The sequence below is a fragment of the Sphingopyxis sp. MC1 genome (assembly GCF_000371385.1).
Classification (GTDB): Bacteria; Pseudomonadota; Alphaproteobacteria; order Sphingomonadales; family Sphingomonadaceae; genus Sphingopyxis; species Sphingopyxis terrae.
In genome coordinates, this window is the sequence record NZ_AOUN01000002.1 from 506590 (window position 1) to 563716 (window position 57127).

Sequence of the window (57127 nt, forward strand, 5' to 3'; positions counted from 1 at the left end):
GAGATGATGCAGGAAATCATTACCGCGCTCGACGAATGCGATGCCGACGACGGCGTCCGCGCGGTGATCTTCACCGGTCATGGCGAAAAGGCCTATTGCGCGGGCGCCGATCTGGGCGCGGGCGCCGCGACCTTCGATTATGACAAGCGCGCCGACAAGCAGGCGCTGCTGCCCGACGGTACCCCGGCCAGCCCGATCGGCGAAGACGGCACGATCAACTGGTCGCACCCGCTGATCCGCGACGGCGGTGGCCGCGTGTCGATGCGCATATTCGAGGCGAAAAAGCCTGTCCTCGGTGCCATCAATGGCGCCGCGGTCGGCATCGGCGCGACAATGACGCTTTCGATGGATGCCCGGCTGGCGAGCGACAATGCCCGCTACGGCTTCGTCTTCGCGCGCCGCGGCATCGTCCCCGAAGCGGCCTCGAGCTGGTTCCTGCCGCGCCTCGTCGGCATCCAGACCGCGCTCGATTGGTGCTATTCGGGCCGGCTGATCCCTGCCGCCGAAGCGCATGAAAAGGGGCTGGTCCAGTCGGTCCATACACAGGGCGAGCTGGTCGACGCTGCGATCGCCAAGGCGCGCGAGCTGACCGGCGACAGCGCTCCGGTATCGGTCGCGCTGACGCGGCACATGATGTGGCGGATGCTCGGCGCCCCGCACCCGATGAGCGCCCACCGCTGGGACAGCCGCGTGATCTTCGCTCGCGGCCGCAGCCCCGACGCGGCCGAAGGCGTAACCAGCTTCCTCGAAAAGCGCGCGCCCAACTTCACCGCCAGCGTCGCCAACGACTATCCGGCGTTCGGGGAGTTCGAGGACGCTCCGCCCTATAGCTGAGCCCATAAGCGATGCTGCGGGTCAGGGCCGTCCGGGCTCTGACCCCGGCGTTCCGGCGCTAGCCCCAGCACGCGTACCATCGCGATTTGATGCCGCCGACCGGCTGCAGAATGTCGGTGAGATTCATGCAAATTCTCCCACCGCGGCGCGGGATCGAACTCAGCCGATGGGGGTTGGTATAGCAGCGCGGGCACCGAGGGGGAGCGGTTCATTCTCCTGTCATCCACCCGCCGCATAAATGAGTCTGGCGCGCTTCGTCCGAAGCGCCGGACCAAAGTGGGAGCATGAACATGAGCATTTTCAGCAAGATAAAAGACGCGATCTTCGGCAAGAAGGCGGAAGCCGCCACTCCCGCTCCAGCGGCACCAGCTGCTCCTCCCGAGGTCCCCGCTGGTCCGGCCGCGGTCGCAGTGCCCACTGCCGCAATCAGCGAAGTCGATGTCGAGGCTATCCTCGCCGCAGAAGCCGCCAAGGTGACGCAGCCGCTCAACTGGCGCACCTCGATCGTCGATCTGATGAAGCTGCTCGACATCGATTCGAGCCTTGCCAATCGCAAGGAGCTGGCGCAGGAACTGGGCTATACCGGCGAACTCAACGGCAGCGCCGAAATGAATATCTGGCTGCATAAAGCGGTGATGCGCGAGCTTGCGGCGAACGGCGGCAAGGTTCCCGCCGACCTGACCGACTGACAAAGCGCCGATAATTTTCGACCGGGGCCGGGCGCACGGGGTGCGTTTCCGGCCCCTTTCGATTGACCCGGGGCAGCAGCGGCTCCAAATGATTTCTTCAGAAACGAGAATATCCAGGGGAGCCGCCGAATGCCCGAAGCCTTTGCCACGCCCGTCAGCCGCCGTCAGACGATCGCCACCCTCGGTGCCGGAGTCGCGGGGCTGGCCTTGACCGCCCCGGCCCGCGCCTTCGCGCCCGCGACCAGCGGTGAGGGCGCGGCGGGCGCCGACGCGCTGTTGACCTCGATCGCCGACAATCTCCTCGCCCATTCGCCCGAGGGAGCGACCTCGCTCGGCATCGATACCGGCGCGCGCGCGGCGATGCGGGCGCAGCTCGGCGATCGGTCGGCGGCGGGGCAGCAGGCACTGGCCGCGACGCTGAAGGCTGATCTGGCGCGCGTCCGCGCCTTCGACACGGCGGGGCTCGACCATGCGACGCGAACCAGCCTTGCGGTCGTCGACAGCGCCTATGACGTCGCGCTCGCCGGCTTTGCGCAGCCCTATGGCGATGTCGCGGTGGGCGGCTGGCGCAACACGCCCTATGTCGTCATCCAGAATGTCGGCGCCTATCTCGACGTGCCGAAATTTCTCGACAGCGATCATCCGGTCAAGACGAGCGCCGACGCCGAGGCCTATCTTGCGCGCCTCGCCGCCTATCCCGCCGCACTCGACGGCGAAACCGAACGGCTCAAGGCTGCCGCCGCCCAAGGCCTCATCGCCCCGGCCTTCCTGATCGACAAGGCGGTCAAGCAGATGGATGCGAGCCTTGCCGACGCCCGCGACGGCGGCGGACTGGTCGAGAGCCTCGCCTCCCGGACGCGCGAACAGAATATTGCGGGGAACTGGGGTCCGCGCGCCGAAACGATCACGCGCGAGACGGTGGTACCGGCGCTCGAACGCCAGCTTGCCGAACTCAAGGCGCAACGGCCAAAGGCGACAATGGACGCGGGCATGTGGGCACGCCCGCACGGCGACGAATTCTATGCCTGGGCGCTGCGCGCATCGACCACGACGCGGATGACCCCCGATGAGGTTCACAAAATGGGTCTGGAGCAGCTTGAAGAGTTGCACGGCCGGATGGACCCGATCCTTCAGAAGCTCGGCTATACGCAAGGGTCCGTCGGCGACCGGATGAACGCGCTGGCGAAAGACCCGCGCTTCAAATTCCCCGACAATGATCAGGGCCGGGCCGAGATCGTCGCCTATATCCAGAGCTGGCTGAACAAGATTCGCGCCCAGTTGCCGCGCGCCTTCCGTACGATGATGAAAGGCAATGTCGAGGTGAAGCGCCTGCCGCTCGCCGAAGAACCCGGCGCGCCTGCGGCCTATGGCGGCGCCGGATCGATCGACGGATCGATCCCCGGCCGCTTCTGGATCAACCTGCGCACGACCGATCTGCACAGCAAATATTCGCTCCCCGACTTGGCGATGCACGAAGCGATCCCGGGCCATGCCTGGCAGGGCGAATATGCGAACAAGATGCCGCTGATCCGCTCGATGCTCGCCTTCAACGCCTATTCCGAGGGCTGGGCGCTTTATGCCGAGCAGCTTGCCGACGAGCTGGGGCTTTACGACGATTTCGAGGTCGGACGGCTCGGCTATCTTCAGTCGATCGCCTTTCGCGCCTGCCGCCTCGTCGTCGATACGGGGATCCACGCGAAGCGCTGGACGCGCGAGGAGGGCGTGCGCTTCTTCGTCGAACGCAATGGATCGAACCCGCTGGAGGTCGCGAGCGAAGTCGATCGCTATTGCAGCTGGGTCGGGCAGGCCTGCGGCTACAAGGTCGGCCACAGCGAAATCGTCCGCCAGCGCGGCCGCGCCCAGACCGCGCTGGGTGCAAAATATGACCTGCGCGATTTCGACGACACGGTCGTGCTCGGCGGCAATGTGCCGCTCGACGTTCTCGCGAAGAATGTCGACGAATATATCGCGGAAACGAAGGGATAGTGCCCGGAAAAAGGCAAGGCGATCCTTCGTTGACGCTATCGCCGACGGTAGGCGGACCTGACGGGTTCGCCTATTTCTTCCCGAACAGCGAGCCCGCTATGCCGCCCAGGTCATTGAGCGGGTTGCCATCGCCATCGCGGTCGAGCGCACCGAGAATGCCCGCGCCGCCGTCCTGCTGGACCATCTGCGCAAAGCGGCCGAGCGAGCCTTCGCCGCCGATCTGGCCGATGATCTCCTGCAACTTGTCGAGCGGCAGACCGGTGGTCGCGGCAGCGCCTTCGGCGGTGTCACCCTGCATCGGGTGATGCTTGGCGAGCGCGGCAATCGCCGATTCGACATGCTCGGGCGACAGGCCGACCTTGGCGGCAAGGTTAGCCACCGTGTCGTTTCCGGAAATCTGTCCGAGAATATTGTCCAAGATGCTCATGGCTGCGCTCCTTCGCTTCGAGTCGGAACCGACGCTATCACGGCGCAGGCAGCGGCGCGAGGTCCGGCGGGACGAACCCGCGCCGCGCCGGCACCGAAAAGAGCAGATCGCGGCTGTAGAAGCGCAGCGGCCAGTCGCGCGCGCCCACGGGCGATCGCAGCAACGCATTGACGCGGCTGGTCAGGCCCGTCTCCGCCGTTTCAGCGAGGAACAACCGCACCCCCGCGACATAGGCGCGGGTGATGCTGTCGTGATAGCCCTGCGTGTCGTCGTTCACGCCGCCCACGCTTTCGTTGAAGCGGCGGATGATCGGCGCAATTTCGGCATCGACGTCGATGTCGGGGCGCTCGCTCAGCAGCCAGAGGCACGCCGCCAGATGCGCCTCGTGCGTCCACGCCTCGCGCGGCAGGGTGCAGCCGAGCAAGCCTGCACCGATCGCGCGAATATCGGCATCGCGCTCGAACAGGCGCGGGGTAAAGTCGGTGGTCATGGGTCCGGTCCTTCCGGGTGAATGAGCACCCGGAAGTTTCCGGGTTGGGGTTCTAACCCGCCCAATACACCGCTGAGGTTTGAAGCGATTTCGTTCAGTGCAAGGAGAAGAGACGCCCGGATATAGATATATCCCAAGGCTCTTCGACGCGGCAATGGACGAAATCGGTCAAATCCCGAAGGGACGCCCAAATGGCTTCGCCATTTGGGCGCCTCAGCGGCGTATTGGGCGGGTTCTAACCCTTAGGCCGCGACGGCGGCCTGCGGTGCGGCGTTGCGGACGCCTTCGTCGACATGGTCCGCAAATTGCGCGAAATTGTCGATGAATTGCTGCACCAGCGTTTGCGCCGTGCGGTCATAGGCCGCCTTGTCGGCCCAGGCTTCGCGCGGATCGAGCAGGCCCGAATCGACGCCGGGCACCGCAACGGGAACCATGAAGCCGAAATTCGGATCCTTGCGGAATTCCGCATTGTTCAGGCTGCCGTCGAGCGCCGCGTTGAGCAGTGCGCGGGTCGCCTTGATCGGCATGCGGCTGATCCCCTCCATCGTCGCCATGCCGCCGGTCCAGCCGGTGTTGACGAGCCAGCATTCGACGCCGCCCTTGGCGATGCGCTCCTTGAGGAGGTTGCCGTAAACCGACGGATGGCGCGGCATGAACGGCGCGCCGAAGCAGGTCGAGAAGGTCGCCTCGGGCTCGGTCACGCCGATTTCGGTGCCCGCAACGCGCGCAGTATAGCCCGACAGGAAGTGATACATCGCCTGATCGGGGGTCAGCTTCGCGATCGGCGGCAGCACGCCATAGGCATCCGCGGTGAGCATAATGATATTCTTGGGCACCGGGCCCATATTCTTTTCCGACGCATTCGGGATGAAGTCGATCGGATAGGACCCGCGGCTGTTTTCGGCGAGGCTGTTGTCGTCGAGGTCGAGTTCGCGCGTCGCGGGGTCGATCACCACATTTTCGAGCACCGTGCCAAAACGCTTTGTCGTCGCATAGATTTCGGGTTCGGCCTCCGCCGACAGGCGGATCATCTTGGCGTAGCAGCCGCCTTCGAAGTTGAAGACCGCGGTGTCCGACCAGCCATGTTCATCGTCGCCGATCAGCGTGCGCGAGGCGTCGGCCGACAGCGTCGTCTTGCCGGTGCCCGACAGGCCGAAGAAAACCGCCGTATCGCCGTCGGCGCCGATGTTCGCCGAGCAATGCATCGGCATCACGCCCTGCACCGGAAGGAGATAGTTGAGGATGCCGAACACCGACTTCTTCATCTCGCCGGCATATTGCGTGCCGCCGATCAGGATCAGCTTTTCGGAGAAGTTCACCGCGATCACCGTTTCGGTGCGCGAACCATGTTTCGCCGGGTCGGCGCGGAAGCTCGGCAGGTCGATGATCGTATATTCGGTCGCGAAGGACGCCAGTTCCTCGGCCGTCGGACGGCAGAGCAGCGTGCGAATGAACTGGCTGTGCCAGGCGAATTCGGTGATGACCTGCACCCCGACGCGATATTCGGGCTGCGAACCGCCGAACAGCTGCTGGCGATAGACGCGGTCGCGCGATGCGAGATGGGCAAAGAAATCGGCCTTGAGCGCTGCGAAATGATCGGGGGTCATCGGCACATTGGTCTTGCCCCACCAGATCGTATCTGCCGTTTCGGCATCCTGGACGATGAACTTGTCCTTGGCGCTGCGCCCGGTGTGCTTGCCGGTGGCGACGACGAGCGGGCCGTCCTTCGCGAGCAGGCCTTCGCCATTGCGCACGGCATCCTCGACGAGCTGCGCGGTGCCCCAGTTTTCGGCCACATCCGCTTTGGTTTCGACGGTGTCGGTGCCGATCACAACCTTGGTCATTTGCTTCGCCTTTCCTCTGCGCCGCGCGCACCTTTGCATAGGTATGCAGGACATGCCATGCGAAAGCGATGGGCCCGCATGAACATGGGGTGCCGACGTCACGCCGATTCCGAAATCCCGGCCGCGTTAGCGATAGCCGAGGCCGAGGTCAAAAGATTAAAAGGTGAATCGCGGGCGGGACGTGCGCAGTTGTCGCTGGGCGGCAGATCGGCTAGTCCGGCGCCGGGTCCGCCCAATGGAAAGAGCATGACGGCAACCATCGCGCTGGTCGACGACGACCGCAACATCCTGCAATCCCTGTCGATCGCGCTTCAGGCCGAAGGCTTTGTCACGCGCGTCTATTCGGACGGCGAAGCCGCGCTGAAGCCGCTCATCGACAATCCGCCCGATCTGGCCGTCTTCGACGTCAAGATGCCGCGCATGGACGGGCTCGAGCTGCTGCGCCGCCTGCGCGAGAAAAGCCAGCTTCCGGTGATCTTCCTCACCAGCAAGGACGACGAGATCGACGAGGCGCTGGGACTCGCGATGGGTGCCGACGACTATATCTCCAAACCCTTTTCGCAGCGGCTGCTGATCGCCCGCATCCGCGCGATCCTGCGCCGCGTCGACCTCAACCGCAATGCCGCGGCCGCCGACGACGAGCCTGCGGCCGAACCGATCGTGCGGGGCCGGCTCGCGATGGACCCGGCGCGGCACAAGGTGAGCTGGGGCGGCAGGGATGTGACGCTGACCGTCACCGAATTCCTGATTCTGGAGACGCTTGCCAGCCGCCCGGGCATCGTGCGCAGCCGCAACCAGCTTCTCGACGCGGCCTATCAGGACGATGTCTATATCGACGATCGCACCATCGACAGCCACATCAAGCGCCTGCGCCGCAAGTTCCGCGAGGTCGATTCGGACTTCGACGCGATCGAGACGCTCTATGGTGCGGGGTATCGTTTCTCCGATGATGGCTGACGCGTCGATTGCCGAACAGGAAGAGGCGCCGCTCGTCTGGTCGGCGCGCTGGTCGCTGACGACGCGCATCCTGGCCGTCAACATCCTGGCGATCGCGCTGCTGGCGGGCGGATTCTTCTATCTCGATACCTATCGCACCCGCCTCGTCGATACGCGCATTTCCGAAATGCAGGACCAGCTCGGCCTGCTCGACAGCGCGCTCGAGGCGGCGCGCCCCGACCAGCGTGCGCGGCTGATCGGCGAATTCACGCGCGCGACCGAATCGCGGCTGCGCTTCTATGCTGCCGATGGCCGCAAGCTGTCCGACAGTTTCGATCATGGGCCGCCGACCTATACGCTTCGCGATCCCGATTTGCAGGCGTGGCAGCGCGATGCGGCGCGCGCGATGGACCGCGGCATCGACTGGATCGTCGGCGCGCCGAGCTACCCCGAATTTACCGAACCGGCCCGGGACACGCTCGCCGCCTGGCCCGAGGCCGAAGCGACATTGCGCAGCGGCGAAGCGCAGGCGCGATTCCGCTATGCCCCCGAACGCACCCCGCTGCTCAGCGCCACCCGCGTCGTCGATCTGGAGACACCCGAGGTGATGCTGATGACGCTCAACGCGCGCGACATCACGCGCACGGTGCGCGCCGAGCGCTTCCGCCTCGCGATCGTCATCGCGATGGTCGTGATCGCATCGGTCCTGCTGTCGCTGTTTCTGGCGCGCACGATCGTTCGCCCGCTGCGCCGACTGGCACGCGCCGCCGTTCGCGTCCGGCTGGGCCGCGCGCGCGAGGTGGTCGTCCCCCGCCTGCCGAGCCGCCGCGACGAGATCGGCACGCTGGCACGCGCGCTGAGCGACATGACGCAGGCGCTGCGCGAGCGCATCGACGCGGGCGAACATTTCGCCGCCGATGTGACCCACGAGCTTAAAAATCCCATCGCATCGGTGCGATCGGCGATCGAAGGGCTGGGGCGCGTCACGTCCGACGTGCAGCGCACCCAGTTGCTCGCTATCGCCGACGAGGATGTCCGCCGGCTCGACCGCCTCGTCACCGACATCAGCGACGCAAGCCGGATCGACGCGCAATTGTCGCGCGCGTCTTTTGAACCCGTCGATGTCGGGCTGATGATCGAATCAATGCTCGCCGCGCGCTGCGCCCGCAACAGCCAGAACGAAGATCGACCGCGCATCGCCTTTGCGCGGCCGCGCAAGGGGACGACTGCGGTGATGGGCGACGGCCATCGGATCGAGCGGGCGATCGACAATGTCATCGACAATGCGATCAGCTTCTCGCCCGCAGGCGGCCTCGTCTGCATCGCCGCCACGCGGCTGGGCGACGAGGTTCACGTGCGGGTCGACGACGACGGGCCGGGGATCGAACCGTCGCAGCGCGAAGCAATTTTTCGCCGTTTCCACAGCGAACGGCCGTCGGGGGAAGCGTTCGGCAAGCATAGCGGGCTGGGCCTCGCCATCGCGCGAACGATCATCGAGGGGCATGGCGGCACCATCTCGGCGCGCGACCGCGACGACGGCCGGCCCGGCGCCAGCCTGCTGATCACCCTGCCCGCGCGCGAAGGCTCCGATCCTACAGGCTGAATTTGCCGCGGGCGCCTATCGCCTTGCAGCCCCGCTTCGTCGCCGGTAAGCCTGCACCCATGTTCCCGAGCAGGACCAGGGCCGAGATCCACAATATCCATGCGAGCTGCGTGGCAGCGGGCAATGGCGGCGTCCTGATTCTCGGCAATTCGGGTCAAGGCAAGTCGGATCTTGCGCTCCGCCTGCTCGACCGGGGCGCGCGGCTCGTCGCCGACGACCGCTGCGACATATGGTACGAGCGCGGACGCCTGTGGTGCCGCCCGCCCGAAAATCTGGCCGGAAAGCTGGAAGTGCGCGGCATCGGCATCATCGAGCGACCGTGGACCGCTCCGGTGCCGCTGGCGCTCGCGGTCCGGCTTACCGACCATTATGATCGCATGCCCGCGGTGAATCAGGTCGAAATGGTCGTCGGTCATCCGCTGCCCGCGCTGCTGCTTTCGGCCTTCGAAGTATCGGCCCCGATCAAGATATTGCTCGCGCTCGAACGGCTGGCGCCGGCCGCATGAGCGATCCCGCCGCACCGCGTCTCCTGCTCGTCACCGGCCTTTCGGGCGCCGGCAAGTCGACCGTACTCAAGGTGCTGGAGGATCTGGGGTGGGAGGTTGTCGACAATCTGCCGCTCGCGCTGCTCGACGCGCTGATCGACGCACCGGTGCAGCGCAGCGCGGCGAACCGGCCGATCGCGGTGGGCATCGACAGTCGCAGCCGCGGTTTCAAGCCGGCGCTGCTCGTCAAACGCATGAAGGAACTGCGCGAAGCGGGCGGGCGCGACATGCAGACGCTGTTCCTCGATTGCGCGGGCGCTGAACTCGAACGGCGCTTTTCGGAGACGCGCCGCCGCCACCCGATGGCGGAGGACCGCCCCGCCGCCGACGGCATCGCGCGCGAACGCGAGATGATGGAGCCGCTCCGCCGCTGGGCGGAGCATGTCATCGACACGACCAACTATACGAGCAACGATCTGCAGCAAGAGGTGCGCCAGCGCTTCGGCGGCGGCGGCGACGATGCGCCGGTGCTCAACATATTGAGCTTCGGCTTCGCGCGCGGGTTGCCGCGCCACGCCGATCTGGTGTTCGACATGCGCTATCTGCGCAATCCGCACTGGGACGCGGCGCTGCGCCCGCACACCGGGCTCGACCCCGACGTCGCCGCCTATATCCGCACCGATCCCGCTTATGAAGCGACGGTGGCGCAGATCGAAACCCTGCTCCTCACCCTGCTGCCGCGTTACCGCGCCGAAGGGAAAAGCTATGTCACCATCGCCTTCGGCTGCACCGGCGGGCGCCACCGTTCGGTCCATGTCGCCGATCGTGTTGCCCGAACGCTACGCGCCGCGGGCCACGAACCCACGGTGACCCACCGCAACCTTGACTCGGCCCCGCAAGATGGGCTTGAGGGCAAGCCCCCGCCCGCATCTCCCGCACCCGGCGGACAAACATAAGGGTCTCGCTTTTCATGCCCACCGATAAAGCCCTGCCGCTGCTCGGAATGGTTCTCGTCACGCACGGCCGCCTCGCCGAGGAAATGGTGACGGCGATGGAACATGTGGTGGGACCGCAGCGCGCGGTGGCGACGGTGTGCATCGGCCCCAATGACAATATGGAAGTGCGCCGCGGCGAAATTGCCGAAGCGATCCAGCGCGTCGACGAAGGGCGCGGGGTCGTCATACTGACCGACCTGTTCGGCGGCACCCCGTCGAACCTTGCCATCAGCCTGCTGGAAAGCGGGCGAACCGAAGTCATTGCCGGCGTCAACCTGCCGATGCTCATCCGGCTGGAAAGCGCGCGCAAGACGATGGACCTGCGTGCCGCGGTGATCGCGGCCAAGGAAGCAGGCCAGAAATATATTTCCGTCGCATCGGAAATGTTGGGGGTGGGGCCATGAACCAGATCAGCGAAACGGTAGAAATCACCAACCAGCGCGGTCTGCACGCCCGCGCCAGCGCCAAGTTCGTTACCTTCGTCAGCCGCCTGCCCGAAACCGTGTCGGTCGAGGTCGAAAAGGGTGGGTCGCGCGTATCGGGATCGTCGATCATGGGATTGATGATGCTGGGCGCGGCGAAGGGCGACAGCATCACCATCCACACCAGCGGCGACGGCGCCGAAGCCGCGATGCTCAAGCTCGTCGGGCTGGTCAAGGACAGCTTCGGCGAGGACTAGATACGCTCCTCCCTTCTGCCGCATCCCCGAGCGAAGACGAGGGGGCATGGCGAGCGAAGTCGAGGCAAGGACTTTGCGGGTTCTCGCTTCGCTCGAAGGGGCCCCTCGTCTTCGCTCAGGGAGACGGAATCCCAAGGAACACCAGAGTTGACCCATCGCCGTTCCCGAATCGAAAGCCTGTCGAACCCGCTCGTCAAGCGGATGCGGCTGCTGCGCGAAAAGCGGCATCGCCGCGCCGAGGGGCTGTTCCTGGCCGAAGGGCTGCGCATTGCGACTGAAGCGCGCGAGGCGGGCATATTGCCGCGCTGGCTGTTTCTGGCCGAAGAGGGCGCCGCGCACCCGCTCGCGCGGGCGCTGATCGACGCGACGCTGGCGAGCGGCGGCGAGGTGATCGACACGACGCCGGCGATCCTCTCCAAATTGTCGGGCAAGGACAATCCGCAGACCGTCGTCGGCATCTATGCCGAGCCGCGGACCGCGCTATCCGACCTCGATCGCGACGCGGCGCCGATCTGGCTGGTTGCCGAACGGCTGCGCGATCCCGGCAATCTGGGCACCATGCTGCGTACCGGCGACGCGGTCGGCGCCGGCGGGTTGATCCTGCTCGGCGAATCGACCGATCCCTATGGCGTCGAGGCGGTGCGCGCGAGCATGGGGGCGATCTTCACCCAGCGGCTGGTGCAGGCCGAATGGGACGAGTTTCTGCCCTGGCTGCGCAGCGGGCGCGGCGAACTGGTCGCAACCTGGCTCGGCGACGACACCAAGGATTATCAGGCGGTGCGTTATGCCGCCCCCACCTTCATCCTGATCGGCAATGAATCGCAGGGCCTGCCGCAAGCCTATGCCGAAGCCGCCGACGTGCGCGTAAAAATGCCGATGATGGGCAAGGCCGACAGCCTGAACGCGGCCGTTGCGGCCGCAGTCATGGCCTATGAAGTGCTGAACCAGCAGCGAAGCTGAACGCTGGCCATGCAACCTGTTCAGCGGCCGGCCATTGGACCCGATGTACCCGCCGCTGCGAAAGGATCTGTCATGAAAATGCTGCTTGTCCCCGCCCTAACCGCCGCAGCGACGCTTGCCGGCTGCGCTGCCACCGGCACCGGACCCGCGACGCCTACTCCGCCCGCCGATACCTATATGGCGCTGGGTACCGAGCCGGGCTGGACGCTGGAAATCACGCCCGCGCGCCTCGCCTATAATGGCGATTATGGCGCGACGCGGATCGCGGTCGCCAACCCCGGCGCGCGGCCGAGTTTCAACGGCGAGCGCTATGTGACCGACCGGCTGACCGTCGATGTGACGCACAGCGCGTGCAGCGACGGGATGAGCGACCGCCGCTATCGCGACACGGTGACCGTCACCGCCGACGGCAAGACGGTTAAGGGCTGCGGCGGTGCGATCTTGCCGGCCGCCGACCTTACCGGCACCCGCTGGACCTTCGTGTCGATTGGCGGCACGCCGGTCGCCGCCGATCGCCCCACCGACCTCGCCTTCGAGGGAGAACGGATGAGCGGCAGCGCGGGCTGCAACCGCTTCGGAGGCAGCTATGCCGTCGAGGACGGCGTGCTGACCGCAGGACAGCTTGCGGCGACGCTGATGGCCTGCCCCGGCGCCGGCATGGCGCAGGAACGCGCCTTCTTCGACCTGATGAAGACGCCGGTGCGGCTGAGCTTCCCGTCCGACGGCACGATGGTGCTGATCGGTGAAAGCGGCCAGACGGCGGTGCTGAAGCGCGTGATCTGACGCGCCATATCGCCTCCGCCCGAGCGGGGGCGATAGGTCATTCGCTCGCGTCGTTCACCGCAGCCGGTGCCGCCGCAAGCTTCGCCAGCGGCCGCGCCGCCTGTTCGGCAACGGGCAGCACGGGAATTTCCTTGCCGCCCGTCTCGACGTCGAGCGCCTCGAAACGCTTCGCCTGCGTCAGCACCTGGCTTTCGAAGCTGCCCACGAAGGCGTTATAGGCGCCGGTCGCCTGATCGAGATTCTTGCCGACGCGCGCGATATGCCCGCCCATCGTCGCCATGCGCGCATAAAGCTCCTTGCCCAGCGCGGCGATCTCGCGCGCCTGCCCCGCCAGCTTTTCCTGCCGCCACACCGCCGCGACGGTGCGCGCGATCGCGATCAGGTTGGTCGGCGTAGCGAGCAGCACCTTGCGCTCGAAGGCATAATCCCAAAGCTCGGCATCATGATCGAGCGCGGCGGCGAGGAAATGTTCGCCGGGGACGAACATCACGACATAGTCGGGCGTGTCGTCGAACTGGTTCCAATAGGCCTTGGCGCCCAGCGTGTTGACGTGCGCCTTCATCGCCGCGGCATGTGCGGCGAGATGCGCGGTCTTTTCGGCTTCGTCGACCGCGCCGAACGCGTCCTGATAGGCGTTGAGCGACACTTTGGCGTCGATGACCAGGCTTTGCCCGCCCGGCACCTTGACCACGACGTCGGGACGCAGCCGCCCGCCTTCGCCATCCGTGACGCTTACTTCGGTCTGGAAATCGGCATGTTCGGACAGGCCGCAGCTTTCGAGCACATTGCGCAGCTGTTGCTCGCCCCAGCGGCCGCGCGCCTTGGGCGCGTTGCGCAGCGCGTTGACCAGCTTCGCCGCCTCGCTCGACACGCGCTCGGTCCCTTCGCGCATGGCGGCGATCTGGCCGTGCAGCAGCCCGAAGGCGTCGCGGCGTTCGGCCTCGACCTTGCTGACCGCCTCTTCATATTTGGCCAGCCGCTCGTGAACCGGCTGGAGCAGCGCCTTCAGATTCTGCCCCGCGCTTTCCTCGCTCTGGCGGAACCGCTGATCGGCGCGTTCGAGGAAGTTTTTCTGCGCCTCGCCCAGCATCGCCTGCCCGACCTCGCGGAATTGCGCGGTGAGCGCCGCCTGTGCCTCCTTGAGCTGCGCGACCTGCGCGTCATGCGCCGCGTCGCGCGCCTTTTGTTCGGCGAGCAGCGACGCGAGCTGGATATCGGCGGCCTTGCGTGCCTCCGCTTCGGCGGCGAGATCAGTGACGGCGACCCTGAACCGTTCGGCGAGCCCGTCGCGCTCAGCCTTGAGCCCGCCCGCCTGCCGTCCGGCGAACAGCCAGCCGATCACGGCACCGACGACAAGGGCGGCAACGACGGCGAGGATCAGGGGCAAGGTCATCGGCGGAACATAGGACGAACGCAGCGCGCTTGGCTAGCCGCTAATTTAGCACCCCGATCCGCTGGAGGCTCCCTCGCCCGGCGCGTCAGTCCTTGTCATAGGCATTGCGGCCGCGCGTCGCGGTCATCCGGTGCGACGAGGCGAGCGCGAGGTCGTGGCTGCGCACCGAGCTGACGAAATGCCAGTCGGCGGTGACACGCTCGGGCGTCAGCGCCACCGTCGCATAGCCGCGATCGCGCGTGTTCGCCCAGCGCAACTGCGGCGACGCGGCGCGCAGGGCGGCGACCCGAATATCGTCGGGGATGGCGGGCGTATAGCTTTCGAACCCCGGCGAGGTGACGCTGTGTCCGCCGACCTCGATCCCCGCCGGCCGGCCCCCATGCGTCAGGTCGAAGGCCCAGGCATTGTGACTGTCCCCCGACAGGGTGACAAGATTGGCGCCGGCGCGCTGCGCCGCGGCGAGCAGGCGGTCGCGCGCGGCGGGATAGCCGTCCCAGCTGTCCATGTTGAGCGGCAGCCCGGCCTTGGCGGCGAGCTGACCGATCTCGACCCGCCGCTGCACATAGTCGGGCAGGTCGGCGCCGAACCAGTTTTTCGATTCGGGCGGAGTGAACAGGCTGCCCATGACAATCTGCTGCGCGCAGACCTGCCAGCGCGTGCCCGATTTCGCCGATGCCGCGAAGCCGTCGAACAGCCATTTTTCCTGCTCGCTGCCCAGCAATTGCCGCGCCGGGTCGCGATAGCCGGTTTCGGCAAATTGCTTGAGCGCGGCGGCCGCGTCGCCCTTGTCGGCAAGGATGTCGCCGATCTCGAACTGCTTGTCGCGCGCGGTGATGCGCGTTTCGGGCAGGAAGATCGTCGCCAGATCGCCGACCTGATAGCTGCGCCAGCGCGCGCCGCCGACCGGCATCCATTCGTCATAGGCGCGCATGGCGGCGGCTTCGCGCGCGCTCCAGTCGCCCTCGTCGGGCTGGTGATTTTCGGCCCCGCCCTTCCAGGTGTCATTGGCAAATTCATGATCGTCCCACTGGGCGACGATCGGGAACAGCTGGTGAAGGCGCTGCAAATCGGGGTCGCTGCGATAGGCGGCATAGCGCAGCCGGTAATCGGCGAGCGCGATCAGTTCGTTCGACGGCTGGATCAATCGCCCGGGCACCGTCTCCTTCGCCGACGGATAGGTGCCGACCTTATATTCGTACAGATAATCGCCCACATGGACGACCAGATCGATATCCGAACGGGCGGCGGCATGACCGTAGGCGTTGAACCAGCCGAACGGCATGTTCGCGCAGGAGAACAGCGCCAGGGTGAAGGCGCCCGCCGCCCCTTCCGGCAAGGTGCGCGTGCGCCCCGTTACCGACATCGTGCCGTCGGGCGCGACGAAGCGATAGAAATACCAGCGGCCGGGCTCGAGACCGTCGACGCGCAGCTTCGCGGTATGATCCGCATCGCCGGCGGCGGTGACGCTGCCGCCACCGACGATGCGCACGAAGTCGGCCGTGTCCGACACCTCGGCCGTCAGCGCGGTGTCGGCCGCAGCGGCAAAGCGCGTCCACAGCAGCACCGACCGCGGACCGGGCTCGCCGCTCGCGACCCCGTGGGTGAAGCCCTGTGCCGCCATCGCCTGCGCCGCGCCGGGCAAGGCCATTGCGGCAAGCCCTGCCGTGCCGAGCTTCATCAGCAGGCGGCGATCCATTTCGGCCCAAAGCTGGTGCATCGTTTTTCCTCCCGTCTCGCCGGGTCTGTGCCCGGCTTTCATGACAATTATGCGCTCACCCGCTCATACCGAGCGCGAGCAACAGCAGCATGAAAGCGATGACCGCGAACAGGCTGAAGAATAGCAGCAGGGTCGTCCGGGCAAGCGCGCCGACGCGCGACGAGCGATAGGCGCCGCGAAGCTGGCGATACATGTGGAACGGGACATAGAGCATCGCGAAGAAGGTCGCGAGATCGCCCAGCACCGTCAGATTGAGCAGCCGCACCACGACGAAGAGCAGCAGCATGAAGCTGATCGAATAGGTGACGAAGACGAAATGGTCATAGGTGTGGAAACGCCGGCTGAACGGATAGAGCAGCCACATGAAGGGCAGCGACAACGGGATCAGCGCCCAGGCGAATTTATAGGCGTTCGCCTGCAATTTATAGAGAATCAGCGCGGGGTTCGCGAACGCCTTTTGCAGACCATGGTCGATGAAAGGCACCCCCGTATCGACCTTGTTGCGCGTGACGAAATCGGCGCTGGTTTTCACCTGATCGACCGGGTTGTCGAGAACCGGCGGCCCCGCGGCGCGGTCGGCGGTGCGCTCATCCTTGCTGCGGCTGCGCGCAATCCCCAGATAGTCGGCACTTTTCTGAAGCGTGGCGCGTTCGTCCTGCAATTCCTTGCGCTGCGCCGCGGACAGATCTTTTTTCGCAAGTTCGGTATCGATGCGGTCGACCTCGACCTGCATGCTGTCCTTGATCGCGGCCGATCGCGTCTGTTCGGCGGCGGCCTTGTTCAGTTCTTCCCCGACGCCGCCGCCCGCGCCGACCATCGCCAGCACCGCATAGGTCAGGAACACCGCAAACAGGAACAGCGCCAGCGGCGAAATGAAGCTCGCCCGCTCGCCGTGAATGTAGCGGCGCGTCAGATCGCCAGGTCGCCATGTCAGGAGCGGCAGCGTGTTCCACAGCTTGCCCTCGAAATGAAAGATAGCGTGAACCAGATCATGCCCGATCGCGCCGAAGCTGCGATGGACATCGGCCTTCTGCCCGCAGCGATGGCAGTGCGAGCCGCGCAGCACCGTCCCGCAATTGAGGCAGCGGGCGCCCGCGTGCGCGCTGCCGTCGCCGTGTCCCGGCTCGATCGCGCCGCCCGCAAGCCCCGCCGTGATCGCCGCCCCGAATGCTTCGATGTCCCCGCTCATGCGCCCTGACTAGTGGGGTGAATGACCTCGTGCAACGGGGCTTTCGGGAATCACGCCAAAAGTGATATTGGCCCGTCGCATGAACGCTGAAACCTCCCTCACCCTCGGCGACGCGCCGCGCCTGCACGATGCCGATGCGCTGATCGCCGACATGGGCGCGCGCGCGCGGCTGGCGGCGAAGGCGCTCGCGGTCGCGACGACGGCCGAAAAGGCCAAGGCGCTGCGCGCGGCGGCGGCCGAGCTGCGCATGCGCGGCGCGACGATCCTGGATGCCAATGCGCGCGATATGGAGGCGGGGCGTGAAGGCGGCCTGTCGTCGGCGATGCTCGACCGGCTGCGTCTCGACGAGAATCGGCTCGCCGCGATTGCCGACGCGGTCGAGGCCGTCGCCGCCTTGCCCGACCCGGTCGGCGCCGAAATCGACCGGACCGTGCGCCCCAACGGCATGACGCTGGCCCGCGTGCGCGTCCCGCTCGGCGTCGTCGGCATCATCTATGAAAGCCGCCCCAATGTGACCGCCGATGCCGCCGCGCTGGGGCTGATGTCGGGCAATGCGGTGATCCTGCGCGGCGGCAGTGAGGCTGTGCACTCGAACCGCGCGATCCACGCCGCGCTCGCGGCGGGTCTCGCCCAAACCGGACTGCCCGCCGATGCGGTGCAACTGGTGCCGACACAGGATCGCGCCGCGGTCGGCGCGCTGCTCCGCGCGCAGAGCCTGATCGACATCATCATTCCGCGCGGCGGCAAGGGGCTGGTAGCGCGCGTGCAAGACGAGGCGCGCGTACCCGTGCTCGCGCATCTCGACGGGATCAATCATCTCTATATCGACGGCGCCGCCGATCCGGCCAAGGCAGTCGATCTTGCGGTCAACGCCAAGATGCGCCGCACCGGCGTCTGCGGCGCGACCGAAACGATCCTGATCGACCGCGCCTATCCCGCGCCGCTTGCCATCGTCGACGCGCTGATCGCCGCGGGCTGCGAAGTGCGCGGCGATGCCGCCATCGCGGCGCTCAGCCCGCATGTAACACCGGCGAGCGCGACCGATTGGGACTGCGAATATCTCGACGCGATCGTCTCGATCGCCGCGGTCGACGGGATCGAGGGCGCGCTGTCGCATATCGACACCCATTCGAGCCGCCACACCGACGCGATCGTCACCGAGGATGTGGCGACCGCCGAGCGGTTCCTGTCCGAAGTCGACAGTGCGATCGTCATGCACAACGCCTCGACGCAATTCGCCGACGGCGGCGAGTTCGGCCTCGGCGCCGAGATCGGCATCGCCACGGGACGCCTCCACGCGCGCGGCCCGGTCGCGCTCGAAGGGCTCACCACCTATAAATGGCTGGTGCGCGGGAGCGGACAGGTTCGACCCTGACCCGCCCGCTCACCACCGGCCTCCTCGGCGGCAGCTTCAATCCCGCGCATAGCGGGCACCGCGCGATCAGTCTGAACGCGATCGATGCGCTGGGGCTCGACGAGCTGTGGTGGCTCGTTTCGCCCGGCAATCCGCTCAAGGCGCAGGCAGGCATGGCGCCGCTTGCCGCCCGGTTGGCCTCGGCGCAGCGCATGGCGCGCCGCGCGCCGATCCGCGCGACCGCCATCGAGGCCGAACTCGGCACGCGCTATACGGTCGACACGCTGCGCGCGTTGATCCGTCGCTATCCGAATCGGCGCTTCATCTGGATCATGGGCGCCGACAATCTGGTTCAATTGCCCCGCTGGCGCGACTGGCGGGAGATTACGCGATTGATGCCGATTGCGGTTATCGCGCGTCCGGGCTATAATGGCCGCACCCATGCTGCAGAGGCGATGGGTTGGCTGCGGCGCTTTGTCCGGCCCGCGGACCAGAAACGTCTTTGGACAGACTGGAGACCGCCTGCCCTCGTGTTCCTGCGTTTTTCGCCCGATGTGCGATCCGCAACTGCAATACGGCAGGCCAACCCCCGCTGGTTCGAAAGCTATGCAGGCCGCGCGCTGCGCGACCCTGTCACGCATTCGCGGCTGGCCATGGATGAAAGGAATGAAACCGCTTGATAGCCGCCAGTAAGGATGCCGCGCCCGGCGCCGCGTCCGCACCCAAGTCTTCGGACGACAGCGTGGAAAGCCTCCACGCGCTGATCCTTCACCAGCTGGACGAGGATCAGGCCCAGGAAACCATTTCCATCCCGCTTGCCGGCAAGAGCAGCATCGCCGATCATATGGTGATCGCGAGCGGTCGGTCGACGCGCCATGTGTCGGCAATCGCCGACAAACTGGCGCAGCGGATCAAGCAGGAAACGGGCCGGCCGGTCCGCGTCGAGGGGCTGCCCAATGCCGATTGGGTGCTGATCGACGCCGGCGACGTGATCGTCCACCTGTTCCGTCCGGAGGTTCGCAGCTTCTATAATCTCGAACGCATGTGGTCGTTCGGCGATGCACCGCCGGTTGCCGCGGTAAATTGACGCCTTTGTTCTGTTCGGCCTAAAGCCCGAACAGAAGCGGCACCAGCCCGCTCCCCCGCCCGGCCTCCCACAGGCTACTATCGTCGGGGAGGCCGGGCGGGGGAGCGGGCTGGTGCCGCTTTCACCGAAGGTGAACGAAGACATCATGTTGCTGCACATCATCGCGCGGGGCCGGATCGGGCGCGGGCCCGAGGCCGAACTGGTCGAGCGTTATATGAAGCGCGTGACCTGGGCGCAGAAGATTTCGGAACTTCCCGACACCGGCGGCCGCGTGCCCGCCGCACCTGTCGGCAGTCGTACCGTGCTGCTCGACGAAGGCGGCGAACAGATGTCGTCGCTCGAATTCGCCAAACTGCTGGAAAAATGGCGCGACGGCGGCGTGCGCGAGGCGCGATTCTGTCTTGGTGCCGCCGACGGCTTCACCCCTGACGAGCGCGAGGGGGCCGACAAGGTCATCGCCTTCGGCCGCGCGACCTGGCCGCATCTGATGGCGCGCGCGATGCTCGCCGAGCAATTGTGGCGCGCCACCAGCATCGTTGCGGGCCACCCCTATCACCGCGAGGGTCGCCAATGAGGGCCGCCTTGCTTGTCGTCGTCGCCTTCGCAGCGATCGCCGGCGGCGCGCTGGCGCTGGCGCAGAGCGACGTTTTCGATCCCGCCGCGATTGCGGCGCGCGAGCGCCAGCAGTTGCTCACCGCCAAGGCCCAATCGGCCGCGGCGCTGCGGCGAAGCGCGGTGCTCGAAGCGCAGGCAAGCGCCGCGCGCGACGAGGCGGACCGGCTGAAGAAGCGCAGCGCCGCCCTCGCCGCGCGGATCCAGTCGGCCGAGGCCGATATCGACGCGGCAGAGGCGCGCGTCGCGCTGGTCAGCCGCCGCCTCGCCGATCAACAGACGCGGCTCGCCGACCAGCAGCAGCCCCTGCTCGCGCTCACCGCCTCGCTCCAGCAATTGAGCCGCCGCCCGCCGGTGAGCGTGCTCGCGCAGCCGGGCTCGCTGCGCGACATGGTCCACGCGCGCGCCGTACTCGACGCGGTGATGCCGGTGATTCAAGAGCGCACCGCGGGAGTCCGGCAGGAACTCGCGCGGCTGCGCACGACGCAGCAGCAGCAACGCGTCGCGCTGCAGGCGCTTTCGGCAAGCAAGGCACAGCTTGCCGAGCGCCGCGACGCGCTGACGCGGCTCGAGAATGAAGGCCGCCTGCGCTCGCGCGACCTGATGAGCAGCGCGCAGCTCGAGGCCGACCGCGCGCTCGGCCTCGGCGAAAAGGCGCGCGACATCGTCGATCTGATGGACGCGCTGGAGGCCGACGCAGCGGTGCGCGGCGAACTCGCCGATCTGTCCGGGCCGCTTCCGCGCCCCGCCGACCCCGCCAGCGCGGCGCCGCAGGCCGCACCCGTCGCGCCGGCCGCAAGCCGCGACGCGGACCTCGGCGCGGGCGCCTATCGCCTGCCGGTCGTCGGGCGCATCGTTGCGGGGCTCGGCGAAGTGAATGACAGCGGCGTCCGCTCGCGCGGCATCACCGTCGCGACGCAGCCCGGCGGTCAGGTGGTCGCCCCCGCCGCGGGCCGCGTGAGCTTTGCCGGCGATTATCGCGGCTATGGCAAGATCGTCATCATAGACCATGGCGGCGGCTGGACATCGCTGATCACGGGAATGATCGCGCTGTCGGTTTCGGTCGGCGACACGCTGGACGCCGGGGCGCCGGTGGGCCGCGCCGGGTCCGACGACAGCCGCATCACGGTCGAACTGCGCCGCGCCGGGCGCCCGGTCGATCTGGTCGCGATGCTTGGCTGACGCCGCCGCCGTTAACGCGCCGTTCGGGCGACCTTTGCTAGGGCGATCGCGCGCTTGACGCCGATGCAAAGGCATTGGACGATGGCTCGCCGGGGATTATAGTGCGGCCTATTCCGCGTGACTGAAAGACATCCATGACCGAATCGACCAAGACTCTCGCTTCCCCGAAGCGCCGCTTCGCCTTCTGGCAGGGGGCTGCCGCGCTCAGCACGCTGGCTCTCGTGCCGCTCGCAACCGGCGCGATGGCGACGGTCGATTCGAAGACCACCGAGGAAATCCAGCGCTTCATGGACGTGTTCCTGGAAGTGAAGGCCAATTATGTCGAACCGGTCAGCGACGACAAGCTGATCGAAGGCGCGATCAACGGCATGCTCGCCGGCCTCGATCCCCATTCGGGCTACCTCGACGCGCGCGACTATTCGACGCTGCGGACGCAGACCGATGGCGAATATGGCGGCCTGGGCCTGTCGGTGACGATGGAGGACGGGGTGGTCAAGGTGATCGCGCCGACCGCCGACACACCGGCCGACCGCGCAGGCATCAAGGCCGGCGACTATATCACCCATATCAACAAGCAGCTCATCTTCGGCATGACGCTCGACGAAGCGGTCGAACAGATGCGCGGCCGTCCCGGCACCGAAGTCGAGATTACGGTCGTGCGCGAAGGCCAGGACAAGCCGATGGAGCTGACCCTGAAGCGCGAGATCATCGACGTGAAGCCGGTCAAATGGGAGGTGAAGGACGATGTCGGCGTGCTGACCATCGCCAGCTTCTCCGCCGATGCGGGTCGTGATCTGCGCGCCGCGATGGTCGCGGTCGAAAAGTCGCTCGGCCACAAGCCGCGCGGCTGGATTGTCGACCTGCGCTCGAACCCCGGCGGCCTGCTCGATGAGGCGGTGAGCGTCAGCGACGTCTTCCTCGACCGCGGCGAAATCGTCTCGCAGCGCGGGCGCCGCAAGAACGACATCGAACGCTTCTTCGCCGAACCCGGCGACCTTGCGCAGGGCGCGCCGCTGATCGTGCTGATCGACGCCGGGTCGGCATCGGCGTCCGAAATCGTCGCCGGCGCGCTGCAGGACCAGCACCGGGCGCTGATCATGGGCGAACGCAGTTTCGGCAAGGGGTCGGTGCAGACCGTGCTGCCGCTGACCGACACGACGGCGCTGCGCCTGACGACGGCGCGCTATTACACCCCGTCGGGTCGCAGCGTGCAGGAAGGCGGGATCGAGCCCGATATCCGCGTGCCGCAGCTGTCCGACCCCGACTATAAGGACCGTCCGCGCTTTCGCGAAAGCGACCTGCGCCGCCATCTGATCAACGAGAAAAAGGTCGACAACAGCCTGCTCGAAAAGGACGAGAAGGACGATCCGCGCTTCACCGCCACCGCCGAGGAGCTGAAGGCCAAGGGCATCGAGGATTATCAGCTCTATTACGCGCTGCAGACGATCGGTCGCATCGGCCCGTCGACTTCGCGTATGGCGCAGGCGACCAAGCCCGCCGCCAAGCCGACGACGCGCAACTAAGAGGGGCTGAACCACGATGCGAATGTCGCGTTACGCCGCGCCGCTTGCCGCGCTTGCCATCCCGCTGGCGCTCTATGGCGGTGCGCTGGTGTCGCAATTCGGCTTCGGACTCCACCCGTGCGAGATGTGCTACTGGCAGCGCTGGCCGCATCAGGCGGCGATCGTGCTGGCGGCGCTGGCACTGCTGCTCTCCCGCAATACGGCGGCGATGCGCGGGCTGACCCTGCTCGCCGCAATCGCCATCGCGATCAGCGGCGTCATCGGCGTCTTTCACGCCGGGGTCGAATATGGCTTCTGGGAAGGGCTGACGACGTGCAGCACCGGCGTCAGCGGACCGGTATCGCTCAGCGACATCATGGCGGCGCCCATCACCCGCTGCGACGTCCCGCAATGGACGCTGCTCGGTGTTTCGCTCGCCGGTTTCAACGCTATCTTCTCGCTCGCCGGCGCGGCGTTCGTCTTGACCTTGCTGCGCCGCCGTCCCACATCGGCGGCACGATGACAGCTGACCGCAAAACGGCCTCGATGATCCGCGTCGATCAGGCGGGCGAATATGGCGCGACGCGCATTTATGCGGGTCAGCTCGCGGTGATGGGCGACCGCCATCCGATGGCGCGCGAGATCGCGCATATGGCCGAACAGGAAGAGCGGCACCGCAAATTTTTCGACGCGATGGTCGCGCGCCGCGGCGTGCGCCCCACCGCGCTTCAGCCGTTCTGGAACGTCGCGGGCTTCGCGCTCGGCGCCGTCACCGCCGCGATGGGGCCGCGCGCCGCCATGGCCTGCACTGCCGCCGTCGAGACCGAGATCGATCGCCACTATCGCGAACAGCTCGATACGCTGGGCGACAGCGACCCCGAACTGAGCGCAGCGGTTGCCGATTTCCGCGCCGAAGAGCTGGAGCATAAGGAAGCGGCGATTGCCGCGGGGGCCGAAAGCGCGCCCGCCTATCCGCTGCTCAGCCTCGCGATCCGCGCGGGCTGCCGCGCAGCCATCGCGCTGTCAAAGCGTATCTGATAGGGTTCCACGGGGAAAGCCTGACCGTTCAGCGCGGATGCAGGCAGCGGGTGGCAAGCCGCCCGAAACGAAAAGGAAATAACGATGACCCGCCTGCCGCTTGCCATGCTGATCCTCGCCGGGGCAGCGATCGTCCAGCCCGCCGCCGCGCAAGATACGGGGCCGGTGGGCCCCGCGAATGAGAAGATCAATCAGGTCATCGTCTATGGCAACGACAAATGCCCCGAGGCGAATGGCGATGAAATCCTGGTCTGCGCCGTGCTGCCCGAAGGCGACCGCTACCGCGTCCCGCAGATTTTCCGTGGCGGCGACCCGCTCGACCCGCGCAACGAAGCCTGGGTGAACCGCGTCGTCTCGCTCCAGCGCGTCGGCCGTTTCGGCACCGACAGCTGTTCGCCGGTCGGGCTCGGCGGCTTTACGGGCTGCACCCAGCAATTGCTCGCCGGCGCGAAGGCCGAGCGCCAGGCGGCCGACAAGACCGACTGGCAGGCGATGATCGCCGACGAGCGCGCCAAGCGCCTCGCCGGGATCGACGCTGCCGCCGACACGGTCGAAGCAGCCGTCGTCGCCGAGGAAAAGGCGCTGGCCGACCGGCAGAAGCAGGCCGAAGAGACCGCGCCCGCAACCGACGCACCGGCAACCGACAATCCCGACGCCGAACCGCTGCCGGTCCCCCCGCCGCGCTGATTTGCGGCACGGCGCGCGGCGCGCGCCTCTCTCAACTGCTATCTTCGACTCGGGCAGAGTTCGGCCTCGCGACGGGGGCTGACGGGGCGCGCCTTCGCGCCCGGCACCCTGCGAAACAACCGAATCTGCGGCAATATCAGCCGTCGGACCCGATTTTGTTGCGATTCTGCGGTGAAACGAACCCGAAAATTAACGAATCGCTGGCAACCTGTCTTGACTTGGGAATTTTCGGCTGAAAACTTCGCATTTATGGGAATCGCCAGCCGGGGAGGCTGAAAAACAACATGGCATCGACCTTCGAACCGCGCCTCTGGCGCCGCGCCACCGCCAGCGTTCCACCGGCACGCAGTCTGGGTCGACGCATGACCTGGCACGCCGCCGCCGCGCTGATCGTTTTTGCGGCCCTCCAGGTCTGGCTGGTGATGAGCGCGGTTTCGGCCGGCGCCCCGTCGATGCTGGCGGTCGTGTCGCTGATCGTCGTCCTTGCGCTCGCGCTTCCCGTCGCGCGCTCGACCGAGCGGCGCTGGTATCATCTGAGCCGCCAGGCGCTGGCAAGCTGGGGGCTGCACGCGCGCTTCCGCCGCGATGTGCGCCGCCTGTGGGTTGCCGCGATCACCCTGCCCTTCTTGTGGGTCAGCGGTGCGATGGCGGCCACCGATGCCATCGCCGCCATCGCGCGCTGAAGCGCACGTCATCCGACTTTGATTTTGACGCCCCGCCGCGCGCCGTATAGGGCGCGGCCATGCTGAGTGTTTCCGAAGCCCTCGACCGCGCGCAAATGCTGTGCGCCACCGCGACCAAGGCGGGCGCCGACGCCGCCGACGCGCTTTACTATTGCAATGCCGCGACCTCGGTCTCGATGCGGCTCGGCGCGCTCGAGGATGTCGAGCGGTCCGAGGGGCAGGATATCAGCCTGCGCGTTTTCGTCGGGCAGCGCAGCGCCAGCGTCTCGACCGCCGACATGGATGCCGCCGAACTGGCGAAGCTCGTCGAGCGCTGCGTTGCCATGGCACGCGAGGCTCCCGAAGATCCCTATGCGGGCCTTGCCCCCGCCGACCGCCTGTTCACCGGCCCGGTCCCCGATTTCGATCTCGACGACGGCAGCGAAGCCGATCCCCAGGCGCTGCGCGAGGCCGCGCTGGCGGTGGAGGAGGCCGCGCGCGCCGTCACCGGTGTCACCAACAGCGAAGGCGGCAGCGCGAGCCACAGCCGCACGCGCTTCGCGCTCGCGACGAGCCATGGCTTCGCCGGCGGCTATGGGTCGAGCGGGCACAGCCTGTCGGCGAGCGTCATCGCCGGCGAAGGTGCGGCGATGCAGCGCGATTATGGCTGGCACAGCGCGCATCATCTGTCCGACCTCGAAAGCGCCGCCGAAATCGGCGCGCGCGCCGGAACCCGCGCCGTCGCGCGGCTGAACCCCGGCAAGGCGCCCGTCGGCAAGGTGCCGGTCGTCCTCAATCCGCGCATCGGCAGCAGCATCGTCGGCCATCTGCTCGGCGCGATCGCCGGCCCCGCGATCGCCCGCGGCACCAGTTTCCTGCTCGGCAAGGAAGAACGGGCGCTGTTCGACAGCGCAATCGTCGTGCGCGACGAACCGCATCGTCCGCGCGGGCTGCGCAGCCGGGCCTTCGACGGAGAGGGCCTGCCGACGGCCGCGCGCGATATCGTCGCCGATGGCCGCATTACGGGGTGGCTGCTCGACACCGCGTCGGCGAAGCAGCTCGGGCTCGAACCGACCGGCCATGCGAGCCGCGGCGGCGGCGCGTCGGGGGTCTCTGCTAGCAACCTGCATCTCGCGGCCGGGTCGATCACGCCCGACGCGCTGATCGCCGACATCGACCGCGGCGTCTATATCACCGAACTGATCGGCCAAGGCGTCAACCCCGTGACCGGCGATTATAGCCGCGGCGCGTCAGGTTTCCTGATCGAGGGCGGGCGGATCGCCGGCCCGATCGCCGAATTCACGATCGCGGGCAATCTGATCGACATGTTCGCCGCGCTGGTCCCCGCCGACGATCTGGTCTTCCGCCACGGCACCAATGTGCCGACGCTGCGCATCGACGGCATGACCGTCGCCAGCAGCTAGGCCGGCCGCCCGATGCCCGCGCGCAACCTGGAAGCCGTGATCGCCGCGACGCGCGAGGTCGGCGACATGGCGATGGCGCGCTGGCGCGGCGAGGGCAAGGCGGTCAATGTCTGGCACAAGTCGGAAAATAATCCGGTCAGCGACGTCGATCTGGCGGTCGACGCCCGGTTGAAGGCGGTGCTGGGCGCAATGGTACCGGAGGCCGGATGGCTTTCGGAGGAAACCGCGGACAACAGCGACCGGCTGTCGCGCCGTTTCATGTGGTGCGTCGATCCCATCGACGGCACCCGCGACTTCATCCGCGGCCGTCCGGGCTGGGCGGTGTCGGTCGCGCTGGTCGTCGATGGCGCGCCCGAAATCGGGGTGCTCTACGCGCCCGCGCTCGACGAACTGTGGGTCGCCCGCAAGGGTCAGGGCGCGACGCTCAACGGCGAAACGCTGCGCGCCAGCCGCCGGATGATCTTCAACGGATCGCGCGTTCCCGCCGACAGCCTGCCCAAGATCGACCGCGACCTCATCATGGTGACAAAACCCAACAGCATCGCGCTGCGCATGGCGCTGGTCGCCGACGACCGCGCCGATCTGGTCGCGACGCTGCGCTGGGGTTTCGAATGGGACGTCGCCGCCGCGGCGCTGATCGCGACCGAGGCCGGTGCGACTGTCACCGACGCCTTTGGCGAGCCGCTCGTCTTCAACACGCCGCGCGCGCAGGCCTTCGGCGTCATTGCCTGCGCGCCGGACATTCATGGCGCGGTCGTCAACCGGCTGCACGACCGCGCGGTGGCGCTGACCGCCGACGATTGAGGCGCGCCCCGGCAGGCTGCAAAAGCCGCCGCTTCGCTTGACAATTCGCCCGACTCACCCTAATTGCCGCTGCATTCCAACACCCTGACCGGACGGCGAAACGCTCAGCGCGTCTTCGTGGTCCGTTTTTTGCGTTGGAAAACAGACGCTTTGAGATAGGGATCGTTTGCCAGCGAACCCTGTGGAGCAGGAGAAAGAACAGATGGCACGTATCGCGGGCGTAAACCTGCCCACCAACAAGCGCGTAATCATCGCGCTCACCTACATCCACGGCATCGGCCGCAAGACCGCCGTCGACATCGCCGACAAGCTCGGCATCGACCACACCCGCCGCATCCAGGACCTGTCGGACGCCGAAGTCCTGCAGATCCGCGAAACGATCGACGCCGACCTCACGGTCGAGGGTGATCTTCGCCGCAACACGGCGATGAACATCAAGCGCCTCATGGACCTCGCCTGCTATCGCGGCCTGCGTCATCGCAAGGGCCTTCCGGTCCGCGGCCAGCGCACGCACACCAATGCGCGCACCCGCAAGGGCAAGGCCAAGCCGATCGCCGGTAAGAAGAAGTAAGAGCAGAGATTCGTCCGGGGGACGGATTTCCTTATTTCTCCGCCGGAGGTCGCCATCGCACTGGCACCACCGGTCGTTTTCAGGATTTAGGGTTTAGGAATTCAAAATGGCTCGTGAACCGCAGCGCCTTCGTCGGCGCGAACGCAAGAATATCTCGTCGGGCGTCGCCCACGTCAACGCGACCTTCAACAACACGATGATCACCATCACCGACGCGCAGGGCAATGCGATTGCCTGGTCGAGCGCCGGCATGATGGGCTTCAAGGGCAGCCGCAAATCGACGCCCTATGCCGCGCAGGTTTGCGCCGAAGACGCCGGCAAGAAGGCCGCCGAACATGGCGTGCGCACGCTGGAAGTCGAAGTGAAAGGCCCCGGCGCCGGTCGTGAATCGGCCCTGCGCGCGTTGCAGGCGGTCGGTTTCCACATCACGTCGATCCGCGACGTGACGCCGATCCCGCACAACGGCGTACGTCCGGCCAAGCGCCGCCGCGTCTGACGTTTCCGGACTGGCGGTCTTCGGGCCGCTCTGCCGTCACCATATCTAACGCAGGACAGGCTCGACCCGCCCCGCCCGTCCCGCCCAAAGCAAAGGGAAGTCCATGACTGTCAATATCCGGAACTGGCAGGAATTGAAGAAGCCCAGCAACCTGGAAATCAAGGCTGGCAGCGACAGCAAGCGCAAGGCCACCTTCGTCGCCGAACCGCTCGAACGCGGTTTCGGCCTGACGCTTGGCAACGCGCTGCGCCGCGTGCTCCTGTCGTCGCTCCAGGGTGCGGCCATCACGTCGATCAAGATCGAGAACGTCCTGCACGAATTCTCGAGCCTGGCCGGCGTGCGCGAGGACGTGACCGACATCGTCCTCAACGTGAAGCAGATCGCGCTCAAGATGGAAGGCGAAGGCCCGAAGCGGCTGCAGCTTTCGGCGACCGGTCCCGCGACCGTGAAGGCCGGCGACATCATGGTGTCGGGTGACATCAAGGTGATGAACCCCGATCATGTGATCTGCCACCTCGACGACGGGGCGACGCTGAACATGGAACTCGTTGCCGACACCGGCAAGGGCTATGTTCCCGCGACGGCCAACCGTCCGGCCGACGCGCCGATCGGCCTGATCCCGGTCGATTCGCTCTACTCGCCGGTGCGTCAGGTCGCCTACAAGGTCGACAATGCCCGCATCGGTCAGGAACTGGACTATGACAAGCTGTCGCTGACCGTCGATACCGACGGCACCGTGACCCCGGAAGATGCCGTCGCCTATGCCGCGCGCATCCTCCAGGACCAGCTTCAGGTCTTCGTCCACTTCGAAGAAGCAATGAACGACAGCGGCCTCATCGGCATGGCGGCTCCGTCGGCTTCGACCGAGGAATCGGACGTCAACCAGCTCAACCGCTTCCTTCTCAAGAAGGTCGACGAGCTCGAACTGTCGGTTCGTTCGGCCAACTGCCTCAAGAACGACAACATCATCTACATCGGCGACCTGGTCCAGAAGACCGAGGCCGAGATGCTCCGTACGCCGAACTTCGGCCGCAAGTCGCTCAACGAGATCAAGGAAGTGCTCTCGTCGATGGGTCTGCGCCTCGGCATGGACATCCCCGGCTGGCCGCCGGAAAACATCGAGGAAATGGCCAAGAAGCTCGAACAGGAGCTGCTGGGTTAAGGCACGTCGCCCCCGCGAAGGCGGGGGCCGCATGCCCCCCTCATGCTACGCCTCCAGCGGCCCCCGCCTTCGCGGGGGCGACGGGGCAGGGAAAAGGGCTCCCCCGCAAGCGGGCCTGGCTTGGGGTTCCGTAAAACGGCCCCTCTGACAAACGAAGGAATGGATTATGCGTCATAAATCGGGTGGCCGGAAGCTTCAGCGCACCGGCGCGCATCGCATCGCGATGTTCCGTAACATGTCGGCTTCGCTCATCAAGCACGAACAGATCACGACGACCGTCGCCAAGGCGAAGGAACTGCGTCCCTATGTCGAAAAGCTGATCACGCTCGCGAAGCGTGGCGGCCTCGCCAATCGCCGTCTGGCGATGAGCCGTCTGATGGACGAAGCGCAGCTTCAGAAGCTGTTCGACGTCCTCGCCGAACGCTACAAGGACCGCAACGGCGGCTACACCCGCATCATCAAGGCCGGCATCCGCGCGTCGGACGCCGCGCCGATCGCGATCATCGAGTTCGTCGACCGCGACGTCGATGCCAAGGGCCAGGATTCGGGTCCGGTACTGACCGACGAGGAACTGGAAGACGCGGCCTGAGCCGAACTTTCCATCGACACAAGATCAAGGGCGGCGTCCACCGGGACGACCGCCCTTTTTCTTGGCCAGCCGCCGGGGACCAGCGCTCCGCAAAGGATCAACCGATCGTGAGGACGATCTTTCCGACGTGCGCGCCCGCCTGCATCCGCGCATGCGCGGCGGCGGCATCGGCAAGCGGAAAGGCCTGATCCATCGCGGGCTTCCAGGCCCCGCTGGAAAGCCGCGGCCACAGCGTCTTGTGAATCTCGTCGGCCAACGCGGCCTTGAAGTCGGCGCTGCGCGCCCGCAGCGTCGATCCGGTCATCGTCAGGCGGCGGCGCATGAGCTGCGACATGTCGATTTCGGCTTTCGCGCCCCGCTGGAAGGCGATGGTGACGTGCCGCCCGTCGTCGGCAAGACACGCAAGATTGCGCGGCACATAGTCGCCGCCGACCATATCCAGCACGACATCGACCCCCGCCCCGCCGGTAAAGCCCTTCACCGCCTCGACATAATCCTCGGCCGAATAATCGATCGCGAGGTCGGCGCCGAGCGCCCGCGCCGCGTCGCATTTGTCGGCGCTGCCGCAAGTGACGATGATACGGATATCGAACAGCTTGCACAGGCCGATCGCCGTCGTGCCGATACCGCTGGTCCCCCCGTGGACGAGCGCCGTCTCCCCTTCCTTGATCCAGCCGCGCTCGAACAGATTATGCCATACCGTGAACACCGTTTCGGGCAGCGCCGCCGCTTCGGCCATGGTGAAACCCGCGGGAACGGGCAGCACGCTGCCCACCGGCGCGACGCAATATTCGGCATAGCCCCCGCCCGCGACCAGCGCGCAAACCGCCTGCCCCAGCATTTCGGGATCGCCGCCCGGTCCGGTGGCGACGACAGTGCCGGCGATTTCGAGGCCGGGAAGGTCCGATGCGCCTGGCGGCGGCGGATAGAAGCCCATGCGCTGGAGCACGTCGGGACGGTTCACCCCCGCCGCGGCGACGCGGATCAGCAACTCGCCCGGCCCCGGCCGCGGCACGGGTCGCTGCTCGGCAACGAGTACCTCGGGACCGCCGGGCTCGCGGATCGCGACGGCGGTCATGCTCTCGGGCAGGCTGGTCACGCTAAATCCCCCACTTTGTTCGATTTCCCACTCGCCCCGCCTTATTGACAGCCGCGGCGCAGGGGTCAACAGTTCGCGCCCCGCAAGGCCGCAATTCGACAGGGAGGATGACCATGGACGACGACGACCTTCCCCGCCGCCGCGACGATGTGCTGGCGGCGCTCGCCAAACAGTCGCTCGACCCCTTGTCGGTCGCCGAACTCGACGACCGCATTGCGGTGCTGGAAGCCGAGATAGCACGCACAAAGGCGCACAAGGCCGCAGCGGGCAGCTTCAAGGCAAATGCGGAAGCGCTGTTCCGCAAGGGATGACGGCGCGGCCGTCGCAGCAGCGCCATGTATCTGCAGGCAAAAGGCGGCCGATTTGGCGGGATCGACGCTTGCCCGCCGCATGGGCTCCGCCTAGCCTGTAGCCGAAATATTCCCCTGAAATCAGGAACGGAACGAGCCGATGCCCCTTATTGCCGCGCTTTCGATTGCCGCCCTGGCCAGCACGCCGCCACCCCCTCCGCCCATTGTCATTCCGGCTCCTGTCGACAAGTCGCCCCTTCCGCTGCTTGAGTCTGCGGACGGTTGGCCAGCGCTGATCTCCTGGAATATCACCGATGCGCGCTGCAACGACGGCGCCCTCGACACTGCGGGCGTAAAGACCGTCCTGCGCGCGATGTCGAACCGGCCGATACGCAGCGCCGCCCAGATAATTTATCGTTTCGACATCGACGCCGACGGACGGCCGATTTCGATCGAGAGCGACGGGTCGCCTGGCGCTCTTGGTCAGGATCTACCGGCATCGCTGGCGGCAAGCCGTTTCCCGGTCGGGCAAGCCCGCACCCGATGCACGATACGCTATCGCATCAGCGCGCAGGCGGTCGGCGCCGCTGCACCCCCAGATCTGCTCGCTTATACGATGACGCCGATTTCGGGACCGTTGCCCAAAGAGGGATGGGCGCGCATTCGCGACATCGGCACTTGCGCCGAACCGCCGCGCCCCCGCCCACTCCTTCGCGCCTTTCCGGACTTTTCGAAAATCCCGGCGACGCCGGGACGAAAAGACTGGTCCTTTGTCCTTTACGACACCGATGCGAAAGGGCGCCCCGTCAACCTGAAGACATTTGCGGCGTCCGGCAATCGGGAGCTGGATGCGGCGGCGCGCGACGCCGTGGCACGATCGCGCTTCACCGGAGGCGTTCGCACGCAATGCCTCTACCCCTATCGGCGGGCGCCAGAGACGGTATCACCGCCGCCGATTCCCGATGCCGACGCATTCAGGCCGCAGGGCGCGACCTGCGGCGACGATCGCGCGTGGGACCGCAAGCCGGCCCTGATCTACCCCGCCGCTTATCGCCGGCGCGCGGTCGAAGGTTGGGCGGTGCTGACCTATGACATCGCCCCTTGGGGTGAAATCGGCAACGTCAAGGTTGCCGCGGCGCAGCCTGCTGCCGACTTCGGCACCCAGGCGCAGCGAATGCTCCTGTCCGCCCGGGCCGCGGCTTCGCCGCAAGGATGGACGGGCTGCGTCGAGCGGGTCCGTTTCCAGATGGGAACGGCGCAGGACGACGATGACAAACCCGATTCCGACGATGCGACCTAGCGCAGGCCCTGTGATTGAGCGGCGTCGCGCCCGCCAAATCCCAACGCCGCGTTAACCATAAGACAAGCCTGTCATCGTAATTTCACACGACCTTCCGCTTTTCCCTTGCGGAGAGACGGGAGCATCGCCACGTTGTGTTCCTAGGGGCGGCCTCTCCCCGGCACGTCCCCGCAAGGAGATGAAGACCATGCCGTCCTTTTCGGAGTCCCTCGAAAAGACCCTGCACAACGCGCTGAAGGCCGCGTCGGAGCGCCACCACGAATATGCGACGCTCGAGCATCTGCTCTACGCGCTGATCGACGACGAACATGCCGCCGAGGTGATGCGCGCGTGCGGCGTCGCGCTGGGCGAGTTGCAGTCGGCGGTGGTCCATTATCTCGACACCGAACTCGACAGCCTGAAGGTCGAGGGGCACAGCGACCCCTCCCCCACCAGCGGTTTCCAGCGCGTCGTCCAGCGCGCGATCCTGCACGTCCAGTCATCGGGCAAGGACGAGGTGACGGGCGCCAATGTCCTTGTCGCGCTCTTCTCCGAACGCGAAAGCTATGCGGTCTATTTCCTGCAGCAGCAGGATCTGACGCGGCTCGATGCCGTTTCCTACCTCAGCCACGGCGTCGGCAAGGGCGGCAAGCCCTCGCCCACCGCCGAGCCCGAGGAAAAGGAAGAAGCGAAGGACAAGAGCGAAGGCAAGAACAAGAAGGAAACCGCGCTCGACCAGTTCACCGTCAACCTCAACGAAAAGGCGAAGGGCGGCAAGGTCGACCCGCTGATCGGCCGCAGCGCCGAGGTCGACCGCACGATCCAGATTCTCTGCCGCCGCAGCAAGAACAACCCGCTCTATGTGGGCGACCCCGGCGTCGGCAAGACCGCGATCGCCGAGGGCCTCGCGCGCAAGATCATCGAGGGCGACGTGCCCGAGGTGCTGAAGGAAGCGGTGATCTATTCGCTCGATATGGGCGCGCTGCTCGCTGGCACGCGCTATCGCGGCGATTTCGAGGAGCGGCTGAAACAGGTCGTCTCCGAACTCGAAGGCATGCCGCACGCAATCCTGTTCATCGACGAGATTCACACGGTGATCGGTGCCGGCGCGACGAGCGGCGGCGCGATGGACGCCTCGAACCTTCTGAAGCCCGCGCTGTCGGGCGGCGTGATCCGCTGCATCGGGTCGACCACCTACAAGGAGTTCCGCAATCATTTCGAGAAGGACCGCGCGCTGCTGCGCCGGTTCCAGAAGATCGACGTGATCGAACCGAGCATCGAGGACACGAAGAAGATCCTCGCCGGCCTGCGCGACGCGTTCGAGAGCCATCATAATGTGAAATACACCGCCGACGCGATCAACGCGGCGGTCGAGCTGTCGTCGCGTTACATCAACGACCGCAAGCTGCCCGACAAGGCGATCGACGTGATCGACGAAGTCGGCGCGATGCAGATGCTGGTGCCGCCGTCGAAGCGCCGCAAGACGATTACCGCCAAGGAGATCGAGGCGGTGATCGCGACGATGGCGCGCATCCCGCCCAAATCGGTGTCGAGCGATGACAAGAAGGTTCTCGAAACGCTCGAGACCGACCTGAAGCGCGTCGTCTTCGGCCAGAATACCGCGATCGAGGTGCTGTCGTCGGCGATCAAGCTCAGCCGCGCCGGGCTGCGCGATCCCGAAAAGCCGATCGGCAATTATCTGTTCAGCGGCCCCACCGGTGTCGGCAAGACCGAGGTCGCGAAACAGCTCGCGCATCTGCTCGGCATTCCGCTCCAGCGGTTCGACATGTCCGAATATATGGAACGCCATTCGGTGAGCCGCCTGATCGGCGCGCCGCCGGGCTATGTCGGCTATGACCAGGGCGGCCTGTTGACCGACGCGATCGACCAGAACCCGCACTGCGTGCTGCTGCTCGACGAGATCGAGAAGGCGCATCCCGACCTGTTCAACATCCTGCTCCAGGTGATGGACAATGGCCGGCTGACCGACCACCACGGCAAGACGGTCGACTTCCGCAACGTCATCCTGATCATGACGACCAATGCGGGCGCGAGCGACATGACGCGCGAGTCGATCGGTTTCGGCACCCAGACGCGCGAGGATGCGCAGGAAGAGGCGGTGAAGCGCATGTTCACCCCCGAATTCCGCAACCGCCTCGATGCGATCGTCCCCTTCGGCTATCTGCCGCCGGAAGTCGTGGCGCGCGTCGTCGACAAGTTCATCCTGCAACTCGAACTGCAGCTTGCCGACCGCAACGTCCATATCCAGCTCGACGACAAGGCGCGCGAATGGTTGACCGCCAAGGGCTATGACAAGCTCTATGGCGCACGCCCGATGGGCCGCCTGATCCAGGAAAAGATCAAGCAGCCGCTCGCCGAAGAACTGCTCTTCGGCAAGCTCGTCCACGGCGGCGAGGTCAAGGTGAAGCCGAAAACCGGCGAGGATGCCAAGGTCGGCAATCCGCTGAGCTTCGAAATCACCCCGGCGGCGCCCAAAGCGAGCAAGGGCAAGGGCAAGGCCAAAGCCGAGAAGGCGGCAGAATAGAAACCGCTTCAACCCCTCCCGCTTGCGGGAGGGGTTTTGTTTGACCCCCTCGCTTTTTGGGGCTGCGGCGCCTATATCACCTGCATGTACAACTACATCTCCGTAACCGCCGACGAAGCGGCCACCCCCGCCCGCGTCCGCGACGGCACGATCAAGCTGCACGACGAATCCGGCTTTGCCGGAATGCGCAAGGCCGGCCGGCTGTCGGCCGAGATCCTCGACGCGCTCGTTCCTTTCATCCAGCCCGGTGTGACCACCGGGGCGATCGACGATCTGGTGCGCGAGATGATGCTTGCGGGCGGCGGCATTCCCGCGACGCTGGGCTATCGCGGCTTCACGCATAGCTGTTGCACCAGCATCAACCATGTCGTGTGCCACGGGATTCCCGACGACAAGCCGCTGCGCGAAGGCGATATCGTCAATGTCGACGTTACCAGCATCATCGATGGCTGGCATGGCGACACCAGCCGCATGTATCTGGTCGGCGAGGTTCCGATCAAGGCGCGGCGGCTGGTCGACGTGACCTATGAATGTCTGATGCTGGGCATCGAACAGGCGAAACCGGGCAATACGATGGGCGACGTCGCGCACGCGATCCAGAGCCACGCCGAACGCCATCGCTATTCGGTGGTGCGCGATTTTTGCGGTCACGGGCTCGGCCAGATGTTCCACGATGCGCCCGAAGTGGTCCACGCCGGGCGCCCCGGTACCGGCCCCGAGCTGAGGCCCGGCATGTTCTTCACCATCGAACCGATGATCAACACCGGCAAATATGCCGTGAAGATGCTTGCCGACGGCTGGACCGCGGTGACGCGCGACCGGTCGCTTTCGGCGCAGTTCGAACACAGCATCGGCATCACCGAGGACGGCTGCGAAATCTTTACCGCAAGCCCCAAGGGACTCAACGCCCCGCCCTGGGCCTGAAACCTGCCACAGACTTTAGGTAGAACACCCTAAATTCCCGCTTGCGAATCCGCTTCGCCCGGCGCAGTCTTGACGTGAACGTCAAGCATAGGACGTCGAGGGAGAGCGAATATGGCGAAACGGGTCATGGCGACCGCGCTGCTTTGTGGTGCGGCCTTGGTTCTGGCGGGTTGCAACGCGTCGAAGTCGGGCGGCACGGGCGGATCGCTCGACGATGCCGAGAAGGCGAGCGAAGCACTGCTCAAGACCGGCGGCAACGGTGACAACTGGGCCGGCATCGGCTATGGCTATGACGAGCAGCGCTTCAGCCCGCTCACCGACATCAACGACAAGAATGTGGGCGAGCTTGGCATTGCCTGGTTCGCCGACCTTGAGGACGCGCGCGGACAGGAAGCGACCCCGGTCGTCGTCGATGGCACCCTTTATGTCAGCCACGCCTGGTCGAAGGTCGACGCGTGGGACGCCGCGACCGGCAAGAAGCTCTGGTCCTTCGATCCCAAGGTGCCGGGCGACCGCGCTGTCAACGCCTGCTGCGACGTCGTCAACCGCGGCGTCGCGGTATGGGGTGACAAGCTCTTCGTCGGCGCACTCGACGGGCGGCTGATCGCGCTCGACCGCAAGACCGGCAAGGAACTGTGGTCAACGCAGACCTTCGATCCCCAAAAGCCCTACACGATCACCGGCGCGCCGCGCGTCGTGAAGGACATGGTGCTGATCGGCAGCGGCGGCGCCGAATTCGGGGTGCGCGGTTATGTGACCGCCTATGATGCCGATACCGGCAAGGAACGCTGGCGCTTCTACACCGCGCCGAACCCCGAAAAGAAGAAGGACGGCGCCGCAAGCGACGACATCTTCGCGTCGAAAGGCAATGCAACCTGGTCAGACCAAGGGGAATGGAAGACGTCGGGCGGCGGCGGCACGGTGTGGGACGCAATCGTCTATGACAAGGATCTCGACCAGATCTATCTCGGCGTCGGCAACGGCAATCCGTGGAACCATGGTACGCGTTCGAACGGCCAAGGCGACAACTGGTTCCTCTCGTCCGTGGTGGCGCTCGATGCGTCAACCGGCAAATATAAATGGCATTATCAGGAAACGCCGGGCGAGAGCTGGGACTATACCGCGACGCAGCCGATCATCCTTGCCGAGCAGGCGGTGAACGGCACGCCGACCAAAGTGCTGTATCATGCACCGAAGAACGGCTTTTTCTTCACGATCGACCGCACGACCGGCAAGCTGATCGACGCCAAACCCTTCGTCGACGGGATCAACTGGGCGACCGGCTATGACATGGCCACCGGTCGGCCGATCGAAAATCCCGATGCACGCTTCTACAAGACCGGCAAGCCCTTCATCGCGATCCCGGGCGCGCTCGGCGCGCACAACTGGCACCCGATGAGCTACAACCCGGCCACCGGCCTCGTCTATATTCCGGCGCAGCAGATTCCGCAGGGCTATATCCAGGATATGGACGAGCTGGACCGGCGCAAGGTGCTCGGCTTCAACATCGGCGCCTCGCTGACCGCGGCGATGCTGCCCGACGACAAGGCTGCTTTCCGCGCCGCCGTCGCCGCGACCACCGGACGCCTCGTCGCCTTCGATCCGCGCACCGGCAAGGTCGCCTGGGGCGTCGATTATCCCGCGGCATGGAATGGCGGCACGATGACCACGGCAGGCAATCTGGTCTTCCAGGGAACGAGCACCGGGCGCTTCCGCGCCTATGCCGCCGACACCGGCAAGCAGCTCCTCGACCTCGATATGCAGTCGGGGATCGTCAGCGCGCCATCGACCTTCCGCGTCGGCGGAGTGCAATATGTCGCTTTCCAGACCAGCAAGGGCGGCGCCTTTCCGCTCGTCGCCGGGGTCGCGGGCGGCGTGACGCGCAAGGTGCCCAATATTCCCCGCCTCGTGGTGCTCAAACTCGGCGGCACGGTGCAGCTCCCCGCCCCGCCCGCAACGACGACGCTGGCCTGGAATCCGCCCGCGCAGTTCGGCACGCCGCAGCAGATCGCATCGGGCAAGGCGCATTTCGGGCGCTATTGCCAAGTCTGTCACGGCGACAGCGCGATCGGCAACGGCTTCACCCCCGACCTGCGCGTTTCGGGCGCGCTGACCAGCGCCGATGCATGGAAGGGCGTGATCCTCGACGGCGCGCTCAAGGACCGCGGCATGGTGAGCTTTGCCAAGGTGCTGACCCCCGTCGATGTCGAGGCGATTCGCGCCTATGTCATCGACCGGTCGAACTGGACCAAGGCGAACCTGCCCGACGCGACGGCGCCCGTCGGGCGCTGATTGCACAAAATTTAATCACCGAAATCACGCCGTTGCCCAAAGGACGGGCAGCGGCGTAATTTCGTGCCAAATTTCTTACCGAAAGCTTGCGATTCGCCAATTGGCACGGGTCTTGATTGGTGCAAGATGGCCGCACACCGCACCGACTCACGGGGGAAACCGGTTCAGGCGCACCTGACCCGGCTTCGACCACAGGCAAAGGTGGAAGGCCCAAAGGGGGACATGAAGCGTGAAGAAGATTGAGGCGATCATCAAACCGTTCAAGCTCGACGAGGTGAAGGAGGCGCTGCACGAAGTGGGCGTCAGCGGCATCACCGTCACCGAGGCGAAGGGCTTCGGTCGCCAGAAGGGGCACACCGAACTGTATCGCGGTGCCGAATATGTCGTCGACTTCCTGCCGAAGGTGAAGCTGGAGGTTATCGTCGACGACAACATGGCCGAACGCGTGGTCGAGGCGATCGCCGCGGCGGCGCAGACGGGCCGCATCGGCGACGGCAAGATTTTCGTGATCCCTGTGGAAACCGCGCTGCGCATCCGCACCGGCGAACGCAATGAGGACGCGCTCTAAGCTCCATCGCTCCATCCCGTTCAACAGACGCCGGTCCAGCCGGTACTATTCGCAAAAAGGAAGAAGTGACCATGGCCACCAAGCCGAAGGATATCATCGCCCGGATCAAGGATAATGACATCGAGTGGGTCGATCTGCGTTTCACCGATCCCAAGGGCAAATGGCAGCATCTGACCATGTGCGCCGGCGTGATCGACGAAGACGCCCTTGAAGACGGCCTGATGTTCGACGGTTCGTCGATCGAAGGCTGGAAGGCGATCAACGAAAGCGACATGATCCTGAAGCCCGATCTCGAAGCGGTCTATGACGATCCCTTCTCGGCGACCCCGATGCTGGTGATGTTCTGCGACATCGTCGAGCCTTCGACCGGCGAAGGCTATGCCCGCGACCCCCGCACGACCGCGAAGCGCGCCGAAGCCTATGTCGCCTCGACCGGCATCGGCGACACCGTCTATGTCGGCCCCGAAGCCGAATTCTTCATGTTCGACGACGTCCGCTTCGAAACCGGCTACAACAAGTCGGGTTTCGAAATCGACGATATCGAACTGCCGACCAACACCGGCCGCGCCTATGAAGGCGGCAACCTTGGCCATCGTCCGCGCGCCAAGGGCGGCTATTTCCCCGTCGCGCCGGTCGACAGCGCCGTCGACATCCGCGCCGAAATGGTCTCGACGATGCTCGAAATGGGTCTGCCCTGCGACAAGCATCACCATGAAGTCGCCGCCGCGCAGCACGAGCTGGGCCTGACCTTCGGCACGCTGACGCAGACCGCCGACCGCATGCAGATCTACAAATATGTCGTGCATCAGGTCGCCCATGCCTATGGCAAAACCGCGACCTTCATGCCCAAGCCGATCAAGGACGACAACGGATCGGGCATGCACACCCACATCTCGATCTGGGAAAAGGGCAAACCGCTCTTTGCGGGCAACGGCTATGCCGGCCTTTCGGACATGTGCCTCTATTTCATCGGCGGCGTCATCAAGCATGCGAAGGCGCTCAATGCCTTCACCAACCCGACGACGAACAGCTACAAGCGCCTCGTCCCGGGCTTCGAGGCGCCGGTGCTGCTCGCCTATTCGAGCCGCAACCGTTCGGCTTCGTGCCGCATCCCCTATGGCGCGGGCGCCAAGGCGAAGCGCGTCGAATTCCGTTTCCCCGACGCGATGGCGAACCCTTATCTCTGCTATTCGGCGCTGCTGATGGCGGGGCTCGACGGCATCCAGAACAAGATCCACCCCGGCGACGCGATGGACAAGAATCTCTATGATCTGCCGCCCGAAGAACTCGCCGAAGTGCCGACCGTCTGTGGCAGCCTGCGCGAAGCGCTCGACAGCCTTACGGCCGATCACGACTTCCTCTTGAAGGGCGATGTCTTCTCGAAGGACCAGATCGAAGCCTATATCGAACTCAAATGGGCCGAAGTTTACAACTTCGAACAGACCCCGAGCCCGGTCGAATTCGACATGTATTACAGCGCCTGATCTGCAGCGATCAGTCACGCTCGAAGGGCGTCCGGCTTGGGGGAGCTCGGACGCCCTTCCCTTATCTGCTACCTGCGCTCAGCGCATCATCAGCCCGCGGCGACCGATCGCCACAAAGGCCCCGACAAGCATCATCGCGGCCAGCGTCGTCACCACGTCGATCGCGGTGAGCACCGGTCCGAGCCCCAGAAAATCGGCGGCGCCCCAGAAGGTCAGCCCGATCCAGCTCAAGCCGAAGGCCCAATAGCCGCCTTCGATGCCCAATTGGCGGTTAAGCTCGTCATATTGCCGCCGCCACGCCCAGCTCGCCGCGACACCGCCCGCAATCACGAGGGCCAGCACCGCCGCAGCCGCCTGCGCCGGAACGGGTCCGGTCGGAAAGGAGGGCGTGCGTGCGAGCGCGAGCGCAAGCAGCGCGGCACCGATTGCGCCCATGACGATGACCGATCGCCCCATGCCCGCGCGCTCCTCGCGCAGTTCGTCGGCATCGGCGACGTTGAGCAGCCTGGCGCCGGTGCGCGGCGCCGCCAGCCCGAAGCCGACAAAGGCCGCCATCAGAAGATAGAGGATGGCGACCCCGGCCAGCGCAACGCGCGATCCGCCCATCGCATCGATGAAATCGGTCCCGGCGACATGCATCAGCCCGGCGACCGTCCCCGCACCGACGATCGCGCCGACCAGCGCCCCGATCCCGCTCTTCTTCCACGCCGCAACGCTATGTCCGGCCACCAACTTGTCCATCACTCGTCCTCCGGCATCCAATGATCGATAAACAGCTCGCGCACCTCCAGCCCGAACAGCCGGGCCATGCGCAGCGCAAGCGGCAGGCTGGGGTCATATTTGTCGGTTTCGACGGCATTGATCGTCTGCCGCGAGACGCCGAGCCGGCGGGCCAGTTCGCCCTGGCTCCACCCCGCCTGCTCGCGGCAATCCCGAACGCGATTTTGCAATGACCGTCCTTTCAGCCTGTCAAACACTCTTTACAGACACGAAGCGCGCACTGTCAAACACTCTTTACAGGTCGTGCTCGAGATGGGGATCGGCAAGCGGGCGAATATTGTCGGGCGCGATGGCTTGCGGCGGCGGCCTTCAGGCGGCACAAGGGCCCGACAAAGGAGATTGTGCAGATGAAATCAGCCCGTTTCGCCGTGTTCGCCGCCCTTGCCGCGCTCGCGCTCGCCCCGGCCGCGCATGCCAAGCTGAGCCCGACCGAAAGCCGGATGGCCGGGACGGTCAAGGCCGAGCAGGAACGGTCGATCGCGCTGCTCGAAAGGCTGGTGAATCAGAACAGCGGCACGCTGAACCTCGCCGGGGTCGAAAAGGTGGCCGAGATGATGCGCGCCGAGCTTGAACCGTTGGGCTTTACGGTCACCTGGAAGCCCACCCCGGAAACGAAGCGCGCTGGCCATCTCATCGCGGTGCACAAGGGACGTGCCGACGGCAAGAAGATGCTGCTGATCGCGCATCTCGACACGGTGTTCGAACCCGATTCGCCTTTCCAGACCTTCACGCGCAAGGATGGCTGGGGTGAAGGCCCCGGCGCGGGCGACGACAAGGGCGGCATGGTCGTGATCGTCGCGGCGCTACGCGCGATGAAGGCGGCGGGGACGCTGAAAGACGCCAATATCGAGATCCATATGACCGGCGACGAAGAAGACGCCGGCGATCCGATCGAAAAATCGCGCGCCGACCTGATCGCGGCGGGCAAGCGCAGCGACATCGCGCTCGATTTCGAAGGACTTGTCCGCGACAATGGCGCCGACATGGGATCGATCGCCCGCCGCAGTTCGGAAAGCTGGACCGTCACCGCAACGGGCATGAGCGCCCACAGCTCGGGCATCTTCAGCGCCGAGGTCGGCGACGGCGCGATCAACGAACTGGCGCGCATCATCCGCGATTTCCGCACCCAACTGCCCGAACCCGATCTGACCTTCAACGTCGGGCTGATCGCCGGCGGACAGGAAGCGACGCTCGACACCGGCGGTATCCGCGCGACCGCAAACGGCAAGACCAACATCGTCGCTCCGATTGCGGTGGCGCGGGGCGACCTGCGCACGCTGTCGCCCGAACAGTCGGCACGGGTGAAGGACAAGATGGCGGCGATCGTTGCGCGCCATCTGCCCAGCACCGATGCGAAGCTTGCCTTCGACCCCGGTGCCTATCCGCCGATGGCGCCGACGGCGGGCAACAAGGCGCTGCTCGACCGGCTCAACGGCGTCAACCGCGACATGGGACTTCCCGAAATGGCGGCGCTCGACCCGCTGAAGCGCGGCGCCGGCGACATCAGCTTCGTCGCCGCCGATGTCGATGGCCTTGCCGGGCTCGGCACCTATTCGACCGGCGACCATGCGCCCGGCGAAAGGGTCGAATTGTCCAGCATCGAACGCCAGGCGACGCGCGCTGCCATACTCATGTCACGCATCGCCGCTGAAAAGCGCTGAGCCGGAAGAAATCGCAGCCCACCGCGCTTGATTCGTGCGGCACAGTGATTAGGTAGCAATCCGAGACGGAAGTTTCCGCCGATGGGAGAAAGATGATGAGCGATACCGAAACGCACCTGAAACAGAATTACATCGGCGGCAAATGGGTCGACAGCAAGGGCGGCAAGCTGCACGACGTCATCAACCCGGCGACCGAGGAAGCGGCATCGACCGTCGTGCTCGGCACCGCGGCCGACGTCGACGATGCCGTTGCTGCCGCCAAGCAGGCCTATAAGACATATTCGCAGACGACGCGGGAGGAGCGCCTGGCGCTGCTCGGCCGTATCGTCGAGGAATATAAGAAGCGCGGCGCCGATCTTGCCAAGTCGATGGCGGCCGAAATGGGCGCACCGGTCAGCTTCGCAGGCACCGCGCAAGTCGGCGCCGGCATCGGCGGCTTCCTCGGCACGATCGAGGCGCTCAAGAATTTCGAGTTCAGCGAACAGCATGGCGCAAACAAGGTCGTCTATGAACCGATCGGCGTCGTCGGGATGATCACCCCCTGGAACTGGCCGCTCAACCAGATCGCGCTCAAGGTCGCGCCCGCGCTCGCCGCTGGCAACACGATGGTGCTGAAGCCGTCGGAAGAATGCCCCGGCAATGCCGTTATCTTCGCCGAAATCCTCGATGCGGCAGGCGTTCCGCCGGGCGTGTTCAACCTGGTTCAGGGTGACGGCCCGACCGTCGGCAATGCGATCAGCGCGCATCCGGGGATCGAAATGGTGAGCTTCACCGGATCGACCCGCGCCGGCATCCTCGTCGCCAAGGCGGCGGCCGACACGGTAAAGCGCGTCCATCAGGAACTGGGCGGCAAATCGCCGAACATCGTCCTGCCCGACGCCGATCTGGCCCAGGTCCTGCCCCCGACGGTGCAGGGCGTGCTCGTCAACACCGGTCAGAGCTGCATCGCCCCGACGCGTATTCTGGTCCACAAGGACCGCAAGGAAGAGGCCGTCGGCGTCATCAAGGCGATGTTCGACGGAACGCAGGTTGGCGATCCGGCGCAGGAAGGCGGTCATATCGGCCCCGTCGTCAACAAGGCGCAGTTCGAAAAGATCCAGGGCCTGATCCAGTCGGCGATCGACGAGGGCGCAACGCTCGAAACCGGCGGCACCGGCCTGCCGGCGAACGTCAACCGCGGCTATTTCATCAAGCCGACCGTCTTCTCGGGCGTCACGCCCGACATGCGGATCGCCAAGGAAGAAGTGTTCGGCCCCGTTGCGACGATCATGGAATATTCCAGCCTCGACGAAGCGGTCGATATCGCCAACGACACCGAATATGGCCTGTCGGCCGTGGTATCGGGCGATCCGTCCAAGGCGGCAGAGGTGGCGCCGAAGCTGCGCGCCGGTATGGTCGCCGTCAACGCCTGGGGCCCCGGACCGGGCGCGCCCTTCGGCGGTTACAAGGCGTCGGGCAATGGCCGCGAAGGCGGGCTGTTTGGCCTCAAGGACTTTATGGAAGTCAAGGCGATCAGCGGCATCCCGGCGTAAGCCGACCGATCCTCCTTGTGGCGACGCCGCGGGGAGGACGACCGCCGGGAAGCGCTCGCCGCTGAACTCCGGCAGCAAAGCCCCTTCCGTTCGCGGGAGGGGTTTTTCTTTGCCCCCCCAACGGCTATGCGCGCGCCATGACTGATCGCTCGCCGCTCGCGCCCGCTGCCTTCCCCGCCCTGCCCGAAATCGCCGGGGTGACGCGCCGTATCGCGCGCGCGCACTACAAGAATTGGGACCGCTGCGACCTCACCTATGTCGAACTGACGCCGGGTACCGTCGTCGCGGGCGTGACGACGCAGAATGTCTGCTGTTCGACCGAGGTCGAAATGTGCCGCGAGGGCATCGCCCACGGCCGCGCCCGCGCGCTGATCGTCAATGCGGGCAATTCGAACGCCTTCACCGGCTATCGCGGACGCGAGGCGGTCGAGCAGATCGTCGATCAGGTCGCTGCGCATCTGGCGTGCGATCCGAGGGAAGTGTTCGTCTGTTCGACGGGCGTGATCGGCGTGCCGTTGCCCAAGGACAAGGCGCGCGCCGGCGTCGCCAAGGTCATCAGCTTCGACACCCCGAGCGCAAGCTGGGAAGAAACGGCGCAGACGATCACCACCACCGACACCTTCCCGAAGGGTGCGGCGGCGAGCGCGGTCGTCGGCGGTACCACGGTGCAGGTCGCGGGAATCGTAAAGGGATCGGGGATGATCGCGCCCGACATGGCGACGATGCTCGGCTATATCTTCACCGATGCCGCGGTGGCGCCCGATCTGTTGCAAGCGATGCTGAGCGAGGCGACCGCGGACAGTTTCAACGCGATCACGGTCGACAGCGACACGTCGACCAGCGACACGGTGCTGCTGTTCGCGACCGGCCTGGCGGGCAATCCGGTGCTGACGACGCGCGACGACCCGGGCGCCGACGCGCTTTATGCAGCGATCCGCAGCGTGGCGCTCGATCTTGCGCAGCTTGTCGTGCGCGACGGCGAAGGCGCGTCGAAATTCATCGAAATTGCGGTGACCGGCGCGGTCAGCGATGCCAGCGCCAAGCGCGTCGCGCTGTCGATCGCCAATTCGCCGCTGGTCAAGACCGCGATCGCGGGCGAGGATGCCAATTGGGGCCGCGTCGTGATGGCGGTGGGCAAGGCAGGCGAACCCGCCGACCGCGACCGGCTGGCAATCCGCTTCGGCGACCATTGGGTCGCGAAGGACGGGCTACCCGTCGACGGCTATGACGAGGGCCCCGTTGCGGCGCATCTGAAGGGCCAGGACATTCGCGTCGGCGCCGACCTCGGCCTCGGCGACGGGCGCGCGACCGTTTGGACCTGCGACCTGACCCACGGCTATATCAGCATCAACGCCGACTATCGGAGCTGAGTTTTCCGAGAAACGTCACCCCCGCAAAGGCGGGGGCGACGATTTGTATCAAAGCGCGCCTTCGAGCCAGCCCTTGAGCGCGCTCTTCGGTGCGGCGCCGACCTTGGTGTCGGCGATCTGGCCGTTCTTGAACAGGATCATCGTCGGGATGCCGCGCACGCCATATTTGCTCGGCGCGTCGGGATGGTCGTCGATGTTCAGCTTGGCGATCACCACCTTGCCGGCGAGTTCGTTCGAAATTTCTTCGAGCGACGGGCCGATCATCTTGCACGGACCGCACCATTCGGCCCAGAAATCGACGAGCACGGGGGTGTCGCTGTCGAGGACATCGGCCTGAAAGCTGGCGTCGGTGATTGCCTTGGTTGCCATCGTCTGAACTCCTGAAATTCTGAAAAATCGTTGATGCCAAGCTAGGACGTCGGGGCGTCCGGCTCAAGGGGCGGCGGCGGCAAATTCGCCTTGGCGGCAAGCAAGCCGGGCTTGTGCGGTGCCAGCACCGCATCGTCGAGCGCGATCAGGCGCGGTCCCGCCGTATAGAGCAGCGCCGTTTCGACGCGCCGGCCCGGAAAGATGACCGCCAGCGCATCGCGATAGGCCGCCATCTGGCGCAGATAGGCGGGCGCGACATCGGACGCGCTCCCGGGTATCCGCCGCCCGGTTTTGTAATCGATCACCGTCACCGCGTCGTCGGTCACGCGCAGCCGGTCGACGATCCCCGCCACGACCATGCCGTCGACCACCGCCGAGAGCGGTACTTCGGCCAGGCTGTCGGGGCCGAAAAGCGCGGCGTGCGCCGGATCATCAAGGATGGCGAGCACCTCGTCCGCCATCGCCATACGCGCCGCATCGTCGAGCATCGGTGCCTGCGCCGCGAGCCAGCGCAGCGCCGCCGCGCGCCGCCTATCGGTCGCGACCGGCGGCAGGCGTTCGAACAGCGCGTGGAGCAGCAGGCCGCGCGTTACCGCCGCGACGCGCGCCGAACCCTGCGGCGGCACCGCGACATCATCTTCGCCCAGCGCCGAGGGCGCGAGCGGGCGCGGCGGGCGCGCCTCCTCGGGCGCCGGGGTGTGGGTCCAGGCGGGCAGCGCGAGCGGCGGCGGCGCGGCGCGCACAGCCGCATCCCTGCGCGCCCATTTGCCATCATTGACGCGGTGGACACGGCGGCGGCCCCACAGCGGCCCCGCATCCTCCCAATCGCAACCAAGCCCCTCCAGCGCCACCGCGGCCGCGCTGTGCCAGCTCGTCTCGGGCACCGACAGGTCGGGCTTTTTGGTAACGCCCGCGACGATCAGCATCTCTTCGGCGCGGGTCATCGCGACGTAGAACAGCCGCCAATGCTCCTGCGCCGCGGCATCGGCCGCGTCCTGATAGGCCTGCGCCAGCGCACCCTGCCGCTCGTCGGCGGGCATCGCGAAGACGGGCAGCTTTTCCCAAGCGGCGACATCGACGGTGAAGGGACGATGACCGATCGCGGCATCGTCGGTCGCATCGGCGAGAATGACGATCGGCGCCTGCAAGCCCTTCGATCCGTGGACCGTCATCACGCGCACGACGTCGCTGCGCGCTTCGGTCTGGCGCTTGATATCGGCGCTGCTGCCCGCGATCCGGGTCAGAAAGCCGAGCAGCGACACGGTTTCGCGCGCCTCGAACGCCAGCGCTTGGCTCAGCAGTTCGTCGATCGGGTCGCGCGCCTCGCGCCCCAGCCGCGCGTACAGCTTGCGCCGCCCGTCGATCGGCCCTGAGAGGATCGTTTCGAGAAAGCGGAAAGGGGTCGTGAAATCGGCCATGCCGAGCAGCGCGCGCAGCGCCGCCATCGTCGCGGGCGGCATCGCGTCTTCGTGCGCGCGCAGATGTTCCCAGATGGCGGCGCGACCGCGCTTTGCGGTGCGCGCGTAGAGGTCATCCTGCGTCCAGCCGAGCAGCGGCGAGACGAGCAGTGCGGCAAGGTTGAGATCGTCGAGCGGCTGCACCGCGAAGCGCATCGCGGCGATCAGATCCTGCACCGCGAGCGGCTGGGTCAGCGCGAAGCGGTCGACGCCCGCGACGGGGACGTGCAGCGCCTGAAGCCGCGCGACGATCCGCGCCGCCAGATCGCGGCGTCGGCGGACGAGGATCATGATATCGCCCGGCGCCACGGGACGCCCGTCCTTGCCGTTCGCGATCCAGTCCTGCACCTCGCCCGCGATCGCCTTGGCCAACCGCATCGAGGCGGGATCGGAAGCGGGGGCGCTGCCGTCCCCCTCGTCTCCGCCGTCCTCCGCGGCTGCGGCATCGATCGCCTTGCCGACGGGCAGCGGCGCCCAGAGTTCGACCTGGCCGGCTTGGGCGCTTCGAAACGGGCGGTGGGGCGGCTCTTCGCCGTCGAGCCCCATCGCTATCGTCCCGCCGTCGCCGAGCCAGCGGTCGACGACGTCGAGCACCGCGGGCGTCGAGCGATAGTTGGAAACCAGATCGACCTGGCGGAAGGGCTGGCCGCCCATCTCGCCCAGCGCGTGGAACATGTCGCGCGCGGTCGCGAACGCCTTGGGCTCGGTGCCCTGAAAGCCGAAGATCGCCTGTTTGCGGTCGCCGACGGTAAACAGCGTCCGCAACCGGTCGTCCTTTGCGCTGACGCCCGCGAAAAATTCCTCGGCAAGCGACAGGACAATGCCCCACTGGCGCATGTTCGTATCCTGCGCCTCATCGACGAGGATATGGTCGGTGCGCTGATCGAGCTTGAAGCGCACCCATTCGCCGAAGCTGCTGACTCGTAGCAGCGTCCCGGCGAGCGTGATGAGATCGTCGAAGTCGGCAAGACCCGCGTCGCGCTTGGCGAGCGCATAGGCCTCGGCGAAGCGCGCGCCAAGCTTCCACCCCGCCGCGAGATCGTCGGCGACGCGCATCGCGGTGGCGGTCGCGCACAGCCGCCCGGCGGCATCGACGATGCGCACCGCGCTGTCGGCACAATCGGTCATCCGGCCCTTGTCGCCCGCAAAATCGGCGCGCAGCTCGCCCTTGCCGGTCAGGAAACAGCCGAGCAGTTCATCGAGCATCGCGGCGCGCGCCGAGGCCTCGGCGATGAGCCAGCCGACCATCTTGTCCGAACAAGCCTCCCCGGTCTTGGTTCCCCACGCCGCCCCGCTGGTCGCGACCGCCTTAATGTCGGCGTCGGAAATCGCCCCGCCCGCAATCTCGCCCGCAAGCCATGCATCGGGATCGCCGCCCGGCAGGTCGAACGCGGCGCGCAGATCATGCGCCGCGGGCGGCAGCGCCGCGCGCGGGCCACCGAAGACGGCGGCGCAGCTCGACAGGAAGGCAAGCGCCGATTCCTGCCCCAGCCGCCGCGACAGCATCGCCGCAACCGCCCGCAGCGCCTCGCGGTCGGGATCATGCTCGAGCAGATCGCCGAGTATCTGCCGCTTGAGCGCCGCTGCTTCATCCTCCTCGATAGCGCGAAAGCCGGGGAGCAGCTTTGCCTCGATCGGAAAGCTGGCGAGCAAGGTCTGGCAGAAGCTGTGGATCGTCTGGACGCGGATCGCGCCGCCGGGGCTGTCGATCACTGTCGCAAACAGCGACCGCGCGCGCGTCATCAGCCCCGGCCGCTCCCAGTCGAGCCCCAGCGCGTGGAGATCGAGCCGCAGATCGCCGTCGCTCATCCGCACCCAGGTCGCGAGCCGTTCGTGGATGCGGTGCGCCATTTCGGCAGCGCCCGCCTTGGTGAAGGTGATGCACAGGATCGCCTGCGGCGAAACGCCGTCCAGCATCAGCCGCAGCACGCGCGCCGACAGCACCTGCGTCTTGCCGGTCCCCGCCGATGCGCCGAGCCAGACATGGCTTTCGGGATCGGCGGCGGCGCCCTGCCGCGGGTCGAGGGTGGCGAGGCCAGCGCTCTTGCTCACAGCCCGTCCTCACCGCGTCCGAACCATTCGTCGCGGCGCATGAGTTGGTCATAATCGCCATAGCCGCCGCCCTCGCCGGGCACGAAGGGCGCGTCGCCGAGCAGATAGTCGTGCGCCAGCCGGGTCAGCGTGTCGGCAGCATGGTCGATCGCCGCCTCTGCGGTCTTGAGCGTGCTGCGCGGGCCATAGCTGTTCGAAATCCGCCCCGCACCGTCGGCGCGGCGATCAGGACGCAAGCTCCAATATTCGAGCGCCACGACGGGGGCGGCATCGATACCCTCCATCGCCCCTTCGCGCGCAAGCAGGCCGAGCAGCCCGAGCTGATTGTCGAGCCCGTCGGCGGCGGCCTGCGCGCTCGGCGCGCCGCCCGATTTATAATCGATGATGGCAAGGCCATCGGGGCCGCGGTCGATGCGGTCGGCCTTGCCATGCAGCGTAATGCCGTCGTCGGTCCGTTCGCCCCGCGCTTCGACTGCGACGGGCTTGCGGTCGGCCTCCCAAACCTGCGCCGCAGCCCAGCGCAGCGCGGGTTCGATACGCGGCAGCCAGAAGGCGCGCGCAAGCCCGTCGAGCGCCGGATCGGCGGCGAGCGCGGCCAGTTCCGCTTCGAAAGCCTCGCGCGTCGCGCCGCCGCGCACCCAATCTTCGAACAATTTATGCACCCGCGTACCGCGCCAGCGCGGATCGGGCGCGGCACTCAACGGATCGAGCGCCGAGAGGCCGAGCATGCGGTCGGCGTAAAAGGCGAAGGGATCGCGTGCGAGCTTGTCGACGCCGGTGACGCTGATCCGGCGCGGACGGTCGGCGGCGGGCGGCTGCGGCGCCGGACGACCGGCGGGCTGCGCACCGCCTGGCGGCAGGTCGATTTCGGCGGCGAGGCGCGTGAGTGGCACGCCCCCCGGCGCGGGTTCGGGAAGCTCGCCCGCGAGCGCTGCGAGCCGCAGCCAGAAGCGCGAGGCGACGGCGGGATCGCCGCCGCTGCGCTGCGCGCGCGTGACGACGATTCTCCCGGCTCCGAGCGCGCCCGCGAAATCATGCGCCGCCATCCCCTGCTGCCGTTCGGGCGCGGCAAGACCGAGCAGACGGCGGATGCCGGGCGCGAGCCACGGGTCGGGTTGCGTCGCGGCGGGCCAGCGCCCTTCGTCGAGCCCGCCGAGAATCATCAGGTCGGCGCGCTGCAACCGCGCCTCGAGCAAGCCCCAGACGAACAGGCGCGGATGCCCGCCATAGGGCGGACGCACGCTCGCCTGCCCGAGCAATTGCCCGAGCATCGCGGGAAAATCGGCGGGATCGACCAGCGCCGGCCCGGCGCCGCGCGCCAGCGCCCACTGATCGAACAATTCGGCGAGCATCCGGCCCGCCGGCCCCGCCCACACCGCGTCGCCCGCCAGCCATTCGGCTGCGCGCTGCAACGCCGCGAGCAGGTCGGCGGGCGGCACCGGCCCGGCCGCGAAGGGCGCGAGCGCTGCACCGAGCTCGGTCGAAACACGCGTCCACCATGGTGCCATCTGCACGGCGACGGAATGACCGCGCGCCTTGGGATCGGCAGCGCGCGCCGCAATGCGCGCGCTCACCCCGTCCCATCCCGGAAGCAGTCCGGGCTCGCGCAACGTCAGGTCGAGCCGCCGCACCTCGTCGAGCCACATGGTGCGCTCGCCTCCCGCGCGCACGAGCGGATGGCCGAGCAGCGCCACCAGCGCGACCGGATCGAATACAGCAGCCAAGTCGGCAAGCAGCAGCAACAGCGCGCCCGGCGCGGTGCGCGACAGCGGTTGGCCGGCGCTGTCATCGACGCTGATGCCCCAGCGCGTCAGCGCGGCGGCGACGCGCTCGGCGAGCGCGCGGTCGGGGGTGACGAGGGCAGCGGTGCGCCCCGGCGTCTCGATCGCCTCGCGCATCAGCAGGGCGATTCCCTGCGCCTCCTGCCCGTCGTCGGCAAAAACAGCGCCCGACAGGCCGGCAACCGCCGCCGACAGATCGCCCGCCGCCTGCCACTGGGTGCTGTAGTCCGCGGGCGCGAAGAGCAGCGAGGCGAAGGGCGTCCGCGCCTCTGGCCCATCATATGGCGAGGCGGCGTCCCATGGCAGCACCTCATCGCGAGCGACGCCCATGCGATCGAGCAGCAGCTTCAGATGATATTGCGGATGCGTTTCGAGCGGGCGCCGGTCGTCATCCGCATCGGGCCGCGTCGGGCCGAGCGCATCCCATTCATCCGCCGCCATCACCTGATCGAGCCCGGGCAGCACGACCATGCCGCGCGTCATATCGGCCACGGTGCGGAGCAACCGCGCGATGGCAGGAGCAGCGGTGGTAACGCCCGCCGCGACGACGAAGCGCGCTGGCGGCGCCGCGCGCCACCCCGCGGCGACGCGATCGAGCAGCAAGTTGCGGCGCGCCGCGCGGTCGATCGCGCCGGTCCTGGCAAGCGCGGCCGGCCATTCATCGACCAGCAGCCGCAGCCGCGCCAGCGACGCCCGCCAATGGTCGGCAAAGGCGCCGAGATCGAGATCGACGAGCGCCGAAACCGACACCTCTTCATAATGAAGCTGGTCGATCACGCGGCCCAGCCCATCGGCAAGCTGGAACGCCGCCGCGCCTGTGATTGCCGGTTCGCCCGGCGGCGTGTGCCGCTCGATCAGCTCGGCGAGCAACAGGCGCCGGTGCAGCGGATCGATGGCAGGCGGCAGCGGATCGTCTTCGATCGCATCAAGCGCCAGCGCGACCGATTCATCGAGATCGGCGTCGCCGATCACCGCCAGCCGCGGCATGAGAAGCCCCTGCCCGCCCGCGCGGACGAACGCCGCCTGCACCGCGCTGCGTGCACGATTGCTCGGCAGCAGGATCAGCCCCTGCGCCAGCCCCAGCGCGCCGTCGTCGAAGCGCGCGATCACCCCGGCGGCGAGCGCGTCGGCGAAGGCCCGATGAATCGGGATGGAATAGATGGTGGGTTGGCCGGTCACAGCCATCAGGATTCCTTCGTCATCCCGGCGAAGGCCGGGATCTCTCCCTATCGCCATGACGCACCGGCGAGATCCTGGCCTTCGCCGGGATGACGATCCGTGTCAAACTTCGCTCAGCGCCGCTTCGGTCGGTGCAATGCTGGCGGGGGTTCCGACGTCGAACCATTGCCCCATATGCGACAGACCATAAAGCCGCCCCGCCGCGATCGCGCGGTCCCACAACAGGTTCGTCGAAAAGGGTCCATCAGGCGCGCCAACGAGCAAGCGCGGCGAAATGAGCTGGATGCCGGTATAGACGAAGGGTGCGACCCGGCCCGGCTTGCGCCGCGACAGCTTGCCGCTCGGGTCCATGTGAAAATCGCCCTTGCCGCCGTGTCCCGTCGCGCTCGCCTGACGGATGACGAGGAGCAGCGCATCCATCCGATCGCCGTCCCAGTGGCGCGCCAGATTGCGGATGCTGTCCTGCGGCCCGTCGGTCCAGATATTGTCGCTGTTGACGATCAGGATCGGGTCGCCCTTGAGCAGCGGCAGCGCCTTGACCATGCCGCCACCGGTTTCGAGCAGTTCGCCGCGTTCGTCCGACACCGCCAGGGTGAAGGATCGCTTCTGCTTCGCGAGATGCGCCTCGAGCGCGTCGGCGAGATAATGGACGTTGACGACGACATGGCTGATCCCCGCCGCCTCGATCCGGTCGAGGCTATGGTCGATCAGCGGCTTGCCGGCCACGCGCACGAGCGGCTTGGGCCGCGTCGCGGTGAGCGGGCGCATCCGCTTGCCGATCCCCGCCGCCATCACCATCGCGCTTTCGATCGTCGCGGTCATGCCGTCACTCGCTCCACGCCGCCGCGCGCTTGGCGGCGGGCACATTGTCGTCGAACCATTTTTTCACCGGCGCGAGCGCCGGGTGCGCGAGGTCGCGTTCGAGAAGACCCCACATGCGCGGCTGGAACTGGCGGTATCCGGGCTTGCCGTCGCGTTTCCACAAACGCACGAAAACGCCCAGGATGCGCGTGTTGCGCTGCGCCGCGAGCGCCCAATAGGCGGCACGGAAAGCCGCGCCCTGTTCCGTCGCGGCGACATAGCGATCGAGCATTGCGGCCTCGACCGCCGGGGTCACGTCGCGGCGCGCATCCTCGAGCACCGAGGCGAGGTCATAGGCGGGATGGCCGACCAGCGCGTCCTGAAAATCGAGCAGACCGAAATATTCAATGCCGCTGCGTCCATCGACGAGCATGATATTTTCGGCATGAAAGTCGCGCAGCACCGTGACGCGCGGCAGGCCGTCCTGTTCGACGGGCGCCAGCGCCGTTTGCCACGCCGCGCGAAATCCGTCGCGATCGACGGCAAGGTCCAGCGCGGGGCAGTACCAGTCGGTGAACAGCATCACTTCGTCGAGCCATTGTTCGATGCCGTGGACGGGCAGCCCCGGCATCGCGGGGCGCGCGTGCAGATGGACGAGCAGGTCGGTGACCCCGGCGTAGAATTCGACCTCCGCCGCGGGGCGCGCGTCGAGCGTTTCGCGCAGCCGCACATCGCCGAAATCCTCGATCAGCAGCAGGCCCTGCGCCAGATCGCGGGCGAGGATCGCGGGCGCGCTCATCCCCTGTTCGCACAGCCATTCGGCGACGGCGATGAAGGGGCGCGGGTCTTCGTGCGGCGGCGGCGCATCCATCAGCACCGCCTGCCGCCCTTCCCCGACGACGCGGAAATAGCGGCGGAACGAGGCATCGCCCGCGAGCGGCAGAATGCGGGCATCGCCCCAGCCATGCGCGGCAAGAAAGGCGGGCGCATGGTCGGGCGGAATCATCGGAGCGGCCATCGCGCTTCCCAAGCGGGCGGCACTTCCGCTGTCAAGACGCGCGTATCGCCCCCGCCCGAAATCGTCAGCGCCAGCGCGTCGCCCCATGCCTGCGCCCCCAATCGATCGGGCCATTCGATCAGCAGCGCGCCGTCGTAGAGATAGTCGTCGAGGCCGAGTTCGATCAGTTCATCCTCTCCGTCGATACGATAAAGATCGACATGCGCGATCGGCAGATCGACTTCGGGCGGGGCGTAGGGCTGGACGATCGCGAAGGTCGGGCTCGGCGCCTCGCCCGCCAGACCGCGCGCCTTGAGCATCGCACGCGCCAGCGTCGTCTTGCCCGCGCCGAGGTCGCCCGACAACAGCACGACATCGCCGGGTCTCAGCGCGGCGCCGATGGCGGCACCGATGCGATCGGCGTCTTCGAGATCATAGGCGCAGCTGAAGCTCATCCGCGCGGCAGGGTGACGCGGACCAGCGTTCCCTGGCCCTTTTCGCTGAGCACCTCCATCGTGCCGCCGTGCGCGGCAACGAGCTGGCGCGCGAGCGCGAGGCCGATGCCGCCGGTCTGCGTACCCGCCTGCTGCCCCTTCGTCACCGCGGCGACCGCATCGGGCATGCCGGGACCGTTGTCCGATACGACGATCTCCACTCCGCGCGCGTCGCCGTCGGCGTGGAGCAGCACGCGCCCGCCGCTGCGCTTGGCCGGGGCGGTAAAGCGGATCGCATTGTCGAGCAGCCCGCCCACGACCCGCGACAGGCGCGGCGCATCGCCTTCGATACTGCCAAGATTGTCGGACAGATTGTCGACGAGTTCGATCTTTTCGGTCTCGGCGAACGGGGCCGCGTCGGCGAGCGCCTTGCCGAGCAGCGCGCGGACGTCGACCGGCGCGCGTTCGACCGCCAGCGTCCCCGCCTCGCCCTGCGCGAGGTCGAGCACATTGTCGATCTGGCGGCCGAGCACCGCCACCGAATCCATGATCGCATCGACATAGGAGCGCGCGGCAGGCGGAAGCTCGCCCGCATAGCCGGCCTGCAGCATCTCGCCGAAGCCGCCGATCGACGTCAGCGGCGTGCGCAGTTCGTAACTCATCCGCGACAGGAAAGCGGTCTTGACCTTGTCCGCCGCCTCGAGCGCCTCGTTGCGTTCGCGCAGCGCGCCCTCCATCTTCCGGCTGGCGGTGATGTCGAGCATGATGAGCAGCGCATTGCCGTCGGGCAGCGGGATCGAAGCGAAATCGAAATGGCGTCCGTCCTTGAACCGGATTTCGCCCGCGCGCTGCGTCCGCTCGAGCGTCGCGGCGCGGATCACTTCCTGAACGATGCTGATCTGGTTGGGCTTGGCGAGCCGGTCGGCGAGGCCGTTCATCAGCACATCGACGCGCGGATGCGCCGCAAGGGTCGATTCATCGACGCCCCACAAGCGGCGGAAACGCTGGTTCCACAGGTGCAGGCGGCCATCGGGAGCGAAGACCGCGATCGCCTCGAACAGATTGTCGAAGGTCGCGGTGCGCACGCGCAGCAACGTGTCGCGCGTCGAGGCGAGTTGCACCTGCTCGGTGCGATCCTCGGCTATCAGCAGCAGGCCGCCGTCGGGGGTCGGTTGGGCGACGACGTGCAGATGGGTACCGTCGCGCAGGCGCCATTCCTCCTCGCTCGCGTGCGGCAGCGCGAACCAGTCGACATGCGCCTGCCGCCATTCGGGATAGTCGCGCACTTCGGGGGTCCGGCCGCCCTCGCGCCATGCATCGAGCAACCGCGCGAGCGCCCGGCCTTCGGACACATCCTCGGCCGTCACGTCGAACAGCCGGCGAAAGGGCTGGTTCGCAAAGACGAGGCCATGATCGGGGCCGAACTGCGCCACCGCCGCCGACAGCCGGTCGAGCAATTCGCGTTGGGTATCGACAAAGCGGCGGTGCGCGCCGCGCTCGCTCTCCAGCTCCTGAATATCGATCGCATAGCCCGCGATGCCGATGACGCGGCCGCCCTCGGGCGCCAGCGGCACGTCGACGACCCGCATGATGCGGCGTTCGCCCTCGATCGTTACCGGGACGGTGCGCATATGCGCCGCGCCCGCGGCACGCGCCGCTTCGGCCGCGTCGGTCGCGCTGACCCCGGCGATTGGCTCGCACAATTCGGTGCCATCCTCGATCACCCGCGCCGCGCTCTTCGCCTCGACCGCCCGGACATAGGCGGTGTTGACGAGCGCGAGGCGAAGATCGGGTTCGCGGAACCACATCGGAAACGGCGCCGCCTCGATCAAGCCCGACAGCGCCTCGAACGCCGCCATCGCCTCGTCGCGTTCGATCCGCGCCTTGGCGAGCGATTGCTGGCCATCGGTCGCATCGCTGAGCCACAGCAGGACGCTGCCCGGTCCGCCGACCGACTGCGGCGCCGCCACGCCTTGACAGACGATCGTACGGTTGCTGCCCTGCGGACGCAGGCTGAGCGTGAAGGGTTTGGCACCGCGCTGGGCGCCGAGGA

At 66.7% G+C, this 57127-nt stretch carries 53 protein-coding genes (2 of these 53 running past the window's edge); 37 read left to right on the plus strand and 16 right to left on the minus strand.

Annotated elements, in window-relative coordinates; translation table 11 throughout:
• The 3 genes from EBMC1_RS02970 to EBMC1_RS02980 all read left to right on the plus strand — a co-directional run.
• A protein-coding gene (locus EBMC1_RS02970; RefSeq protein ID WP_003040320.1) for a crotonase/enoyl-CoA hydratase family protein crosses the window boundary here: on the plus strand, positions 1-834 show its 3' portion. The gene continues 90 nt to the left of window position 1, outside the view; the window shows 834 of its 924 coding nt (coding positions 91-924); the start codon falls outside the window, past its left edge; it ends in the stop codon at positions 832-834.
• A gap of 290 nt (positions 835-1124) precedes the next feature.
• Positions 1125-1523 carry a DUF3597 domain-containing protein gene (locus tag EBMC1_RS02975; RefSeq protein ID WP_040589350.1) on the plus strand — a complete coding sequence of 133 codons (399 nt, stop codon included), beginning with the start codon at positions 1125-1127 and terminating at the stop codon, positions 1521-1523.
• Positions 1524-1652: 129 nt separating this feature from the next.
• The gene (locus EBMC1_RS02980; RefSeq protein ID WP_003040325.1) at positions 1653-3509 is read left to right on the plus strand and encodes a DUF885 domain-containing protein; all 1857 of its coding nucleotides are present in this window, start codon (positions 1653-1655) and stop codon (positions 3507-3509) included.
• A 70-nt stretch (positions 3510-3579) separates the two neighbouring features.
• Here EBMC1_RS02980 and EBMC1_RS02985 read toward each other — a convergent pair whose 3' ends face one another.
• From EBMC1_RS02985 to EBMC1_RS02995, 3 genes are all read right to left on the minus strand, one after another.
• On the minus strand, positions 3580-3936 hold the full coding sequence (locus EBMC1_RS02985) for a hypothetical protein (RefSeq protein WP_003040328.1): 357 nt from the start codon (positions 3934-3936) through the stop codon (positions 3580-3582).
• A 37-nt stretch (positions 3937-3973) separates the two neighbouring features.
• The gene (locus EBMC1_RS02990; protein WP_003040331.1) at positions 3974-4426 is read right to left on the minus strand and encodes a hypothetical protein; all 453 of its coding nucleotides are present in this window, start codon (positions 4424-4426) and stop codon (positions 3974-3976) included.
• 242 nt (positions 4427-4668) lie between these two features.
• On the minus strand, positions 4669-6270 hold the full coding sequence (locus EBMC1_RS02995) for a phosphoenolpyruvate carboxykinase (RefSeq protein ID WP_003040334.1): 1602 nt from the start codon (positions 6268-6270) through the stop codon (positions 4669-4671).
• Between the two features lie 246 nt (positions 6271-6516).
• Here EBMC1_RS02995 and EBMC1_RS03000 point away from each other — a divergent pair, with 246 nt between their 5' ends.
• The 8 genes from EBMC1_RS03000 to EBMC1_RS03035 all read left to right on the plus strand — a co-directional run bounded on the left by EBMC1_RS03000 (position 6517) and on the right by EBMC1_RS03035 (position 12711).
• Positions 6517-7227 carry a response regulator transcription factor gene (locus EBMC1_RS03000; protein ID WP_003040337.1) on the plus strand — a complete coding sequence of 237 codons (711 nt, stop codon included), beginning with the start codon at positions 6517-6519 and terminating at the stop codon, positions 7225-7227.
• Entirely contained in the window at positions 7217-8809 is a 1593-nt protein-coding gene (locus EBMC1_RS03005; RefSeq protein ID WP_040589174.1) for an ATP-binding protein, read from the plus strand. The genes EBMC1_RS03000 and EBMC1_RS03005 overlap by 11 nt, the downstream gene beginning before the upstream one ends.
• Positions 8810-8868: 59 nt before the next feature.
• Positions 8869-9315 (plus strand): HPr kinase/phosphorylase, encoded by a 447-nt coding sequence (locus EBMC1_RS03010; protein ID WP_003040343.1) that lies wholly within the window; start codon positions 8869-8871, stop codon positions 9313-9315.
• Positions 9312-10250, plus strand: coding sequence for an RNase adapter RapZ (gene rapZ / locus EBMC1_RS03015; protein ID WP_003040345.1), 939 nt, complete (start codon positions 9312-9314; stop codon positions 10248-10250). Before EBMC1_RS03010 ends, rapZ begins: the two co-directional genes overlap by 4 nt.
• Before the next feature lie 38 nt (positions 10251-10288).
• A complete protein-coding gene (locus EBMC1_RS03020; RefSeq protein WP_040589359.1) occupies positions 10289-10693 on the plus strand; it encodes a PTS sugar transporter subunit IIA in 405 nt (134 codons plus the stop codon).
• Complete coding sequence (locus EBMC1_RS03025) at positions 10690-10968, plus strand: HPr family phosphocarrier protein (protein ID WP_003040349.1); 279 nt, start codon at positions 10690-10692, stop codon at positions 10966-10968. Before EBMC1_RS03020 ends, EBMC1_RS03025 begins: the two co-directional genes overlap by 4 nt.
• A gap of 147 nt (positions 10969-11115) precedes the next feature.
• Positions 11116-11928, plus strand: a complete 813-nt coding sequence (locus EBMC1_RS03030) for a TrmH family RNA methyltransferase (RefSeq protein WP_003040351.1) — start codon at positions 11116-11118, stop codon at positions 11926-11928.
• 72 nt (positions 11929-12000) lie between these two features.
• A complete protein-coding gene (locus EBMC1_RS03035) occupies positions 12001-12711 on the plus strand; it encodes an META domain-containing protein (RefSeq protein WP_003040354.1) in 711 nt (236 codons plus the stop codon).
• Between the two features lie 37 nt (positions 12712-12748).
• Here the strand turns inward: EBMC1_RS03035 and EBMC1_RS03040 are convergent, their stop codons facing one another.
• The 3 genes from EBMC1_RS03040 to EBMC1_RS03050 all read right to left on the minus strand — a co-directional run bounded on the left by EBMC1_RS03040 (position 12749) and on the right by EBMC1_RS03050 (position 17010).
• Positions 12749-14104, minus strand: a complete 1356-nt coding sequence (locus tag EBMC1_RS03040; RefSeq protein WP_003040357.1) for a DNA recombination protein RmuC — start codon at positions 14102-14104, stop codon at positions 12749-12751.
• Between the two features lie 85 nt (positions 14105-14189).
• Complete coding sequence (locus tag EBMC1_RS03045; protein WP_003040360.1) at positions 14190-15821, minus strand: alkaline phosphatase D family protein; 1632 nt, start codon at positions 15819-15821, stop codon at positions 14190-14192.
• 55 nt (positions 15822-15876) lie between these two features.
• Complete coding sequence (locus tag EBMC1_RS03050) at positions 15877-17010, minus strand: DUF3667 domain-containing protein (RefSeq protein WP_003040363.1); 1134 nt, start codon at positions 17008-17010, stop codon at positions 15877-15879.
• Positions 17011-17089: 79 nt separating this feature from the next.
• Between EBMC1_RS03050 and EBMC1_RS03055 the strand changes: the two genes are divergently transcribed.
• The 16 genes from EBMC1_RS03055 (at position 17090) to rplQ (ending at position 30180) form a co-directional block, all read left to right on the plus strand.
• On the plus strand, positions 17090-18385 hold the full coding sequence (locus EBMC1_RS03055) for a glutamate-5-semialdehyde dehydrogenase (protein WP_003040365.1): 1296 nt from the start codon (positions 17090-17092) through the stop codon (positions 18383-18385).
• Positions 18349-19044 carry a nicotinate-nucleotide adenylyltransferase gene (locus tag EBMC1_RS03060; RefSeq protein ID WP_003040368.1) on the plus strand — a complete coding sequence of 232 codons (696 nt, stop codon included), beginning with the start codon at positions 18349-18351 and terminating at the stop codon, positions 19042-19044. The genes EBMC1_RS03055 and EBMC1_RS03060 overlap by 37 nt, the downstream gene beginning before the upstream one ends.
• Positions 19041-19451, plus strand: coding sequence for a ribosome silencing factor (gene rsfS / locus EBMC1_RS03065; RefSeq protein ID WP_003040371.1), 411 nt, complete (start codon positions 19041-19043; stop codon positions 19449-19451). The genes EBMC1_RS03060 and rsfS overlap by 4 nt, the downstream gene beginning before the upstream one ends.
• A 145-nt stretch (positions 19452-19596) precedes the next feature.
• Positions 19597-20025 carry a 23S rRNA (pseudouridine(1915)-N(3))-methyltransferase RlmH gene (locus EBMC1_RS03070; RefSeq protein ID WP_003040374.1) on the plus strand — a complete coding sequence of 143 codons (429 nt, stop codon included), beginning with the start codon at positions 19597-19599 and terminating at the stop codon, positions 20023-20025.
• Positions 20022-21245 carry a murein hydrolase activator EnvC family protein gene (locus EBMC1_RS03075; protein WP_040589179.1) on the plus strand — a complete coding sequence of 408 codons (1224 nt, stop codon included), beginning with the start codon at positions 20022-20024 and terminating at the stop codon, positions 21243-21245. The genes EBMC1_RS03070 and EBMC1_RS03075 overlap by 4 nt, the downstream gene beginning before the upstream one ends.
• 134 nt (positions 21246-21379) lie before the next feature.
• On the plus strand, positions 21380-22768 hold the full coding sequence (locus tag EBMC1_RS03080; protein WP_003040380.1) for a S41 family peptidase: 1389 nt from the start codon (positions 21380-21382) through the stop codon (positions 22766-22768).
• A gap of 22 nt (positions 22769-22790) precedes the next feature.
• Positions 22791-23270 carry a disulfide bond formation protein B gene (locus EBMC1_RS03085; RefSeq protein ID WP_003040382.1) on the plus strand — a complete coding sequence of 160 codons (480 nt, stop codon included), beginning with the start codon at positions 22791-22793 and terminating at the stop codon, positions 23268-23270.
• On the plus strand, positions 23267-23785 hold the full coding sequence (locus tag EBMC1_RS03090) for a demethoxyubiquinone hydroxylase family protein (RefSeq protein WP_051066299.1): 519 nt from the start codon (positions 23267-23269) through the stop codon (positions 23783-23785). Before EBMC1_RS03085 ends, EBMC1_RS03090 begins: the two co-directional genes overlap by 4 nt.
• Positions 23786-23869: 84 nt before the next feature.
• The gene (locus EBMC1_RS03095; protein WP_003040387.1) at positions 23870-24472 is read left to right on the plus strand and encodes a hypothetical protein; all 603 of its coding nucleotides are present in this window, start codon (positions 23870-23872) and stop codon (positions 24470-24472) included.
• A 284-nt stretch (positions 24473-24756) separates the two neighbouring features.
• A complete protein-coding gene (locus EBMC1_RS03100) occupies positions 24757-25155 on the plus strand; it encodes a hypothetical protein (protein WP_003040391.1) in 399 nt (132 codons plus the stop codon).
• A 59-nt stretch (positions 25156-25214) separates the two neighbouring features.
• Positions 25215-26558 carry a TldD/PmbA family protein gene (locus EBMC1_RS03105; protein ID WP_003040394.1) on the plus strand — a complete coding sequence of 448 codons (1344 nt, stop codon included), beginning with the start codon at positions 25215-25217 and terminating at the stop codon, positions 26556-26558.
• A gap of 12 nt (positions 26559-26570) precedes the next feature.
• A complete protein-coding gene (locus EBMC1_RS03110) occupies positions 26571-27362 on the plus strand; it encodes a 3'(2'),5'-bisphosphate nucleotidase CysQ (protein WP_003040397.1) in 792 nt (263 codons plus the stop codon).
• 202 nt (positions 27363-27564) lie between these two features.
• Positions 27565-27933 carry a 30S ribosomal protein S13 gene (gene rpsM / locus EBMC1_RS03115; protein ID WP_003040400.1) on the plus strand — a complete coding sequence of 123 codons (369 nt, stop codon included), beginning with the start codon at positions 27565-27567 and terminating at the stop codon, positions 27931-27933.
• 106 nt (positions 27934-28039) lie between these two features.
• Positions 28040-28429, plus strand: coding sequence for a 30S ribosomal protein S11 (gene rpsK, locus EBMC1_RS03120; RefSeq protein ID WP_003040416.1), 390 nt, complete (start codon positions 28040-28042; stop codon positions 28427-28429).
• A 103-nt stretch (positions 28430-28532) separates the two neighbouring features.
• Positions 28533-29591 (plus strand): DNA-directed RNA polymerase subunit alpha, encoded by a 1059-nt coding sequence (locus EBMC1_RS03125; RefSeq protein WP_003040418.1) that lies wholly within the window; start codon positions 28533-28535, stop codon positions 29589-29591.
• Between the two features lie 166 nt (positions 29592-29757).
• A complete protein-coding gene (rplQ, locus tag EBMC1_RS03130; protein WP_003040421.1) occupies positions 29758-30180 on the plus strand; it encodes a 50S ribosomal protein L17 in 423 nt (140 codons plus the stop codon).
• A gap of 97 nt (positions 30181-30277) precedes the next feature.
• Here rplQ and EBMC1_RS03135 read toward each other — a convergent pair whose 3' ends face one another.
• Positions 30278-31279: an NAD(P)H-quinone oxidoreductase gene (locus tag EBMC1_RS03135; RefSeq protein WP_003040423.1), complete on the minus strand. Its 1002-nt coding sequence runs from the start codon at positions 31277-31279 to the stop codon at positions 30278-30280.
• 113 nt (positions 31280-31392) lie between these two features.
• Here EBMC1_RS03135 and EBMC1_RS03140 point away from each other — a divergent pair, with 113 nt between their 5' ends.
• The 7 genes from EBMC1_RS03140 to glnA all read left to right on the plus strand — a co-directional run bounded on the left by EBMC1_RS03140 (position 31393) and on the right by glnA (position 40661).
• Entirely contained in the window at positions 31393-31590 is a 198-nt protein-coding gene (locus tag EBMC1_RS03140; protein WP_003040426.1) for a DUF1192 domain-containing protein, read from the plus strand.
• Between the two features lie 139 nt (positions 31591-31729).
• A complete protein-coding gene (locus tag EBMC1_RS03145) occupies positions 31730-32869 on the plus strand; it encodes an energy transducer TonB (protein WP_003040429.1) in 1140 nt (379 codons plus the stop codon).
• Positions 32870-33056: 187 nt separating this feature from the next.
• Positions 33057-35393, plus strand: a complete 2337-nt coding sequence (gene clpA, locus EBMC1_RS03150; RefSeq protein ID WP_003040431.1) for an ATP-dependent Clp protease ATP-binding subunit ClpA — start codon at positions 33057-33059, stop codon at positions 35391-35393.
• Between the two features lie 84 nt (positions 35394-35477).
• Positions 35478-36317 (plus strand): type I methionyl aminopeptidase, encoded by an 840-nt coding sequence (gene map, locus EBMC1_RS03155; RefSeq protein ID WP_003040435.1) that lies wholly within the window; start codon positions 35478-35480, stop codon positions 36315-36317.
• A 111-nt stretch (positions 36318-36428) separates the two neighbouring features.
• Positions 36429-38609 (plus strand): PQQ-dependent dehydrogenase, methanol/ethanol family, encoded by a 2181-nt coding sequence (locus EBMC1_RS03160; RefSeq protein ID WP_003040439.1) that lies wholly within the window; start codon positions 36429-36431, stop codon positions 38607-38609.
• Between the two features lie 229 nt (positions 38610-38838).
• Entirely contained in the window at positions 38839-39177 is a 339-nt protein-coding gene (locus tag EBMC1_RS03165) for a P-II family nitrogen regulator (protein WP_003040441.1), read from the plus strand.
• A 71-nt stretch (positions 39178-39248) separates the two neighbouring features.
• Positions 39249-40661, plus strand: a complete 1413-nt coding sequence (gene glnA / locus EBMC1_RS03170; protein WP_003040443.1) for a type I glutamate--ammonia ligase — start codon at positions 39249-39251, stop codon at positions 40659-40661.
• A 78-nt stretch (positions 40662-40739) separates the two neighbouring features.
• Here the strand turns inward: glnA and EBMC1_RS03175 are convergent, their stop codons facing one another.
• Positions 40740-41402 carry a hypothetical protein gene (locus EBMC1_RS03175; RefSeq protein ID WP_003040446.1) on the minus strand — a complete coding sequence of 221 codons (663 nt, stop codon included), beginning with the start codon at positions 41400-41402 and terminating at the stop codon, positions 40740-40742.
• On the minus strand, positions 41402-41611 hold the full coding sequence (locus EBMC1_RS03180; protein ID WP_003040449.1) for a helix-turn-helix transcriptional regulator: 210 nt from the start codon (positions 41609-41611) through the stop codon (positions 41402-41404). The genes EBMC1_RS03175 and EBMC1_RS03180 overlap by 1 nt, the downstream gene beginning before the upstream one ends.
• A gap of 177 nt (positions 41612-41788) precedes the next feature.
• Between EBMC1_RS03180 and EBMC1_RS03185 the strand changes: the two genes are divergently transcribed.
• The 3 genes from EBMC1_RS03185 to argJ all read left to right on the plus strand — a co-directional run bounded on the left by EBMC1_RS03185 (position 41789) and on the right by argJ (position 46004).
• Entirely contained in the window at positions 41789-43102 is a 1314-nt protein-coding gene (locus EBMC1_RS03185) for a M20/M25/M40 family metallo-hydrolase (protein ID WP_003040450.1), read from the plus strand.
• 92 nt (positions 43103-43194) lie between these two features.
• Positions 43195-44634, plus strand: coding sequence for an aldehyde dehydrogenase family protein (locus EBMC1_RS03190; protein WP_003040453.1), 1440 nt, complete (start codon positions 43195-43197; stop codon positions 44632-44634).
• 137 nt (positions 44635-44771) lie between these two features.
• Positions 44772-46004 carry a bifunctional glutamate N-acetyltransferase/amino-acid acetyltransferase ArgJ gene (argJ, locus tag EBMC1_RS03195; protein WP_003040456.1) on the plus strand — a complete coding sequence of 411 codons (1233 nt, stop codon included), beginning with the start codon at positions 44772-44774 and terminating at the stop codon, positions 46002-46004.
• Positions 46005-46052: 48 nt separating this feature from the next.
• Here argJ and trxA read toward each other — a convergent pair whose 3' ends face one another.
• The 7 genes from trxA to EBMC1_RS03230 all read right to left on the minus strand — a co-directional run.
• Positions 46053-46373 (minus strand): thioredoxin TrxA, encoded by a 321-nt coding sequence (gene trxA, locus EBMC1_RS03200; protein ID WP_003040459.1) that lies wholly within the window; start codon positions 46371-46373, stop codon positions 46053-46055.
• 41 nt (positions 46374-46414) lie between these two features.
• The gene (gene addA, locus EBMC1_RS03205; RefSeq protein ID WP_003040461.1) at positions 46415-49882 is read right to left on the minus strand and encodes a double-strand break repair helicase AddA; all 3468 of its coding nucleotides are present in this window, start codon (positions 49880-49882) and stop codon (positions 46415-46417) included.
• Positions 49879-52848 carry a double-strand break repair protein AddB gene (gene addB / locus EBMC1_RS03210; protein WP_003040464.1) on the minus strand — a complete coding sequence of 990 codons (2970 nt, stop codon included), beginning with the start codon at positions 52846-52848 and terminating at the stop codon, positions 49879-49881. Before addB ends, addA begins: the two co-directional genes overlap by 4 nt.
• Before the next feature lie 96 nt (positions 52849-52944).
• Positions 52945-53664, minus strand: coding sequence for a nucleotidyltransferase family protein (locus EBMC1_RS03215; RefSeq protein WP_003040466.1), 720 nt, complete (start codon positions 53662-53664; stop codon positions 52945-52947).
• A gap of 4 nt (positions 53665-53668) precedes the next feature.
• On the minus strand, positions 53669-54661 hold the full coding sequence (locus tag EBMC1_RS03220) for an aminoglycoside phosphotransferase family protein (RefSeq protein WP_003040468.1): 993 nt from the start codon (positions 54659-54661) through the stop codon (positions 53669-53671).
• Positions 54646-55095 (minus strand): tRNA (adenosine(37)-N6)-threonylcarbamoyltransferase complex ATPase subunit type 1 TsaE, encoded by a 450-nt coding sequence (gene tsaE, locus EBMC1_RS03225; RefSeq protein WP_003040470.1) that lies wholly within the window; start codon positions 55093-55095, stop codon positions 54646-54648. Before tsaE ends, EBMC1_RS03220 begins: the two co-directional genes overlap by 16 nt.
• Positions 55092-57127, minus strand: partial view of a PAS-domain containing protein gene (locus EBMC1_RS03230; protein WP_442852379.1) — the 3' portion only. Its footprint extends 313 nt past the window's final position; the window shows 2036 of its 2349 coding nt (coding positions 314-2349); its start codon lies off the right edge, out of view; its stop codon occupies positions 55092-55094. Before EBMC1_RS03230 ends, tsaE begins: the two co-directional genes overlap by 4 nt.

Coding starts and splice junctions, on each gene's coding strand:
- EBMC1_RS02975 (WP_040589350.1), top strand. CDS start 1,125: ATGAGCATTTTCAGCAAGATAAAAGACGCGATCTTCGGCAAGAAGGCG.
- EBMC1_RS02980 (WP_003040325.1), top strand. CDS start 1,653: ATGCCCGAAGCCTTTGCCACGCCCGTCAGCCGCCGTCAGACGATCGCC.
- EBMC1_RS02985 (WP_003040328.1), bottom strand. CDS start 3,936: ATGAGCATCTTGGACAATATTCTCGGACAGATTTCCGGAAACGACACG.
- EBMC1_RS02990 (WP_003040331.1), bottom strand. CDS start 4,426: ATGACCACCGACTTTACCCCGCGCCTGTTCGAGCGCGATGCCGATATT.
- EBMC1_RS02995 (WP_003040334.1), bottom strand. CDS start 6,270: ATGACCAAGGTTGTGATCGGCACCGACACCGTCGAAACCAAAGCGGAT.
- EBMC1_RS03000 (WP_003040337.1), top strand. CDS start 6,517: ATGACGGCAACCATCGCGCTGGTCGACGACGACCGCAACATCCTGCAA.
- EBMC1_RS03005 (WP_040589174.1), top strand. CDS start 7,217: ATGATGGCTGACGCGTCGATTGCCGAACAGGAAGAGGCGCCGCTCGTC.
- EBMC1_RS03010 (WP_003040343.1), top strand. CDS start 8,869: ATGTTCCCGAGCAGGACCAGGGCCGAGATCCACAATATCCATGCGAGC.
- rapZ (WP_003040345.1), top strand. CDS start 9,312: ATGAGCGATCCCGCCGCACCGCGTCTCCTGCTCGTCACCGGCCTTTCG.
- EBMC1_RS03025 (WP_003040349.1), top strand. CDS start 10,690: ATGAACCAGATCAGCGAAACGGTAGAAATCACCAACCAGCGCGGTCTG.
- EBMC1_RS03035 (WP_003040354.1), top strand. CDS start 12,001: ATGAAAATGCTGCTTGTCCCCGCCCTAACCGCCGCAGCGACGCTTGCC.
- EBMC1_RS03040 (WP_003040357.1), bottom strand. CDS start 14,104: ATGACCTTGCCCCTGATCCTCGCCGTCGTTGCCGCCCTTGTCGTCGGT.
- EBMC1_RS03045 (WP_003040360.1), bottom strand. CDS start 15,821: ATGCACCAGCTTTGGGCCGAAATGGATCGCCGCCTGCTGATGAAGCTC.
- EBMC1_RS03050 (WP_003040363.1), bottom strand. CDS start 17,010: ATGAGCGGGGACATCGAAGCATTCGGGGCGGCGATCACGGCGGGGCTT.
- EBMC1_RS03055 (WP_003040365.1), top strand. CDS start 17,090: ATGAACGCTGAAACCTCCCTCACCCTCGGCGACGCGCCGCGCCTGCAC.
- EBMC1_RS03060 (WP_003040368.1), top strand. CDS start 18,349: ATGGCTGGTGCGCGGGAGCGGACAGGTTCGACCCTGACCCGCCCGCTC.
- EBMC1_RS03070 (WP_003040374.1), top strand. CDS start 19,597: ATGTTGCTGCACATCATCGCGCGGGGCCGGATCGGGCGCGGGCCCGAG.
- EBMC1_RS03075 (WP_040589179.1), top strand. CDS start 20,022: ATGAGGGCCGCCTTGCTTGTCGTCGTCGCCTTCGCAGCGATCGCCGGC.
- EBMC1_RS03080 (WP_003040380.1), top strand. CDS start 21,380: ATGACCGAATCGACCAAGACTCTCGCTTCCCCGAAGCGCCGCTTCGCC.
- EBMC1_RS03085 (WP_003040382.1), top strand. CDS start 22,791: ATGTCGCGTTACGCCGCGCCGCTTGCCGCGCTTGCCATCCCGCTGGCG.
- EBMC1_RS03090 (WP_051066299.1), top strand. CDS start 23,267: ATGACAGCTGACCGCAAAACGGCCTCGATGATCCGCGTCGATCAGGCG.
- EBMC1_RS03095 (WP_003040387.1), top strand. CDS start 23,870: ATGACCCGCCTGCCGCTTGCCATGCTGATCCTCGCCGGGGCAGCGATC.
- EBMC1_RS03100 (WP_003040391.1), top strand. CDS start 24,757: ATGGCATCGACCTTCGAACCGCGCCTCTGGCGCCGCGCCACCGCCAGC.
- EBMC1_RS03105 (WP_003040394.1), top strand. CDS start 25,215: ATGCTGAGTGTTTCCGAAGCCCTCGACCGCGCGCAAATGCTGTGCGCC.
- EBMC1_RS03110 (WP_003040397.1), top strand. CDS start 26,571: ATGCCCGCGCGCAACCTGGAAGCCGTGATCGCCGCGACGCGCGAGGTC.
- rpsM (WP_003040400.1), top strand. CDS start 27,565: ATGGCACGTATCGCGGGCGTAAACCTGCCCACCAACAAGCGCGTAATC.
- rpsK (WP_003040416.1), top strand. CDS start 28,040: ATGGCTCGTGAACCGCAGCGCCTTCGTCGGCGCGAACGCAAGAATATC.
- EBMC1_RS03125 (WP_003040418.1), top strand. CDS start 28,533: ATGACTGTCAATATCCGGAACTGGCAGGAATTGAAGAAGCCCAGCAAC.
- rplQ (WP_003040421.1), top strand. CDS start 29,758: ATGCGTCATAAATCGGGTGGCCGGAAGCTTCAGCGCACCGGCGCGCAT.
- EBMC1_RS03140 (WP_003040426.1), top strand. CDS start 31,393: ATGGACGACGACGACCTTCCCCGCCGCCGCGACGATGTGCTGGCGGCG.
- EBMC1_RS03145 (WP_003040429.1), top strand. CDS start 31,730: ATGCCCCTTATTGCCGCGCTTTCGATTGCCGCCCTGGCCAGCACGCCG.
- clpA (WP_003040431.1), top strand. CDS start 33,057: ATGCCGTCCTTTTCGGAGTCCCTCGAAAAGACCCTGCACAACGCGCTG.
- map (WP_003040435.1), top strand. CDS start 35,478: ATGTACAACTACATCTCCGTAACCGCCGACGAAGCGGCCACCCCCGCC.
- EBMC1_RS03160 (WP_003040439.1), top strand. CDS start 36,429: ATGGCGAAACGGGTCATGGCGACCGCGCTGCTTTGTGGTGCGGCCTTG.
- glnA (WP_003040443.1), top strand. CDS start 39,249: ATGGCCACCAAGCCGAAGGATATCATCGCCCGGATCAAGGATAATGAC.
- EBMC1_RS03175 (WP_003040446.1), bottom strand. CDS start 41,402: ATGGACAAGTTGGTGGCCGGACATAGCGTTGCGGCGTGGAAGAAGAGC.
- EBMC1_RS03185 (WP_003040450.1), top strand. CDS start 41,789: ATGAAATCAGCCCGTTTCGCCGTGTTCGCCGCCCTTGCCGCGCTCGCG.
- EBMC1_RS03190 (WP_003040453.1), top strand. CDS start 43,195: ATGATGAGCGATACCGAAACGCACCTGAAACAGAATTACATCGGCGGC.
- argJ (WP_003040456.1), top strand. CDS start 44,772: ATGACTGATCGCTCGCCGCTCGCGCCCGCTGCCTTCCCCGCCCTGCCC.
- trxA (WP_003040459.1), bottom strand. CDS start 46,373: ATGGCAACCAAGGCAATCACCGACGCCAGCTTTCAGGCCGATGTCCTC.
- addB (WP_003040464.1), bottom strand. CDS start 52,848: ATGGCTGTGACCGGCCAACCCACCATCTATTCCATCCCGATTCATCGG.
- EBMC1_RS03215 (WP_003040466.1), bottom strand. CDS start 53,664: ATGACCGCGACGATCGAAAGCGCGATGGTGATGGCGGCGGGGATCGGC.
- EBMC1_RS03220 (WP_003040468.1), bottom strand. CDS start 54,661: ATGGCCGCTCCGATGATTCCGCCCGACCATGCGCCCGCCTTTCTTGCC.
- tsaE (WP_003040470.1), bottom strand. CDS start 55,095: ATGAGCTTCAGCTGCGCCTATGATCTCGAAGACGCCGATCGCATCGGT.